The 46,470-nt window shown below is 69.8% G+C and carries 26 protein-coding genes; 20 read left to right on the top strand and 6 right to left on the bottom strand.

Going from position 1 to position 46,470, the window contains the following annotated elements; translation table 11 throughout:
- Positions 1-87: 87 nt before the first annotated feature.
- Entirely contained in the window at positions 88-1,197 is a 1,110-nt protein-coding gene (locus ACFXK0_RS27825) for a winged helix DNA-binding domain-containing protein (protein WP_379413970.1), read from the top strand.
- Between the two features lie 66 nt (positions 1,198-1,263).
- Here the strand turns inward: ACFXK0_RS27825 and ACFXK0_RS27820 are convergent, their stop codons facing one another.
- Complete coding sequence (locus ACFXK0_RS27820; protein ID WP_379413968.1) at positions 1,264-1,779, bottom strand: Lrp/AsnC family transcriptional regulator; 516 nt, start codon at positions 1,777-1,779, stop codon at positions 1,264-1,266.
- Between the two features lie 144 nt (positions 1,780-1,923).
- On the opposite strand from ACFXK0_RS27820, the gene hppD reads away from it, so the two are divergent.
- The 7 genes from hppD (at position 1,924) to tuf (ending at position 8,856) form a co-directional block, all read left to right on the top strand.
- Positions 1,924-3,069 (top strand): 4-hydroxyphenylpyruvate dioxygenase, encoded by a 1,146-nt coding sequence (hppD, locus tag ACFXK0_RS27815; RefSeq protein ID WP_379413967.1) that lies wholly within the window; start codon positions 1,924-1,926, stop codon positions 3,067-3,069.
- 30 nt (positions 3,070-3,099) lie between these two features.
- Complete coding sequence (locus ACFXK0_RS27810) at positions 3,100-3,627, top strand: DUF3558 domain-containing protein (RefSeq protein ID WP_379413966.1); 528 nt, start codon at positions 3,100-3,102, stop codon at positions 3,625-3,627.
- On the top strand, positions 3,624-4,172 hold the full coding sequence (locus tag ACFXK0_RS27805) for a DUF3558 domain-containing protein (RefSeq protein ID WP_379413964.1): 549 nt from the start codon (positions 3,624-3,626) through the stop codon (positions 4,170-4,172). The genes ACFXK0_RS27810 and ACFXK0_RS27805 overlap by 4 nt, the downstream gene beginning before the upstream one ends.
- A 282-nt stretch (positions 4,173-4,454) precedes the next feature.
- Positions 4,455-4,829, top strand: a complete 375-nt coding sequence (gene rpsL, locus ACFXK0_RS27800) for a 30S ribosomal protein S12 (protein ID WP_019049359.1) — start codon at positions 4,455-4,457, stop codon at positions 4,827-4,829.
- Between the two features lies 1 nt (position 4,830).
- Positions 4,831-5,301: a 30S ribosomal protein S7 gene (gene rpsG / locus ACFXK0_RS27795; protein ID WP_019049358.1), complete on the top strand. Its 471-nt coding sequence runs from the start codon at positions 4,831-4,833 to the stop codon at positions 5,299-5,301.
- A gap of 147 nt (positions 5,302-5,448) precedes the next feature.
- Positions 5,449-7,551: an elongation factor G gene (gene fusA / locus ACFXK0_RS27790; RefSeq protein WP_379413963.1), complete on the top strand. Its 2,103-nt coding sequence runs from the start codon at positions 5,449-5,451 to the stop codon at positions 7,549-7,551.
- 114 nt (positions 7,552-7,665) lie between these two features.
- Positions 7,666-8,856, top strand: a complete 1,191-nt coding sequence (gene tuf / locus ACFXK0_RS27785) for an elongation factor Tu (RefSeq protein WP_379413961.1) — start codon at positions 7,666-7,668, stop codon at positions 8,854-8,856.
- Positions 8,857-8,919: 63 nt separating this feature from the next.
- On the opposite strand, the gene ACFXK0_RS27780 is transcribed toward tuf, so the two are convergent.
- Entirely contained in the window at positions 8,920-9,228 is a 309-nt protein-coding gene (locus tag ACFXK0_RS27780) for a nitroreductase/quinone reductase family protein (protein ID WP_379413973.1), read from the bottom strand.
- Positions 9,229-9,564: 336 nt separating this feature from the next.
- Between ACFXK0_RS27780 and fusA (ACFXK0_RS27775) the strand changes: the two genes are divergently transcribed.
- Positions 9,565-11,649, top strand: coding sequence for an elongation factor G (gene fusA / locus ACFXK0_RS27775; RefSeq protein WP_379413960.1), 2,085 nt, complete (start codon positions 9,565-9,567; stop codon positions 11,647-11,649).
- 160 nt (positions 11,650-11,809) lie between these two features.
- On the opposite strand, the gene ACFXK0_RS27770 is transcribed toward fusA (ACFXK0_RS27775), so the two are convergent.
- Positions 11,810-12,427, bottom strand: coding sequence for a TetR/AcrR family transcriptional regulator (locus tag ACFXK0_RS27770; protein ID WP_379413958.1), 618 nt, complete (start codon positions 12,425-12,427; stop codon positions 11,810-11,812).
- Positions 12,427-12,783, bottom strand: coding sequence for an SPW repeat protein (locus ACFXK0_RS27765; protein WP_379413956.1), 357 nt, complete (start codon positions 12,781-12,783; stop codon positions 12,427-12,429). The genes ACFXK0_RS27770 and ACFXK0_RS27765 overlap by 1 nt, the downstream gene beginning before the upstream one ends.
- A gap of 239 nt (positions 12,784-13,022) precedes the next feature.
- On the opposite strand from ACFXK0_RS27765, the gene ACFXK0_RS27760 reads away from it, so the two are divergent.
- From ACFXK0_RS27760 to ACFXK0_RS27750, 3 genes are all read left to right on the top strand, one after another.
- Positions 13,023-14,222 (top strand): NAD(P)/FAD-dependent oxidoreductase, encoded by a 1,200-nt coding sequence (locus ACFXK0_RS27760; RefSeq protein ID WP_379413955.1) that lies wholly within the window; start codon positions 13,023-13,025, stop codon positions 14,220-14,222.
- A gap of 156 nt (positions 14,223-14,378) precedes the next feature.
- Positions 14,379-15,143 carry a glutamate racemase gene (locus ACFXK0_RS27755; RefSeq protein ID WP_379413953.1) on the top strand — a complete coding sequence of 255 codons (765 nt, stop codon included), beginning with the start codon at positions 14,379-14,381 and terminating at the stop codon, positions 15,141-15,143.
- A gap of 124 nt (positions 15,144-15,267) precedes the next feature.
- Complete coding sequence (locus ACFXK0_RS27750) at positions 15,268-16,008, top strand: DNA alkylation repair protein (RefSeq protein WP_379413952.1); 741 nt, start codon at positions 15,268-15,270, stop codon at positions 16,006-16,008.
- 19 nt (positions 16,009-16,027) lie between these two features.
- Here ACFXK0_RS27750 and ACFXK0_RS27745 read toward each other — a convergent pair whose 3' ends face one another.
- Together ACFXK0_RS27745 and mftR2 are read right to left on the bottom strand one after the other, a co-directional pair.
- Entirely contained in the window at positions 16,028-17,083 is a 1,056-nt protein-coding gene (locus ACFXK0_RS27745; protein ID WP_379413950.1) for a 2Fe-2S iron-sulfur cluster-binding protein, read from the bottom strand.
- Between the two features lie 37 nt (positions 17,084-17,120).
- On the bottom strand, positions 17,121-17,759 hold the full coding sequence (gene mftR2, locus ACFXK0_RS27740) for a mycofactocin system transcriptional regulator MftR2 (protein ID WP_379413949.1): 639 nt from the start codon (positions 17,757-17,759) through the stop codon (positions 17,121-17,123).
- Between the two features lie 196 nt (positions 17,760-17,955).
- On the opposite strand from mftR2, the gene mftA reads away from it, so the two are divergent.
- The 8 genes from mftA (at position 17,956) to ACFXK0_RS27700 (ending at position 46,290) form a co-directional block, all read left to right on the top strand.
- Positions 17,956-18,060 (top strand): mycofactocin precursor MftA, encoded by a 105-nt coding sequence (mftA, locus tag ACFXK0_RS27735; protein ID WP_379413948.1) that lies wholly within the window; start codon positions 17,956-17,958, stop codon positions 18,058-18,060.
- 2 nt (positions 18,061-18,062) lie between these two features.
- The gene (gene mftC, locus ACFXK0_RS27730) at positions 18,063-19,556 is read left to right on the top strand and encodes a mycofactocin radical SAM maturase (RefSeq protein WP_379413972.1); all 1,494 of its coding nucleotides are present in this window, start codon (positions 18,063-18,065) and stop codon (positions 19,554-19,556) included.
- A gap of 141 nt (positions 19,557-19,697) precedes the next feature.
- On the top strand, positions 19,698-21,095 hold the full coding sequence (mftF, locus tag ACFXK0_RS27725) for a mycofactocin biosynthesis glycosyltransferase MftF (protein ID WP_379413946.1): 1,398 nt from the start codon (positions 19,698-19,700) through the stop codon (positions 21,093-21,095).
- Positions 21,096-21,105: 10 nt separating this feature from the next.
- Positions 21,106-22,611 carry a GMC family oxidoreductase N-terminal domain-containing protein gene (locus ACFXK0_RS27720; RefSeq protein WP_379413945.1) on the top strand — a complete coding sequence of 502 codons (1,506 nt, stop codon included), beginning with the start codon at positions 21,106-21,108 and terminating at the stop codon, positions 22,609-22,611.
- A gap of 105 nt (positions 22,612-22,716) precedes the next feature.
- A complete protein-coding gene (locus ACFXK0_RS27715; protein ID WP_379413944.1) occupies positions 22,717-24,078 on the top strand; it encodes a GAF domain-containing protein in 1,362 nt (453 codons plus the stop codon).
- Positions 24,079-24,546: 468 nt separating this feature from the next.
- On the top strand, positions 24,547-43,023 hold the full coding sequence (locus ACFXK0_RS27710; RefSeq protein ID WP_379413942.1) for a non-ribosomal peptide synthase/polyketide synthase: 18,477 nt from the start codon (positions 24,547-24,549) through the stop codon (positions 43,021-43,023).
- A complete protein-coding gene (locus ACFXK0_RS27705) occupies positions 43,023-46,061 on the top strand; it encodes an AMP-binding protein (RefSeq protein ID WP_379413941.1) in 3,039 nt (1,012 codons plus the stop codon). The genes ACFXK0_RS27710 and ACFXK0_RS27705 overlap by 1 nt, the downstream gene beginning before the upstream one ends.
- Before the next feature lie 13 nt (positions 46,062-46,074).
- Positions 46,075-46,290: an MbtH family protein gene (locus tag ACFXK0_RS27700; protein WP_379413939.1), complete on the top strand. Its 216-nt coding sequence runs from the start codon at positions 46,075-46,077 to the stop codon at positions 46,288-46,290.
- Positions 46,291-46,470: the final 180 nt, after the last annotated feature.

Genomic DNA, 46,470 nt, shown 5'->3' with positions numbered 1-46,470 from the left:
GTGCAATCGGCGTCTCCGCAGTCGATATATCGACTGCGGAGACGCCGATTGCACGTTCACGCCAGTCCAATGCGGGAGAGGAACCCCATGCCACTGTCGACCAGAACCCTCAACCGCACCCTGCTGGCTCGCCAGCATCTGCTGGAGCGTTCGACGCTGACCACCGCGCAGATGTGCGATCACCTCATCGGCCTGCAAGCCCAGGACGTGCCGCCACCGTTCATCGGATTGTGGAGCCGGATCGCCGATTTCGACCCGGCGACCGTGTCGGCGGGGCTCGAGGATCGCTCGCTGGTGCGAATCACCCTGATGCGCGGCACGATTCACCTCGTCACCCCGGCCGACGCCCTGCGCATCGCCCCGCACATCCAGCCGGAGCTGGAGAAGGTGCCCTCCCGCAAGGGGTTCAACTTCGGCGCCATGGTCGGCCTCGATCTCGACGAGGTGCGCGCGCACGGGGAGGAAATACTCGGCGACGAGCCGATGTCGGCGGCCGATCTGCGCGTCGAAGCGGCCGCGCGCTATCCCGACCGCGACCCCGGCCCGGTGGTGCAGACCTGGCTGTACCAGTTGCCCGTCCTGCAGACCCCGCCGCGCGGGCGCTGGCGCGACAACAGCCGCCCGGTCTGGTCGCGGGTACAGCCCTGGCTGGGGGCGCCGCTGGACACGAGTTATCCGGTCTCGGAGCTGATTCTGCGCTATCTGCGCGCGTTCGGTCCGGCGAGCACGATGGACATGCAGACCTGGTCGCGCCTGCCCGCGATGAAGCAGGCCGTCGCCGACCTGGGCGAGCGGGTGCGCACCTACACCGACGAACGCGGCCGCACCCTCTACGACGCCGCCGACCTCGACCTCGCCGATCCGGACCTGCCCGCCCCGGTGCGCCTGCTCGGCTGGTACGACAACGCCGTGCTGTCCCATCAGGACCGTGCCCGCATCCTCGCCGACCCCGAGGTGCCGGTGCAGCGCGCAGCGACCTCGGTCGCCCCGGTTCTCGTCGACGGTTTCACCGCCGGTGTGTACAAGGTCTTCGTGAAAGCCGGAGTCGCTCGCCTGCGGATCAGCCCCGCCAGGACCTGGACGAAAACCGAAGCCGCGCAAGTCGAATCGGAAGCCGCGGCTCTACTGGCCTTCCTCGAGCCGGAGTCCGAGCCCCGCGTCGAAATCCTGGAACCGGGCGCTGACCTGCGCCCGTGACCCGGCGCTACGCGCGTCTCGGGACCCGGGCCCGCCGCCGAGACGCACCTGCCGGGCAGTGACCGCTCAGTGCCGCTCGCGGTACGCCGGCGCCTTGGCGGTGCCCGCCGGGGTCAGCGTGTGCAGCAGCGGCATGGTGCGCCGGGCGATCACCGTCGAGAGCACGATGACGCTGTGTGAGCGCACCACCGAGCCGGTGCGGTCGATATTGAGCAGCACCGCCTGCAGGCCGGTGTGCGAGTCGGCGCCGATGCGGCACAGCACGTCGCCGGAGCCGGTGGTGGCGTAGGCCTCCAGCACCCCGGGAATGGCGGTGAGCTCCTCGCTCACCGCGTCCAGCGCGCCCTGCGCGATCTCCAGGGTGACGAAGGCCTGCACATCGAAACCGGCGGCGGTGACGTCGATCTGCGGGTCGTAGGAGGCGATCACCCCGGACTCCTCCATCCGGTTGATCCGCGCCTGCACGGTCGCCCGCGCGACCCTGGTGCGGCGGGACAGTTCCAGGATTCCGGCCTTCTGGAATTCGTGCATGGCGTCGAGGATCGCCAGGTCGAGTTCGTCGAGTTTCGCTGGCAAACGCATGGCGTGGACCTCCGTGCTCCGGCGACCGTCGGGTGCTATTCAAATTGTCCATCATCGGCGCGGATCCGGTGGCGTCTCGTGTCAGCATGTCCAGGCGCAGCTGGTGTTGTTGCCCAGCTGCGGCCCGGCGAGTTCTCCTAGGTCATGACCATTGAGCAGCAGCTCGTCGGGCTGATCGAGCACGACGACAGTGTCGATCCGTTTCCGGTGACCGGGTGGGACGCGCTGGTGTGGGTGGTGGGTAACGCGACCCAGAGCGCGCACTTCCTGCAGTCCGCGTTCGGTATGCGGCTGGAGGCCTACTCCGGGCCGGAGACCGGCAACCGCGACCACAAGGCCTTCGTGCTGCGCAGCGGCAGCGCGCGGTTCGTGATCACCGGCGCGGTCGACCCGGACAGTGCGCTGGTGGCCCATCACGACCGGCACGGCGACGGCGTCGTCGACATCGCCCTCGAGGTGCCCGATGTGGACCGCTGTATCGACTGGGCGCGTACGCACGGTGCGACGATCCTGGTCGAACCGCACGACGAGAGCGACGAATTCGGCACGGTCCGCTCGGCCGCGCTGGCCACCTACGGCGAGACCAGGCACACCCTGATCGACCGCTCCCGATACGCCGGCCCCTATCTGCCCGGTTACGTCACCCGCACCGGCACCCGCACACCGCGCGCCGACCGGCTGTTCCAGGCGATCGACCACGTCGTCGGCAATGTCGAGCTCGGCATGATGGACCGCTGGGTCGAGTTCTACCGCCGCGTCATGGGATTCACGAACATGGCCGAGTTCGTCGGCGACGACATCGCCACCGAGTTCTCCGCGCTGATGAGCAAGGTCGTCGCCAACGGCAACCACCGGGTCAAGTTCCCGCTCAACGAACCGGCGGTGGGCCGCAAACGTTCCCAGATCGACGAGTACCTGGAGTTCTATCGCGGTCCCGGCGTGCAGCACATCGCCCTGGCCACCGGTGACATCCTCGCCACCGTCGACGCCCTGCGCGCCGAGGGCGTGGAGTTCCTGGCGACCCCGGACACCTACTACGAGGATCCCGAGCTGCGCGCGCGGATCGGGCACGTCCGGGTGCCGGTCGAACAACTGCAGCGCCGCGGCATCCTGGTCGACCGCGACGAGGACGGCTACCTGCTGCAGATCTTCACCCGCCCCCTCGCCGACCGCCCGACGGTCTTCTTCGAACTCATCGAGCGGCACGGCTCCCTCGGCTTCGGCAAGGGCAATTTCAAGGCGCTGTTCCAGGCGATCGAGCGCGAACAGGAGGCTCGCGGCAATCTGTGAGTGCCGCGCGCTGCCACTAGAGTTCATGTCATGCGGATCCTCTCGGCGATCGTCACCGGCATGGCCTTGGCTGTCGTGCTGACGTCGTGCGGATCGGGGGGCGACTCCGATACGCCGACCGAATCGCGGCGACCACCACCGAAGGTCGCCTCGCTCGGCCCCTTCGTGGGTGAGTGCGGTCATGTCACCGACGACGAGGTGCGTGAGCTGGCCGGCCTCGGCCAGATCACGCAGGTGTTCAAGAACGCCACCGGCTGCAGCTACCTGGGCGCCGGGCTGGGCGGGCCCAGTGTGACCTTCGCCTCCTATCGCGGCAGCCCGATCGATCGGGAGAAGGCCTGGGTGTCCACCGTCGGCCGCCCGCCGGAGGCCATCGATGTCGGCGGGCACCCCGGCTTTCAAGCGCTCTCCGAGGACGGTTCGATCTGCGACCTGGCGATCCAGCTCGACGACGACTTCTTCGAATGGTCGACGAACACTGGCGTCTTCTCACTCGGCGGCAGCCCCTGCGACATGGCCAGGGGATTGGCCGAGCTGACCGTGGGACGGCTGCAGTGAGGGCCCGTGCGCTCGCGGCGGCCGCGCTGCTGCTGTGCCTCGCGCTGGCGGGCTGCGGCGACACGGTCGAGGGCACCGCCCAGCCGAGGCCCGAGGAGAAGGACAGCGGCGAGCAGGTCAACACCGACTTCGACAAGCTGATGCGCGAGTGCGAGGTCGTGGCCGTCGACAAGATCGGCGAGATCGTCGGCGACGCCGTGCTCGTCGTGCCCTCCTTCAGCGGCGCCGTCTGCATGTGGTCGATCGGTGACGCCCCCGGCGGCGAGGCCATGGCCACGCTGAACTGGTACGAGATGGGTACGCTGAACAACGAGAAGACCACCAACGACAAGCTGGGCTATCTCACCGGTGACATCACCGTGCAGGGCCGCAGGGCGCTGCAGGTGCGCAGGCCGAACGACAACGACTCCTGTGGCGTCACCGCGCCGGCCGCCGATGTCGGTGTGATCGGCTGGTGGATCAACTACCGACCGGGTTCCGCCCATCCCGATCCGTGCGCGGGCGCACAGAAATTGGTCGAGCTGACCTTGGATCTGGCCCGGTAGCAGCCCGGATGACGCACCCACTTTGACCCCGATTCGGGCACGCGGGTATCGTGGATCCCTGTGCCCGGATTGCCTCGGGCAAGTTCGTGCGTGAACGTAGGCCAGCGAAAGCGGCCGGAACGTTCCAGCGTGCCCAGAAAATGGGCCCTGAGCTGCGCGCGACACGCCCGACCGCGGGTCAACGGAAACACGGTCGGACGTGCGAGTGAAAGCTCGATGAACTACCAGACACGTGCTCGACACCACATATCAAGCCGAATTACCAATAAGGAAAGCCGGTCTATGCCAACCATCAACCAGCTGGTCCGCAAGGGTCGCCGCGACAAGGTCTCCAAGACCAAGACCGCGGCCCTGAAGGGGAGCCCGCAGCGTCGTGGCGTGTGCACTCGCGTGTACACCACCACCCCCAAGAAGCCGAACTCCGCGCTGCGTAAGGTCGCGCGTGTTCGCCTGACCAGCGCAGTCGAGGTCACGGCGTACATCCCCGGCGAGGGCCACAACCTGCAGGAGCACTCGATGGTGCTCGTTCGTGGCGGTCGTGTGAAGGACCTCCCCGGTGTCCGCTACAAGATCATCCGTGGCTCGCTGGACACCCAGGGTGTGAAGAACCGCAAGCAGGCCCGCAGCCGCTACGGCGCCAAGAAGGAGAAGAGCTGATATGCCACGCAAGGGCCCCGCACCCAAGCGTCCGCTGATCAACGACCCGGTCTACGGGTCGCCGCTGGTCACTCAGCTGGTCAACAAGATCCTGCTGGACGGTAAGAAGTCCACCGCCGAGCGCATCGTCTACGGCGCCCTCGAGCAGGCGCGTGAGAAGACCGGCACCGATCCGGTCGTCACCCTCAAGCGTGCGCTGGACAACGTCAAGCCCGCCCTCGAGGTGAAGCCCCGCCGTGTCGGTGGCGCCACCTACCAGGTGCCGGTCGAGGTCCGTCCGGGCCGCGCCAACACCCTGGCCCTGCGCTGGCTGGTCAGCTACTCCCGCGCCCGTCGCGAGAAGACCATGGTCGAGCGTCTCGCCAACGAGCTCCTCGACGCCAGCAACGGCCTCGGCGCTTCGGTGAAGCGTCGCGAGGACACCCACAAGATGGCCGAGTCGAACCGGGCCTTCGCGCACTACCGCTGGTGATTGCCGCCCGGCCCGTCGCTCGTGTCGGCGCCGGAAGGCTCACAGTCGTGAGTGGCACCCAGGTGCCGCTTCCGGCGTTGACATAGTGACGACCCGAACAGGGTCGTACCAGAGAATCCCAACTAGCTACGAGCGGGGAAGATTTCCGTGGCACAGGACGTGCTCACCGACCTGAACAAGGTCCGCAACATCGGCATCATGGCCCACATCGATGCGGGCAAGACCACCACCACCGAACGCATCCTGTTCTACACGGGTGTCAACTACAAGATCGGTGAGACGCACGACGGCGCGTCGACCACCGACTGGATGGAGCAGGAGCAGGAGCGTGGTATCACCATCACCTCCGCCGCCGTGACCTGCTTCTGGAACCAGAACCAGATCAACATCATCGACACCCCGGGTCACGTGGACTTCACCGTCGAGGTGGAGCGTTCGCTGCGCGTGCTCGACGGCGCCGTCGCCGTCTTCGACGGCAAGGAGGGCGTCGAGCCCCAGTCCGAGCAGGTGTGGCGTCAGGCCGACAAGTACGACGTGCCGCGCATCTGCTTCGTGAACAAGATGGACAAGCTCGGCGCGGACTTCTACTTCACCGTGCAGACCATCAAGGACCGCCTCGGCGCCAAGCCGCTGGTCATCCAGCTGCCGATCGGCGCGGAGGACACCTTCGAGGGCATCGTCGACCTGGTCGAGATGAACGCCAAGGTGTGGACCGGCGAGACCAAGCTGGGCGAGAAGTACGAGGTCCAGGAGATCCCGGCCGACCTCAAGGACAAGGCCGAGCAGTACCGCCAGGAGCTGCTCGAGACCGTCGCCGAGTCCGACGAGGCGCTGCTGGAGAAGTTCTTCGGCGGTGAGGAGCTCTCGATCGAGGAGATCAAGGGCGCCATCCGCAAGATGACCGTCGGCTCCGAGCTCTACCCGGTGCTGTGTGGTTCGGCGTTCAAGAACAAGGGCGTGCAGCCCATGCTCGACGCCGTCGTCGACTACCTGCCGTCCCCGCTGGACGTGGAGAACGTCGAGGGCCACGTGCCCAACAAGGAAGACGAGATCATCACTCGTCAGCCGAGCTCCGAGGCCCCGTTCTCGGCGCTGGCGTTCAAGATCGCCGTGCACCCGTTCTTCGGTGAGCTCACCTACATCCGCGTGTACTCGGGTCAGGTTGCCTCCGGTGCCCAGGTCATCAACTCGACCAAGGGCAAGAAGGAGCGTCTGGGCAAGCTGTTCCAGATGCACTCCAACAAGGAGAACCCGGTTCCCGAGGTCACCGCGGGCCACATCTACGCCGTGATCGGCCTCAAGGACACCACCACCGGTGACACCCTCTGCGATCCGCAGAACCCGGTCGTCCTCGAGTCGATGACGTTCCCGGACCCGGTCATCGAGGTCTCCATCGAGCCCAAGACCAAGTCCGACCAGGAGAAGCTCGGTACCGCGATCCAGAAGCTGGCGCGCGAGGATCCGACGTTCTCGGTCAAGCTCGACGCCGAGACCGGCCAGACCGTCATCGGCGGCATGGGCGAGCTCCACCTCGACATCCTCGTGGACCGCATGAAGCGCGAGTTCAAGGTCGAGGCGAACGTCGGCAAGCCGCAGGTGGCCTACCGCGAGACGATCACCAAGACCGTCGAGAAGCTCGAGTTCACCCACAAGAAGCAGACGGGTGGCTCCGGCCAGTTCGCGAAGGTCATCATCGCGGTCGAGCCGTTCGTCGGCGAAGACGGCGCGACCTACGAGTTCGAGAACAAGGTCTCCGGTGGTCGCGTGCCCCGTGAGTACATCCCGTCGGTCGACGCGGGTGCCCAGGACGCCATGCAGTACGGCGTGCTCGCCGGCTACCCGCTGGTGAACATGAAGGTCATCCTGCTCGACGGCGCGTACCACGACGTCGACTCCTCGGAAATGGCGTTCAAGATCGCGGGCTCGCAGGCCCTCAAGGAAGCGGCCCGCAAGGCCGGTCCGGTGATCCTCGAGCCGCTCATGGCGGTCGAGGTCATCACGCCCGAGGACTACATGGGCGACGTGATCGGCGACCTCAACTCCCGCCGTGGCCAGATCCAGGCCATGGAGGAACGCAGTGGTGCCCGTGTCGTCAAGGCGCTGGTTCCGCTCTCGGAGATGTTCGGCTACATCGGTGACCTGCGGTCGAAGACCCAGGGTCGCGCGAACTACTCCATGGTGTTCGCCCAGTACGCGGAGGTTCCGGCCAACGTGTCCAAGGAGATCATCGCCAAGGCGACCGGCGAGTAATTCGCTTGCTGGGGCCAAGTACGCTTGGCCCCGGCAACCGGGCGTCAGCACGACCCCCCTTAATAACCGCACTGCTGCAAAAAAGCACGCACAAACTAGTCCAGGAGGACCACAGTGGCGAAGGCGAAGTTCGAGCGGACGAAGCCCCACGTCAACATCGGCACCATCGGTCACGTCGACCATGGCAAGACCACGCTGACGGCTGCTATCACCAAGGTGCTGGCCGACAAGTACCCGGATCTGAACGACGCGTTCGCGTTCGACCAGATCGACAAGGCGCCGGAGGAGAAGGCTCGTGGTATCACGATCAACATCTCCCACGTCGAGTACCAGACCGACAAGCGCCACTACGCGCACGTCGACGCCCCCGGTCACGCCGACTACATCAAGAACATGATCACCGGTGCCGCCCAGATGGACGGCGCGATCCTGGTCGTGGCCGCCACCGACGGCCCGATGCCGCAGACCCGCGAGCACGTGCTGCTCGCCCGTCAGGTCGGCGTGCCCTACATCCTGGTCGCGCTGAACAAGTCGGACATGGTCGACGACGAGGAAATCCTCGAGCTCGTCGAGATGGAGGTCCGTGAGCTGCTGGCTTCGCAGGAGTTCGACGAGGATGCCCCCGTCGTGCGCGTCTCCGGCCTGAAGGCCCTCGAGGGTGACGAGAAGTGGGCCGACTCCATCGTCGAGCTCATGAACGCCGTCGACGAGTCGATCCCGGACCCGGTCCGTGAGACCGAGCTCCCGTTCCTGATGCCCGTCGAGGACGTCTTCACGATCACCGGTCGTGGCACCGTCGTCACCGGCCGCATCGAGCGCGGTGTGGTCAACGTGAACGAGGAAGTCGAGATCGTCGGCATCCGTCCGGACAAGACCAAGACCACGGTCACCGGTATCGAGATGTTCCGCAAGCTGCTCGACCAGGGCCAGGCCGGCGACAACGTCGGTCTGCTGGTTCGTGGTATCAAGCGCGAAGATGTCGAGCGTGGCCAGGTTGTCGTCAAGCCCGGCACCACCACCCCGCACACCGAGTTCGAGGGCCAGGCGTACATCCTGTCGAAGGACGAGGGCGGCCGCCACACCCCGTTCTTCAACAACTACCGTCCGCAGTTCTACTTCCGTACGACTGACGTGACGGGCGTTGTGACCCTGCCCGAGGGCACCGAGATGGTCATGCCCGGTGACAACACCGAGATGTCTGTCAAGCTGATCCAGCCGGTCGCCATGGACGAGGGCCTGCGCTTCGCGATCCGTGAGGGTGGCCGCACCGTCGGCGCCGGTCGCGTCACGAAGATCATCAAGTGAGTCGATAGACCCACTGACACCGTAACGGCGTCGCTCCTTCGGGAGCGGCGCCGTTCGGCGTTTTCAGGCCGGGGTGAACCGGACGGTGACCCGGCCGCGGTCGTCGCGCTGGGTGACCGCGTGGCCGGGATGGTCGACGCCGTCGATGCGCAGGGTGGCGGGGCCACCCTCGCCGAGGAAGTTGCGCCACCAGGATTTCTTGTCGGGCAGTGCCACGCCGATGAGATAGTCGGTGCCGGAGCGGCGGTAGTTGACGGGGGTGCTGAAGGTGCGGCCGGAGCGGCGGCCGACGTAGCTGATCTGGGCGAAGGCCTTGCCGAGAAGCTTGCCGATGACCGGCGCCTCGGACAGGGCGACCACGCCGGCGTTCATTCCCTGTACGCCACGGCGCACGAGCGATTGCTGGCTCAACGTCCTTCTCCTGTCTGGTGCAGAACGGGTACCTCGCTCACGGTACTGACCATGTATGGCAGATCACTGAGAGTGCTTGCCGGGGCGACCGTCCGGAAAACCGGTCGACAGCGCGGTACCGGCGCGCGTAGAACTGGTCGCATGGTTACGGTACGTCCGCACTCGCGGGGCTAGATCGCAACGGGTCTTCGGGCGCCGGTGCGGTGCCGCGCGATCCGACGCCCGTGCCGTCCGGTGGAACGCACAACTGGCGAGCGTCGATTTCGACGAAACTAGTTGACCCGCTGGGGGATTCCCATGACCACGAGACGCACCGACTTCGCCCGCACCCGTAATATCGGCATCGCCGCGCATATCGACGCGGGCAAGACCACCACCACCGAACGCATCCTGTTCTACACCGGGGTCACCCGGACCATGGGCGAGGTGCACGACGGCAATGCCACCATGGACCGGATGGTCCAGGAATGCGAACACGGCATCACCATCGCCGCCGCCGCGACCACCTGCTGGTGGCACGACCACCAGATCACCATCCTCGACACCCCCGGCCACGTCGACTTCACCGTCGAGGTGGAGCGCTCGCTGCGGGTCCTCGACGGCGCGGTCGCGGTCTTCGACGCCAAGGAGGGCGTGGAACCGCAGTCCGAGCAGGTGTGGCGCCAAGCCGACAAGTACGGCGTGCCGCGGATCTGCTTCGTCAACAAGATGGACAAGCTCGGTGCCGACTTCGCCTTCACCGTGCGGACCATCCAGGAGCGACTCGGTGTGCGCCCGTTGGTGATTCAGCTGCCGATCGGCGCGGAGAACGAGTTCGAGGGCGTCGTCGACCTGGTCGAGATGACGGCCGCGGTCTGGCGGGGTGATACCGGCAGTGGTGCGCGTTTCGAGATCATCGAGATCCCGGAACAGCTGTGGGCCAAGGCTGTTCAGCAGCGCGAGGCGCTCGTCGCCGCGGTCGCCGAGGCCGACGAGGCGGTGCTGGAGCGCTACCTCACCGGTGCCGAGATCCCCTCGGACCTGCTCAAAGCCGCCATCCGGACGATGACGGTCGACGCGCGGGCCTACCCGGTGCTGTGCGGTTCCGCGCTGGCGAACATCGGCGTGCAGCCGCTGCTGGACGCAGTGGTCGACTACCTGCCGTCGCCGTTGGATGTGGTTGCTGTGCACGGCTTCTCACCGGAGGGCGCGTTCATTCACCGCGCGCCCGATGTCGCCGAGCCGTTCGCGGCGCTGGCCTTCAAGGTCGCGGCGCACCCGTTCTTCGGCAAGCTGGTGTACCTGCGGGTCTACTCCGGCCGCATCGAACCCGGCGCGACCGTACTGAATTCGACAAAGGGACGAAAGGAGCGCCTGGGCAAACTGTTCCAGATGCATTCGAGCACCGAGATCGCCGTCGACGAGGTGCGGGCCGGGCAGATCTGTGCCGTCATCGGTCTGAAGGAGACGGGCACCGGCGACACCCTGTGCGATCGCGAACAGCCGATCGTGCTGGAGTCGATGACCTTTCCCGACCCGGTGCTGGCGGTCTCGATCGAACCGCGCTCCCGCGCCGACCAGGACCGGCTCGGCACCGCCCTGGCCCGCCTGGCCGAGGAGGATCCGACGTTCACCGTGCACGTCGACTCCGAGACCGGCCAGACGGTCGTCAGCGGCATGGGCGAACTGCATCTGGAGATCCTGGTCGACCGGATGAAGCGGGAGTTCCGGGTGGACGCCGCCATCGGCGCACCGCGCGTGGCCTACCGCGAAACCATCACCGCGGCAGTCGAATCGCTCGAGTACACCCACCGCAAGCAGGTGGGTGGGCGCGGGCAGTTCGCCAAGGTGGTGATCGCGCTGGCGCCGCACGTGCCCGCCGACGACGCGGTCTACGAGTTCGCCAGCCGCGTCACCGGCGGACGGGTACCGCGGGAGTACCTGCCCGCGGTCGACCTGGGCGCGCAGGACGCGCTGCGCATCGGCCCGCTCGCCGGGTTCCCCCTGGTGAACGTGCGGGTGACGTTGCTCGACGGCGGAGCCCACGTCCAGGACTCCTCGGAACTGGCGTTCCGGCTGGCCGGGGCCGCAGCGGTGCGAGCCGCCGTAGCCCGGGCGAAGCCGGTGCTCCTCGAACCGGTGATGGCCGTCGAGGTCGTCACCCCCGAGGAGTACGTCGGCGAGGTGATCGGTGACCTGAACGCGCGCCGCGGCCGCGTCACCGACCTCACCGAACGCGCGGGCGCCCACGTGGTGCGCGCCCTGACCCCGCTCCAGGAGATGTTCGGCTACATCGGCGACCTTCGCTCGAAGACCCGAGGCCGAGCCACCTACTCCATGGTGTTCGACTCCTACGCCCCGGTCCCACCGGCGGTCGCGGAGTCGATCATCGCGGGCGGCTGAGGTCAGCCGGTGGCGTCGCGTCCGAGTGACACGACGCCACCGGCTACTCGCGCCGGCAGTCGCTGGATTCGCCGCGTTCGGTGAACAACCAGCTGCACGGTTCCCAGGAGGCCCGGGCGGTCGGGGTGAGTCGTTGCTGGGTGGCGGGCGGTGGGGGAATTCAGCCCAGCTGGGTCATGCCCGCGGCGACGACGCGGGCGACCGAGAGGAGGTCGTCGGTGGTGGGGACGGGGAGGTCGTCGAGGGTGTGCAGGCGGTCGGTGCCCGCGATGGCGAACATGGCCGAGACCCAGGCGGCGGCGCAGGCGCGCAGGGTGGCGGGGCGGATGGGGGTGGGGACGCTGTCCTGCAGGACGCGGGCGGTGACGTCGAGGAGCTGGTCGCGCAGCAGGCGCAGGCGGCGGCGGACGTCGGGGTGGGTGTCGGCCTCGCGCCACATGATCACCCGCAGCACCGAGGAATGGTGGTCGCGCAGGTTGATGGCGGTGTCGAGGTTGACCAGGGTGGCGGCGGGGTCGCCGGGGGCGATGACGGCGGCCAGGTCGTCGAGGGGATGGTCGGGGACACGTTCGCGCATGAGCGCGGACAGGATCGCGTTCTTGGTGGGGAAGTAGTAGAAGACCAGGCCCTTGGGGACGCCGGCGGCGGCGGCCAAGGCGGCGGTCGGGGTGGCGTCGAAGCCCTGGGCGGCGAACAGGTTCTCGGCGGCATCCAGGATGAGTTGCCGGGCGTCGCCATCGCGTTTCGCGTTGCGGCGCCCGACGCGTCGGTCCGGCATCAGTGATGCGGTGCCATGTTGTGCAGGCGCTGGTTCATGGCGGGCAGCGCGGCGACCGCCACCACCGCCGTCGCCACCCCGACCACCCATGCGGTCCAGGATGCGCCGCGGAAGGCGGTGAAGTCCATCGCCCACGGCGAGATGAACAGCAGAACTCCGAACAGGCCCATCGCGTAGTCGGCGCTGGACATGCTCGCGCGTGCCATCTGGATCAACCCGGTCGCGGCGATGAGGACGCCGAGCACGATGAGGGTCCAGCGGGCGTTGTCGTTGGTGTCGACCCACAGGGGCGACAGCGCGGTGAATGCGCCGAGCACGACGGCGAGAAAATCCTGTGCGCGGCTGTCGGTGAACATGGGGATGCCTCCTCGATGAGACGAAAAATACTTCTGACCTCGGTCTACTCCTGATTGACCGCCCGGTCTATACCGTTTGCGGCACGGTTGTGTTGCGACGTGGGTATCACCTGTGGTGGGGCGCACTGGTACAAACATCTGGGGGCCGTAGTGGCTCGCGACACAGCACACCGCAGGAGCGGCCAGTGCCCGGGTGCGGTCACCGCGAGGGTGCGGCGCCCCTGCCGAGAGGACACAGTATGAGCGCGCCCATCGTGATCGTCGGAGCGGGTCTGGCCGGCCTGCGCACGGCGGAGGAACTGCGCCGGGCCGGGTACGAGGGGCAGGTGCTGCTGCTCGGCGACGAGTCGCGCCCGCCCTACGATCGCCCGCCGCTGTCGAAGCAGTTCGTGCGCGGCGAGACCGACGACACCACCCTGCGCCCGCCGGAGTTCTTCGCGGAGAAAGACATCGAGCTGCGCCTCGGCACCGCCGTCACCGGCGTGGACACCGCCGCCCGCACCGTCACCCTGGCCGACGGCTCGACCCTGGCCTACGACCAGCTGATCATCGCGACCGGCCTGCGCCCGCGCCGGCTACCCGGGCTGCCCCCGGTCTCCGGGGTGCACGTGCTGCGCGCGCACGAGGACGCCCAGACCCTGCGCGAGGAACTGGACGGGGCCAACCGCGCGCTGATCATCGGCGCCGGTTTCATCGGCTGCGAACTGGCCGCCAGCTTCCGGGCCGCCGGCGTGGACGTCACCCTGGTCGAACCGCAGCCCACGCCGCTGGCCTCGGTGCTCGGTGAGCAGATCGGTGGGCTGGTGGCCCGCCTGCACAGCGGTGAGGGCGTCGACCTGCGCTGCGGCGTCGGGGTGGACACCCTGCGCGCCGACGAGGCGAACCGGGTGCGCGGTGCCGTGCTCACCGACGGCACCGAGGTCGATGCCGACCTGGTGGTGGTGGGCGTCGGTTCGGTGCCGGTCACCGACTGGCTGGCCGATTCCGGTATCGAGCTGGCCGAACGTGGTGCCGGTGGTGGTGTGCTGGCCGACGAGGTCGGCCGCACCTCCGCCGCGGGCGTCTGGGCGGTCGGCGATGTCGCCGCCTGGCAGCACGACACCGGTGTCCGCAAGCGCGTCGAGCACTGGACCAGCGCGGGCGAGCAGGCGAAGGTGCTGGTCACCGCGCTGCTCGGCGGCGCGGCACCGACCGCGGCCCGGGTGCCGTACTTCTGGAGTGACCAGTACGACCTCAAGATTCAGGCCCTCGGCACTCCGTCGCCGGCCGATGACGTCACTGTCGTCACCGACGACGGCCGCAAGTTCCTCGCCTACTACTCCCGCGACGGCATCCTCACCGCCGTCCTCGGCGCGGGCATGACCGCCCAGGTGATGAAGCTGCGCGCCAAGCTCACCACCGCCACCCCGGTCGCCGACCTCCTCGCCGCGGCGGGCTGAGTCCGGCGTAATCGTGCAATGTGCCCTCCTCCAGTCGGAATACTGACTAGCCGTCGGCCGATTGCACGATTACGCCGGGGGTGCGCGGACGGCAGCGGTGCGCGCCGCACTCACGGCCCCGATCGTCGGCTCGCGCCGCTGTAATACGGTGTAGCGGTGATCGTCGCGCTCATCGATTCCGGCCTGGGGCTGCTGCCTACGGCCGCGTGGTTGCGCAAGCTGCGGCCCGATGTCGACCTGCTGCTCCTGCTCGATCCCGACGGTGCGCCGTGGGGGCCCAAGCCGGAGGGCTGGGTGGTCGAGCGAGTGCTCGGCGCGGCCCGGCAGGCGCTCGAACTCGGGGCCGAGGTGATCGTGCTGCCGTGCAACACCGCGAGTGTGACGGCGCTGGATCATGTGCGGGCCGCGGTGGGGGATTCGGTACCGGTGATCGGGACCGTGCCCGCGATCAAACCGGCGGCGGCGCAATGCCGGTCGGTGGCGGTGTGGGCGACGGCGGCGACGACGGCGAGCAGCTATCAAGCCGATCTGATCGCCCGCTTCGGCGGTGACGCGAAGGTCGTCGGGGTCGCCTGCCACGGCCTGGCCGACGCCATAGACCGCGGCGACCTGCCCGCCATCGGCGACTCCATCGCCGACGCCGCCGCGCGCACCCCCGCCGACGTCGAGGGCGTCGTGCTGGGCTGCACGCACTATCCGCTGGTCATCGATGCCATCGTCGCCGCCCTGCCGGAGGGTGTGCGCCTGTTCGACAGTGCCCAGGCCGTCGCCGCCCAGACCCTCCGCAAGATGGACGAACTCGGCCGTCCCGGCACGGGCACCGGCACCGTCACCGTCCGCACCAGCGGCGCCGTGGGTGAATTACCCGCGAGCGCCGCGACTTTCGAGTCCGGCCGCCTGCTGGGCGCACTCGCCGAGTAGAGCGTCCGCCGCGCCGGCTCAGCGCGTACGCCGCCGCTGCCTCAGCGCGTACGCCAGGTGTGCCGGGGTTGTCGGTGCGCCGGTGTTGAATGCGAGGGGATTCCGCCGACAACGGAGGTGACAAGTGTCCGGACCGCCCACCGCCGATGACGTACGCGCGGCGCTCGCAACGCATGCCGATCCTGCCGATGCCCAGCATCTGCAACGGTTCTTCAAGACGGGCCCCGGTGAGTACGGCGAGGGCGATGTCTTCCTCGGTGTGCGCGTGCCGGCCACCCGCAAGGTCGCCAAGCAGTTCGCCACCTTGCCGCTCGAGCAGATCGACCAGCTCCTCGACAGCCCGGTCCACGAGGAACGGCTCGCGGCCCTGCTCATCCTGAACATGCGCTTCGCCGCCGCGTCCAAGCCGCGCATCCGCGACGACGAGGCCCGCGCGCGGATGGTCGAGTTCTACCTTGCCGCCGTGCGCCGGGGCCGGGTGAACAACTGGGACCTGGTCGACGCCTCCGCCGAGCACGTCATCGGCCCCTGGCTGCTCGACAAGGACCGCGCGTTGCTGTTCGAACTGGCACAGCGGGATTCGCTGTGGGAGCGGCGGGTTGCGCTGCTGTCGACGTTCACCTTCATCAAGGCAGGCGACCCGAGCACCACCCTGGAGCTGGCCGCGGTCCTGCTCGACGACCGCCGCGACCTCATCCAGAAGGCGCTCGGCTGGATGCTGCGCGAGGTAGGCAAACGCGTCGACCGCACCGCCCTCACGAGCTTCCTCGACACCCACGCCCCCGCGATGGGCCGCACCGCGCTGAGCTACGCGACCGAACACCTGCCCGCGGACGACCGCGCCGCCTATCGCGCGCGGCGTTGACCCGTCACCCGGGAACCGCTCAGAACTGGATTTTGAGGTGGTCGGTGACCGGGCGGGCCTGGCAGCCCAGGATGTAGCCGTTCTCGATGTCCTCGGGGTCGAGGATCTCGGCGTTGCCCATTTCCACCTTGCCTTCGAGCACGGTGCAGGCGCACGACCCGCATTCGCCCTCCTGGCAGGAGTAGGGCACGTCGAGGCCCTTGTCGAGCATGATGTCGACCAGGGTCTGCTTGCGTGGCCAGGACAGTTCGTGCACCTCGCCGTCGAGTTCCACCTCGACGGTGGCGGCGTCGGCGGCCTCCTCGTCGGTGACCTCGGCGGGCGCGTGATCGGCGAACGGGTCGCCGGCCAGGGAGTTGAACACTTCGGCGTGGGTGCGTGAGCGCGGCACGTCGAGCTGGGCCAGGGTGTCGTGCACCAGGTCCATGAACGGTTTCGGCCCGCACATGAACGCCTCGTAGGCGGTGTAGGGCGCGACCAGTCCGGCCAGCATGTCGGCGGTCGGCAGGCCCTGTAGCGGTTCGAGCCAGTGGATCACGGTCAGGCGCTGGGGATGCTTGCCGACCAGTTCGCGCAGCTCGCTCGCGAAGATCACCGAATCCACATCGCGGTTGGCGTAGAACAGCACGACCTTGCCGGAGCCCTGCGACAGCGCCGACTTCAGGATCGACATGACCGGCGTGATGCCGCTGCCCGCGCCGAACAGCAGCAGGTTCTCGTCGAGGTTCTTGGGGGTGAACACGCCCGAGGGTGGCAGCACCTCGAGCTGGTCGCCCGCGGAGATGTTGTCGCACAGCCAGTTCGAGCCGTAGCCGCCTTCGGTGCGCTTGACGGTCACCTTGGGCAGATCGTCGGTGAACGGCGAGCTGGCCAGCGAGTAGCAGCGGGCGACCGAGCCGGTCTGCTCGCTGGGGATGCGCAGGGTCAGGAACTGGCCGGGGGTGTAGCTCATCCGCTCGCGCAGGTCGGCGGGCACCTCGAAGACCACGGAGTGGGTATCGGCCGTTTCGGCGATCACCGCGGCCACCCGCAGCACCACCGAGCGCGAACCGTGCGGAACCTCGACTGTGGTCATGTCGTCCTCTCGAACAAAACTAGAACGTGTTTCAGTTTCATGCTAGGTCGGGACGCGCCTGCAGGGCAAGCTGTGCCTCGAGTCCGGCGACCAGTACCTCCATCCCGAAGTCGTAGGAGTACTTGCCGCGCAGGTCGGCCATGTACTTGGTGGCACGGGCCACCGCTTCGGGAAGCAGCACGTCCGCCGGGGCGGAACGGTCACGCGGATTCACCCGGCTGCGGCCGAACAGGTAGGTGTGGATGGTCGCGTAGGCGGCCAGTACGTTGCGGTCGTTGAAGCCCGCGTCGAACAGGATCTCCATCACCGCGTCGATCAGGTCGAGCTGCTTGCCGAGCATCTGCTCGAGCAGGATGTCGCCCAGGCCGGGATGCCTGCGCAGTTTATCGTCTATCTGATCGATCAGGTCGCGCAGGCGTGACTGCCACGGGCCGGACTCACGCGGTGGCTTGCGCACGCCGACCAGGGCCGCGCTGGCGACCAGGTCGAGCAGCTCGCGCTTGTCGGCGACGTAGTAGTACGGGGCCATCGGCGAGACGCCGAGCTCACGCGAGAGCCGTCGCATGGACAACTTCTCGACCCCGTCCTCGCGCACGACCCGCAACGCCGCCTCGACGATCTCCGCTTCGGATAGCGTCGAATTGGCGCCACTCCCCGCCCCACCGTGGTTACGCAAGCCTCTGCCTCACCTCTAATGCCAACGGGGCCCGCGGCCCCTTCCCGTCCTGCTCTGCGAAGTCTAGAGGTGCGTAACCCCCGTGTGGGGCGCTGCGTGAATCGTGGGGCGGGCAGATGGATTTTCCGATTCCCCTTCTTTATGACAGTCGCTGACGTTAAGGTCGGTGGTGACCGGCAACACAATGGAGGTAGTCATGCCCGAGAACGCCACGCGCGCGACCGTCGAAACCGACGAAGACCTGGTCACCGAGACGCTGATCGAAGAGGTCAGCATCGACGGCATGTGCGGCGTCTACTGACCATGGAGGCAGGCGTGCTCGATCTCGATACCCGCTGGGCGCTGCATCCGCGCGTCTCGCTGCGCCCGGAGTCCTTCGGTGCGTTGCTGTACCACTTCGGCACCCGCAAGCTCTCGTTCCTCAAGAGCCGCGATCTGGTCGACGTGGTGCAGTCGCTGCCCGCGCACGCTTCGGTGCGGGACGCGCTGCGAGCCAAGGGCGTCGGCGCGTCCGACACCCACGTCAAGGCGCTGGCCCAGCTGGCCGCCACCGACATGATCGTGCCCGCGCCGGGCCCGGTCACCCCGGTGACACCGGTGCGCATGCCTGCCTCCACGGACACCACCCAGGGCGGCAAGCTCATCGACCGCTTCGAATCCGGTCTGGCCGCGCCGATCTGCCTGACCTGGGAACTCACCTACGCGTGCAACCTGTCGTGTGTGCACTGCCTGTCCTCGTCGGGTCGCCGTGATCCGAACGAGCTGACCACCGAGCAGTGCAAGGCGCTGATCGACGAGTTCGAGCGCATGCAGATCTTCTACGTCAACATCGGCGGCGGCGAGCCGACCGTGCGACCCGACTTCTGGGAACTGGTCGACTACGCGACCGCCCACCACGTGGGAGTCAAGTTCTCCACCAACGGCGTTCGGATCAACGAGGAGGTCGCCGCGCGGCTGGCCGCCAGCGACTACGTCGACGTGCAGATCTCCCTCGACGGCGCCGACGCCGAGGTCAACGACGCCGTGCGTGGCCCCGGCTCCTACGACACCGCCATCCGCGCCCTGGAGAACCTGCACAACGCGGGGTTCAAGGACGCCAAGCTGTCGGTCGTGGCGACCCGCCACAACATCGCCCAGCTCGACGAATTCAAGGCCATCGCCGACCGTTACGGCGCCACCCTGCGGCTGACCCGGCTGCGCCCCTCGGGCCGCGGCGCCGACGTGTGGGACGAACTGCACCCGCTGCCCGAACAGCAGCGCGAGCTCTACGACTGGCTGGTCGCCAACGGTGAGGGCGTGCTCACCGGCGACTCGTTCTTCCACCTGTCCGCCTTCGGTTCCGCGCTGCCCGGCCTGAACATGTGCGGCGCCGGCCGGGTGGTGTGCCTGGTCGATCCGGTCGGTGACGTCTACGCCTGCCCGTTCGCCATCCACGACCGGTTCAAGGCCGGAAACATCGTCGCCGACGGTGGTTTCGACGCGGTGTGGACCACCTCGGAGCTGTTCGCCGAACTGCGCGAGCCGGTCGACGGTGGCGCCTGCACCAAGTGCTCGCACTACGACGCCTGCCGCGGTGGCTGCATGGCCGCCAAGTTCTTCACCGGCCTGCCCGCCAACGGTCCCGACCCGGAATGCGTGCAGGGCTACGGCGAAGCGGCGCTGTCGATGCCGGGACGCACGATTCCGCGCCCCGCGGTGGATCATTCGCGTCCGGTGCGGGTCAAGGGTCGGGTGTCGCTGCCGCTGACGGTCAAGCGCGCGCCGGTCAAGGCGTGCAGTGAGAGTCCGCTAGGCTAGGACACGCCGGGTTGCCGAAAGTGCGCTGCCGATCTTGTTCGCCTGTCCGGCAACCGGTCACAGCCGGAATTCAGGCGGACTTTCCTCCTTTTTTGTGGGGTGATGATGTCTGGGAGCCCAACTGCGCATAGCATGCGAGGAATGCGCCATGATCGTCTGCCCGACGGCTTCGGGGTTCGGATCGATCCACGGGTACGCGCATTTTCCGGGGGCCGGATCCTGATCGGTGGATCGCCCGCGCGGATGCTGCGCCTGGCCCCGGAGGCCGCCGAGTTGATCGGCGACGGGTACCTGGAGGTCACCGACACCAAGTCCGCGATGGTCGCGCGCCGGCTGCTCGATTCCGGCGTGGCGAACCCGCGTCCGCGTTTGCTGCCCTCGCTCGACGACATCACCGTCGTCATCCCGCTCTACAACAACGCCGACGGCGTGCTGCGGCTGCTGGCCGCGCTGCGCGGGCACAATGTGATCGTCGTCGACGACGGTTCCGACGAGCCGGTCCGCATTCCGCCGCGGCAGGGCCGTGGCCAGGTGACGGTGCTGCGTCACGACGCGCCACTGGGCCCGGCTGCCGCGCGCAATGCCGGGTTGCAGGCGGCGACAACCGAGTTCGTCGCCTTCCTCGACTCCGATGTGGTGCCGCGCAGCGGCTGGCTCGAGGTGATGCTCGGGCATTTCAGCGATCCGCAGGTCGCGCTGGTCGCCCCGCGCATCGTCGCGCTGGACAAGGAGTCCAACGCGCTGGCCCGCTACGAGCACACCCGGTCGTCGCTGGATCTGGGCAGGCGGGAGGCGGCGGTGCACGCGCGCGGCATCGTCTCCTATGTGCCCAGCGCCGCACTGCTGGCGCGCCGGGCCGCCCTGCTCGGCGAGGGCGGTTTCGACGAATCCATGCAGGTCGCCGAGGATGTCGATCTGTGCTGGCGGCTCGAACGCGCGGGCTGGCGGCTGCGCTACGAGCCCGCCGCGCACGTCGCCCACGATCACCGGGTGGCCTTCCGTGCCTGGTTCGGGCGAAAGCTGTTCTACGGGACCGGCGCCGCGCCGCTGGGCAAACGCCATTCGGGCCTGGTCTCGCCGCTGTCGGTGCCGACCTGGACGGTGCTGGCGAGTCTGCTGTTCGCGACCCTGTCCAAGTGGGGACTGCTGGGCGGGGTGGTCACGCTGTGCTCGGCGCTGATCAAACTGCGGCGGGTGTTCACCGAGCTGGACAACCCGACCCGGATCGCGGCGGTATATCTGGCGCGCGGCTACTTCGCCGGGATGTGGCGGCTGGCCTCGGCGATGTGCCGGGACTACTGGCCGGTGACGCTGCTCGCGGTGCTCGCCTCGCGCCGGATCAGGAAGATCGCGATCACCATGGCGCTGGCCGACGGGCTGGCCGACTGGTTCACCCACCGCGATTCCGGTGGTCTCGACCCGCTGCGGTACGTGGCCTACAAGCGCCTCGACGATGTCGCCTACGGCACCGGCCTGTGGCTCGGCGTGATCCGGGCCCGCAGCTTCGAGGCGCTCAAGCCGACGACGTCGTCGAGCTGAATCTTCCACGATGACGCGCACGCTCGTCATCGGCGCCGGCTCGGCGGGCTGCGTCCTCGCGGCCCGGCTCAGCGCCGACCCCGGCCACGAGGTCCTGGTGCTGGAAGCCGGACCGGTCTGGCCCGCACCCGCCGCGCTGCCGGCCGAACTGCTCGACCCCGGCCACCTCCCGGTCGGGCCGGAATCCACCGTGGTGTGGCGATACCCGGGAAACCTGGTGCGCGGCAAACTGATCGGCGGGTCCGGCGCGATCAACGGCAGCTACTTCCTCCGGCCACCCGCAGCCGACCTCGCTGCGTGGAGCGCGGTCGCGGGCAGTGACCGGTGGTCGTTCGACGCGGTCGTGCCCTATTTCCGCGCCCTCGAACACGACCTGGACTTCGGTACCGCGCCAGGACACGGCGATCGCGGCCCGATCCCGGTCCAGCGGATCACCGATCCCGCCCCGTTCAGCACGGAGTTCGCCGAGCGATGCGCCACCGCGGGCTTCGCCGAGATCGCCGACCTCAACGCCGTCGCACCACCCGTCGCCGGCCACCGCGACGAGCCCGCGGCCGGGGATTTCGCGTCGCGCGCCGACCGGGCCGACGCCGCCGCGCCGGACAGTGCCGACCGGACCGCGGCCCGGCGGCCGGCTTCGATCGGCTTCGGCCGGGTGCCGCTGGCACTGTCGCACGGCCAACGTCGCGGCCCCGCGCTCACTCATCTCTATCCCGCTCTGGCCCGCCCGAATCTGACGGTCGTCGGCGCGACGATGGTGACCCGGCTGATCCTGCGCGGCACCAGGACGGTCGGGGTGGCGTGGGCGCGCGGACGCGAGCGCGGTACGACCTATGCCGACCGGGTGGTGCTGTGTGCCGGGGCGATCGAGTCGGCGGCGCTGCTGATCCGGTCCGGCATCGGCCCCGAACCGCAGCTGCGCGCGCTCGGGGTGCCGGTGGTCCGGCCCGCACCGGTCGGTTCCTGGTGCACCGACCATCCGGAGATCGGCCTGGAATTCCCCGGGCAACCACCCGCGGCGGCCACCGTCGCCCTCGAATACGTGCTGGAACTCGACGACCTCGAACTCCGCCCGTACACCCCCATGTTCACCCCCGGCCTGCGCCGGCTCGGGGTGGCCCTCATGCGTCCCGAATCCACCGGCACCCTGACCCTGACCTCGGCGGACCCGGCGGTCCCCGCGCGCATCGACCAGGCATACTTGTCGAGCGCGCGTGGCCGGGACCGGCTGCGCGACGGCGTCGCGATCGCCGCGGAGATGTTCGACCTCGGCCGGGAACCGGTCGACGACAGCTGGCTGCAAGAACGGCTGGGAACTTCCCAGCATCTTTCCGGCACCTGCCGGATGGGACCCGCCGGCGACGAGCGCGCGGTGGTCGACGAACGGGCCCGCGTGCACGGCATCGATGACCTTATGGTCGTGGACTTGTCGATCGTGCCGGTGCCGATCGGGCGCGGACCGCAGGTCACCGTAGTGACGCTCGCCGCAGCCATAGCCGATCTGCTCCTACTGTGACGCACCGTCGGCTGATACCACGATGTGACCTGCCGGACAAACCCACACTTCTGACGTTCGATGCCATAAGTCACCGGTACAGTTTGTACCGGGAAAGAAAGGCAAATGGTCAGCAATCTTGCAGGTGGGCGGCCCCCACGGCAGGCGGCGGAGTCGGGCGCACAGCTCGGTGCTCTGGAAGCCTATGCCGCACAGGCCCATGGATTTCTCAGTGCCGGTGGTGAACAGCTGACGCAGCTGGCCGGCCTGTTACGTCCGCTCGTTCTCGAATCCTGGTTGCGCAGTGTGCGCGGTGGTGTCGATCCGACGGATGTACTCGACGGTCGCGGTCTGCGCGGCGCCGATCTGGAGCGGTATCGCGATGCGCACCCGATCGCTGCGCTCATGCCACTGATCGACAAACTGCTGGTCCAGGACGCGGCGCGGGCCGGACTCATCGTGACCGTAGCCGACCAGTTCGGCCGGGTGCTCACGGTGCACGGTCATCCCGAGCAGGTGGCCGCGGTCGCCGAGATCGGGGTGCGCGAGGGCGACGACCTCAGCGAGCGCCGGGTCGGCACCAACGCGGTCGGTCTCGTCGTGCGTACTGGGCGGGCGACCTGGATCCACGGACCCGAGCATTTCCTGCATCGGATGCACCAGATCACCGGTGCCGCGGCGCCGGTGCACGAGCCGGACGGCCGTCTGGTCGGGGTGCTGATGATTGCCGGCGGAATGCGGGTCGCCAAGCCGGAGATCCTCGCCCTGGTGAAGGCCGCGGCGACGGCCGCCGAAATGGATCTCGTGTTGCGAGCCATGCGCGCCGGGCGCTCGGTTCCGGCGCCGCCGCCGGATACCGCCGAGCCGCCGCGGGCCCGGCTCGGGCTCGATGTGCTCGGGCTCGGGCAGCCGCAATTGAGTGTGGCGGGGGAGCGGGTGGCGCTGTCGCAGCGCCATGCCGAGATCCTGCTGTTGCTCACCGAACATCCCGAAGGTCTCGGCGCCGATCATCTGGCGCTGCTGCTCGACGACACCGATCTGGACAACGGCACGATCCGCGCGGCGATGTCGCGGCTGCGGTCGGTCGTCGGCGCGACCGTCGTCGGATCGCGCCCATACCGTCTTCGCGTGCATGTCGCAACCGATGTGGAGGCGCTGCGGGCGGCGCTCGACTCCGGTGATATCGAATCCGCATTGCGCTTGTACGCGGGTCCGGTGCTGCCGAGATCGTCCGCGCCGGGCATCTGCGATATCCGCGACGAGCTGCGCGTGCGTTTGCGCGCCGCGGTGCTCGCCGCCCGGGATGCCGGCGTGCTGCGCCGGTGGACGGCGGGTCCGGAAGGTCGCGACGATGCCGCCGCGTGGGCCGCCTATCGGTCGACCGTCGACCGCGATTCACCGCTATATGCGCAGATCGAGGCCAAGATCCGGGTGCTCGACCGACGCCTCGGCGCCGATGCAACGCAGATGCAACGTTTCGGCTCATAGTCTCCGGTTCTGAAAGTGTGGCAGCTCACACATCGCGCGCTGATGTGTTGGAGAGCACACTCATGCCCAGGTCGTGGGCGCACCCCGGAAGAGACTGGACATCCGTCCGAGTTTTTTAGCGGAAAAAGTTTCTTTTTATTAACCGACCGCCTAGTGTCTGCAATGCATGGACAGGCAGCCATGTGATGTAACTGACAAAGCCGGGGCGAGAACTTGGCGCAACGGCCGTGATGTTGGAGGAACGATCAACAGCTAGGCACCCTGCGACGGACACAGTCGTCCGTCGCCCGACGACCCGATCGGGTCGTCGCTCTCGTCCACATGATCTGTCGGGGATCCTGCGCGAGTGCGGCGTCGCGCCCACTGCGCCCATACCGAATTCTCTCGGTTCACGAAGTGCCTGAGGTGTCTTCGTGCTGCCCGGAAGTTGTTCGGTCTGCTGTTTTTTCGCGATTCGAGGAGGCTCTGGTGCACGGTACGGAGTTGGGTGGGTTCAGCGCGCGACCGCAGGAAGCGGAGGCGCTCGCCGCGTCGCCACGATTCCCGCTGACCCCCGCCCAGCTGGGTGTCTGGTACGCACAGCTGCTCGACCCCGACGTCCCGATCACCATCGCCCAGTACGTCGACATCACCGGCGAGCTGGATGTCGCAGTGCTGCAACAGGTCACGGCCGAGGCGGCGCACGCCTACGGCTCACCGCTGGTACGCATCGGGGAAGCCGACGGCGTGCCCTACCAGGTCGTCGACCACGCCATCCGGATCTCCGACGAGCTACCCCTGATCGATCTGCGCCACCACGACGACCCGGTCGCCGCCGCCCAGGAGTGGATGCGCGCCGAATTCGGCGCCCCGCTCGACCTGCTCACCGACCGCCTCGTCGGCGGCGCGGTGCTGCGCGTCGGTGACCTGCGCTGGTTCTGGTACCTGCGCGGACATCACATCGTGCTCGACGGCTACGGCGCCTTCACCCTCTCCCAGCGCATCGCCGAGCTGTACTCGGCGCGCGTGCTCGGCACCGCGCCGCGCGAGGTCGTCCCGGGCGCGCTGGCCGAGCTGGTCGAGGGCGAGCAGCGCTACCGCGAGAGCACCCGCTTCGCCACCGACCGCGAACACTGGGCCCAGCGCATCGCCGGCCTGGACAGCCCGACCGGTCTCGACAGCCGCACCGCGCCGCGCGCCGCGATCAACCTGGTCACCGGCGGGCGGCTCTCGGAAAAGCTCGTCGCCCGGCTGGAAACCATTGCGGCCAGCGATGATTCGACCGTGTCCGCGGTGCTGCTGGCCGCCTTCGCCGCCTACCTCGGCCGGCTGACCGACCGCCCCGACGTGGTACTGAGCCTGCCCGTCACCGCCCGCACCACCGCGGTCATGCGCCGCTCGGCGGGCATGCTGTCCAATATCGTGCCGCTGCGCCTGCCCACCGGTGCGGCCGGCGCGGCGACCAGCTGGGGCGAGCTGCTGCGCGCGGCGCGGGTCGAGGTCGCCGGCGCGCTGCGGCATCAGCGCTACCGCGCCGAGGACATCCGCCGCGACGCCGAGGACGACGGCCGCCCCGCCCGCCGCGCACTGTTCGGCCCGCTGGCCAACTTCATGCTCTTCCGCCGCGAACTCACCCTCGCCACCACCACCGGCCGCTACCGGGTGCTGTCCACCGGCCCGATCGAGGACCTGAGCCTCAACGTCTACTACGGCGACCGCGACCGCGTGCACGTCGATTTCGAGGCCAACCCGCACCTCTACGACGCCGACACCCTGGCCCGCCATCACAGCCGCTTCCTGCGTTTCCTGGAGCGCCTCGCCGCCGCCGACCTGGACGCCGCGCTCGGCGCGATCGAGGTGGCGACCGAGCTGGAACTGCAGGTCAGCACCCGGATCTGGAACGCGACCCGCTTCGATGTGGACGCCGCGCTGGCCGAGCGCGATGTGGCCGCCGCGACCTTGCCCGCGCTGTTCGAGGCCCAGCTCGCGCGTACCCCGGACGAGCTCGCCGTGCGAATGGCCGGTGACACCACCGCCGATCTCACCTACCGCGAGCTGGCTGCCCGCGCGCACCGCCTGGCCCGGCATCTGAGCGCACAGGGCATCGGCCCGGAATCGCTGGTGGCACTGAGCATTCGGCGTTCGCCGGAACTCGTCGTCGCCATGTACGCGGTGCTCGCCGCCGGCGCCGCCTACGTCCCGATCGACCCCGATCACCCGGCCGAGCGCATCGCCCACATCCTCGGCACGGCCGCCCCCGCCGCCGTGCTCACCACCACCCGCGACGGCGTGCCCGGCGCGGGCACCGTGCCGGTACTGGCCGTCGACGCGCTGGACCTGAGCGGCTACGCCGACACCCCGCTGACCGACGCCGAGCGCACCGCGCCGCTGCGCCCCGCGCATCCGGCCTACGTCATCTTCACCTCCGGCTCCACCGGCCTGCCCAAGGGCGTGGCCGTCGAGCACGCCGCGATCGTCAACCGGCTGGTGTGGATGCAGCACACCTACCGCCTGCACGGGGTCGACGTCGTCCTGCAGAAGACCCCGATGACCTTCGACGTCTCGGTGTGGGAGTTCTTCTGGCCCTTGCAGATCGGCGCTACGCTGCTGCTCGCCGAGCCCGACGGGCACCGCGACCCGGCCTATCTGCGCCGGGTGATCGCGGAGTACGGCGTCACCGTGGCACACTTTGTCCCGTCGATGCTGGAAGCCTTCCTGGCCCAGCAGGAGATCGCCGTGCGTACCTCGCTGCGGCTGGTGTTCGCCTCCGGTGAGGCGCTGCCCGCCGCACTGGCGCAGCGGCTGCGGCTGCTCACCGGGGTGCGGCTGCACAATCTCTACGGCCCGACCGAGGCGGCCGTCGATGTCACCTTCCACGAGGTGAACGACGCCGACCGGGTCACCGTGCCGATCGGCGCGCCGGTGTTCAACACCCGGCTCCGTGTTCTCGACTCGCGGCTGCGGCCGGTACCGGTCGGGGCTCCGGGTGAGCTGTATCTGTCGGGGGTACAGCTCGCCCGGGGTTATGTCGGACGTCCCGAGCTCAGCTCCGGTCGTTTCGTCGCCGACCTCACCGAGCCCGGCGCGCGGATGTACCGCACCGGCGACCTGGTCCGCTGGACCACCAACGGTGAACTGGAATACCTGGGCCGCACCGACTTCCAGGTCAAGCTGCGCGGTCTGCGGATCGAGCTCGGCGAGATCGAGGCGGTGCTGGAGAGCGTCGATTCGGCCGCGCGCGCGGTCGTGGTGGTGCGCGACGACGCGGGTGTCGGCGAGCAGCTGGTCGCCTATGTGGTGGAGGCCGAGCCGGGCGCTGTCGCGGTCGGCGACCTGCGCGAAGCCGCGCTGCGCGCGCTGCCCGGCTATATGGTGCCCGCGGCTTTTGTGCTGCTCGACGCCCTGCCGGTGAACGCGTCGGGCAAGCTCGACCGCAAGGCGCTGCCCGCGCCTGCCCGCACCGTCATCGCCTACGCCGAACCCGTCGGGCCGGTGGAGCAGACCGTGGCCCGGGTGTTCGGCGAGGTCCTCGGACTGGACCGGGTCGGCCGCGACGACGACTTCTTCGCCCTCGGCGGCAACAGCCTGGTCGCCACCCAGGTGGCCGCCCGGCTCGGCGCCGACCTCGGCTGCCGGCTCGGCGTGCGTGACCTGTTCGGCGCGACCACGGTGGCCCGGCTGGCCGCCACCGTCGCCGAACGGGTGGAGGCGGGCGTCTCGGCGCAGCTGCCGGTCCTCGCCGCCGGTACACGTCCCGAGCTGATCCCGCTTTCCCCTGCACAGCAACGGATCTGGTTCCTCAATCGCTTCGACCCGGCCGCACCCGGCTACAACATGCCGTTCGTGGTCCGGCTGCGCGGTACCGCCGATCTGCCCGCGCTGGTAACGGCGCTGAGTTCGGTCGCCGACCGGCACGAGGCGCTGCGCACTGTGTTCCCCGCCGTCGCGACTCCGGGCGGTGAGGTGGCCGAGCAGGTCGTGCGCCCCGCCGGATCGTTCCGGATGCCCGAACCGGTCGAGGTCGACGCGGCGAGTCTGGACGCCGAGCTCACCCGATTCGCCACGGCCGGTTTCGATCTCGAACACGAGGCGCCGTTCCGTGCCCGCGTGTTCGTGGTAGCCGGTGAATCCAACCCGGTGGTCCCGCCGGACATGCCCGCAGACCCGGCCGCTGCCCGCGCTGAGGACCAGCACTCGCTGATTCACGCCGGTTCGGTCATGCCGGACGCGCCGGAGCTCGCGCTCGCTGTGGTGCTGCATCATATTGCCGCTGATGGTGTTTCGCTGCAGGTGCTGGTGCGCGATGTGCTCACCGCCTACCGCGCCGCCGCCGACGGTGTCGCCCCCGGCTGGGCGCCACTGACCGTGCAGTACGCCGACTACGCGCTCTGGCAGCGTGAACTGCTCGGCGCCGAGACGGACCCGCAGTCGCTCGCCTCGCGCGAAATCGCCTTCTGGGAGCGGACTCTCGCCGGGCTGCCCGATCAGCTCGACCTCCCCTCTGCCCGGCAGCGGCAGGCGGAGTCGAGCATGCGTGGTGCGCGCACCGGCTTCACCATCGACGCCGAACTGCACCGGCAGCTGGCCGCGCTGGCCCAGCAGGCGGGCGCCTCGCTGTTCATGGTCCTGCACACCGCGCTCGCGGTGCTGCTGGCGCGCCTGTCCGGCACCACCGACATCGCCATCGGCACCGGTGTCGCCGGGCGTGGCGACCGCGCCATCGACGACCTGATCGGCATGTTCGTCAACACCCTCGTGCTGCGCACCGAGCTCGACCCCGCCGCGAGCTTCACCACCGCGCTCGAGCGCACCCGCGAAACCGATCTGGCCGCCTTCGCGCACGCCACCGTCCCCTTCGACCGCCTGGTCGACGTGGTCAACCCGGCCCGCTCCCAGTCGCGGCACCCGCTGTTCCAGGTCGCGCTGAACTTCCAGGCCGTCCTCGACACCACCTTCGAGCTGGCCGGTTCCCCGGTGACGGTGCACGAGATCGAACTCGACACCACCAAGTTCGACCTGCAGATCACCCTCGCCGAACGCCGCGGCGCCGCCGGCGAACCCGCCGGTATCGAGGCCGAAACCCTCTACGCCACCGACCTTTTCGACGACACCGACATTCTCGATCTGGGCGCCCGCTTCGTGCGGCTGCTGGCCGCCGCCGTCGCGGCCCCCGCGACCCCGGTGGGTGAGCTGCCGCTGCTCTCGGCCGCCGAGCACGCCCACGTCACCGGCATGCGTGGCGCACCGGTCACCGCCACCGGTCTGCTCCCTGAGCTGCTGGCCACCGCCGTCGCCGCCGGGCAGGATCGCGACGCCGTCACCGACGGCGACCGGCACCTCACCTACCGCGAACTCGACCGGGCCTCCTCGCGGCTGGCCCGCGTGCTCGTCGACGGCGGGATCGGTCCCGACGATGTGGTCGCGGTCGGTATCCCGCGCTCGATCGAAGCCGTGCTCGCGGTGTGGGCCGTCGCCAAGGCGGGCGCGGCCTGGCTGCCGGTCGATCCCAGTTACCCGCTCGATCGCATCTCCCATATGGTCACCGATTCCGGTGCCCGACTTGGTCTTACGGTGTCGGAGGCACAGGACACGCTGCCGGGCCCGATCGACTGGCTGGTCCTCGACGAGCTGAAGCTGATGGCCGAGTGCGCGGCTCGCGCGAGCGACCCGGTCACCGACGCCGACCGGGTGCGGCCGTTGCGCGCCGGGCACCTCGCCTACGTCATCTACACCTCTGGATCCACCGGTCTGCCCAAGGGCGTGCTGGTGACCCAGGCCGGGATCGCCGGGTTCGCCGCCGAGGAGACCGACCGCATGTTCGGTTCCGCCGACGCGCGGGTGCTGCAGGTCGGTTCGCCGTCCTTCGACATCTCGGTGATGGAGTTCCTGCTCGCGGTGAACTCCGCGGCCACCCTGGTGATCGCGCAGCCCGGCCGCCACGTGGGCGCCGAGCTGGCCGAACTGCTGGCCGAGCAGCGGGTCACCCACGCGCTGATGACCCCGTCCGGGCTCGCCGTGCTCGACCCCGAACAGCTCGACGACCTGCGCATGGTGATGGTCGGCGGCGAGGCCTGCCCGCCCGATCTGGTCGCCCGCTGGACCGGCGGCTCGGTGCCGCGCGCCTTCGTCAACGCCTACGGCCCGTCGGAGACGACGGTCGCCACCAATATCAGCGCCCCGCTCTCGGCGGCGTCCCCGCTGACCCTGGGCAGGCCGCTGCGCGGCATCGCCGAGTGGGTCCTCGACGACCGGCTCCAGCCGGTACCGGTCGGGGTGGCCGGTGAGCTGTATGTCGCGGGCGCCCAGGTGGCACGTGGGTACCGGCGCCGCTCCGCCCTCACCGCCGGTCGCTTCGTGGCCTGCCCGTGGGAGCCGGGTGCGCGCATGTACCGCACCGGCGACCTGGTGCGCTGGACCGCCGAGGGCACCCTCGAGTACCTGGGCCGCAACGACGACCAGGTGAAACTGCGTGGGTTCCGGATCGAGCTCGGTGAGATCGAAGCGGCATTGCTGGCGCAACCGTCGGTGCGGCAGGCGGTAGTCCTGGTACACGCCGACGCCCATCGCGGTGATCAGCTCGTCGCCTACCTCGTCCCCGAGACCGATGCCGACGCCGTAGGTGCGCCGGGTGGTGTGGCTGTCGAGCTCGTCTCCGAGTCCGCGGCCGAGGTCGAACTGCGCGGCCACAGTGGCAATGCCGCCGATGCTGAACTGCGCGTCGGCGGTGGCAGTGGCGGCGGGGCCGACGCCCCCGGTAGTGGCTTGCCTTTCGAGGTTGAGGCGATCGCGGCGGTCCTGCGGAGCACGCTGGCCGCGCATATGGTGCCCTCGGCGTTCATGGTTGTTCCGGCGCTGCCGCTGACCCCGAACGGCAAGCTGGATCGCCGTGCGCTGCCCGCGCCGGTGTTCGCCGCCAATGCCTTCCGCACACCGGCCGCCGGGACCGAGTCCGTGGTCGCGCGGGTGTTCGGTGAGGTGCTCGGGATCGAGCGGGTCGGCGCCGACGACGACTTCTTCGCCCTGGGTGGCAACTCGCTCGTCGCCACCCAGGTGGTCGCCCGACTCGGCGCCGCGCTGGGGACGACGGTGTCGCTGAAGGTGCTGTTCGAGGCGCCGACCGTCACCGCGCTGGCCGCCCGCCTTGGCTCCGCCGAGCGCACTGGGCAGCGCCCACCGCTGGTGGCAAGCGAACGGCCACAACAGATTCCGCTGTCCTACGCCCAGCAGCGCATGTGGTTCCTCAACCAGTTCGACACCGATTCGGTCGCCGACAATATCGCCACCGCCATCCGCCTGACCGGCACCATCGACCACACCGCCCTGCACGCCGCCGTCACCGCGGTCTTCACCCGCCACGAGGCCCTGCGCACCCGCTACCCCGCCATCGACGGCATCCCGTTCCAGCAGGTAGTCCCCACCGACCACCTGGCCATCACCCTCACCCCCGCCCCCATCGCCCCCGCCGACCTGGACGACCACATCCGCACCCTCGCCGCGATCCCGTTCGCGGTCGACCAGGAACCCCCGGTCCGGCTGCACCTGCTGCGCACGATGCCCGAGAACGGCGCCGCGACGGCCGACGAGCACGTCCTGGTGGTCGTGCTGCATCACATCGCCGCCGACGGATGGTCGGTCGCGCCGCTGGTGCGTGATCTCATGGTCGCCTACGCCGCCTACCTGGCCGGCGACGAACCGTCGTGGACCCCGCTGCCGGTGCAGTACGCCGACTTCGCGCTCTGGCAGCGCGAGGTGCTCGGTGCCGAGGACGATCCGGACTCGGCAATGGCGCGCCAGATCGGCTTCTGGACAGCCGAACTGGCTGATCAGCCGGATCTGCTGAGCCTGCCCGGCGACCGCCCGCGCCCGGCCGTGGCTACGGGTCGCGGTGCGCGCCACGCCTTCACGATCCCCGCCGCGCTCACCGACCGGTTGCGCGCGGTGGCCACCGGTTCCCAGGCCTCGCTGTTCATGGTCCTGCACGCGGCCTTCGCCGCCACGCTCGCCAAACTGTCCGGCCAGCAGGATATTTCGGTCGGTACACCGGTCGCGGGGCGTGGCGATCAGGCGCTCGACGAGCTGGTCGGCATGTTCGTCAACACCCTGGTGCTGCGTACCCAGGTCGACCCGGCTGCCACTTTCGCGGAGCTGGTCGAGACGGTGCGCGACGGCGACCTGCGGGCCATGGCCCATGCCGATGTCACCTTCGACCGCCTGGTCGAGGCGCTCAACCCGGAGCGCTCCACCGCGCGGCACCCGCTGTTCCAGGTGATGCTCGACTTCCAGAACACCGCCGCCACCGAACTCGCGCCCGCCGGCCTCACCGCCACCGAACTCGAGATCGACACCCACACCGCCAAATTCGATCTCCAGCTGACCCTGCGCGAATCCGCCGACGGCCTGCTCGGCCGCATCGAGTACGCGACCGACCTGTTCGACGCGCAGACCATCACAACTTTCAGCACCCGCCTGCTGCGGATGCTGGAGACGGTGACCGCCGATCCCAACGTCGTGATCGGCGACATCGATCTGCTCGGCGCGGCCGAGCGCACGCGCCTGCTCGACACCTGGAACGCCACCGCGTACCCCCGCGACGAACGCATGACCCTGGTCTCGCTGTTCGCCGCACAGGCCGTGCGCACCCCGGACGCGATCGCGCTCACCTTCGAGGGCGAATCGCTCACCTACGCCGAGTTCGCGGCTCGGGTTAATCGCCTTGCCCGCCTGCTCATCTCGATCGGCGTCCGCCCCGATCGCACGGTCGCGCTCGGGATGCGCCGCTGCCTCGACCTGGTCGTTGCCATGTACGCGGTGCAGGCCGCGGGCGGCGCCTACGTGCCACTGGATCCCGAACACCCCGCCGACCGCATCGCTCGTGTTCTCGATGCGGCGCGCCCGATCTGTGTACTCACTCGCGCGATCGACGAACTCGACTTCCCCGCAACGGTATTCGACGGCATGGGTGGCTCCAGTACGCACGTCGACACCGGCTGCGCCGATCGTCCTGCCGTCCTCGACCTCGAGGACCTCGACACCAGCGACTATTCGGCCGCGCCCATCACCGACGCCGACCGCCTCGGCACCCTGACCCGCGACCACGCCGCCTACCTGATCTTCACCTCCGGCTCCACCGGCCAGCCCAAGGGCGTCGTCGTCTCGCACGCCGCGATCGTCAACCGCCTGGTCTGGATGCAGGACGCCTACCGCCTGACCCCCACCGACACCGTCCTGCAGAAAACCCCCGCCACCTTCGACGTCTCGGTCTGGGAGTTCTTCTGGCCCCTGCAGATCGGCGCCCGCCTCATCCTGGCCACCCCCGACGGCCACCGCGACCCGGCCTACCTGGCCGACCTGATCGACCACGAACAGATCACCGTCGCCCACTTCGTCCCGTCCATGCTGTCGGTCTTCGTCGCCGCCCTCCCCGACACCGCGGCCCCCACCGCCGCTCGTCCTGCCGTTGGCGAGCGCGCCGCTGCTGCCGCTGGCACCGCCCGCACCACTCGCTGCGGATCGCTTCGCCTGGTGTTCGCCTCGGGCGAGGCACTACCCCCCGCCCCCGCCCAGCAGTTGCGCGCACTCACCGGCACGGCTGTGCACAACCTGTACGGCCCCACCGAAGCCGCCGTCGACGTCACCTTCCACGAGGTGATCGACGCCGACATCGTCACCGTGCCGATCGGCGTGCCGGTGCACAACACCCAGGTCTACGTCCTCGACAGCCGCTTGCGCCCGGTGCCGGCCGGGGTCCCCGGCGAGCTGTACCTGGCCGGCGCCCAGCTCGCCCGCGGCTATGCGGGCCGCGTCGACCTCACCGCCGACCGCTTCGTCGCCAACCCGTTCACCCCGGGCGCGCGCATGTACCGCACCGGCGACCTGGTCACCTGGACGGTGGTCGACGGCGATACCGAAGGCTCGCACGGGGAGCTGGAATATCTGGGCCGCACCGACTTCCAGGTGAAGCTGCGCGGCCTGCGTATCGAACTCGGGGAGATCGAAGCCGCCCTCGCGGCCCGGCCGGAGATCGCCCAGGTCGCGGTCCTCGTCCGCGACGACACCCTGGTCGCCTACCTGGTCGGCGCCGACCTCGACCTCGACGCGATCAAGTCAGCGCTGGCCGGCACCCTGCCCGCCTACATGGTCCCCGCCGCCTTCGTCGTCCTCGACGAGTTCCCGCTCAATGCCTCCGGCAAGCTCGCCCGCGCCGCCCTGCCCGATCCGATGTTCGAGGCCGCGGTGTTCCGCGCCCCGGCCGGCGAGGTGGAGCAGATCGTGGCGAACACCTTCGCGACGGTCCTCGGCTTCCCCGCCGATCGGGAGGTCGGTCTGGACGACGACTTCTTCGCCCTCGGCGGCAACTCCCTCAACGCCACCCAGGTCGCGGCCCGCCTCGGCGCCGCACTCGACACCCAGATCCCGGTCCGGCTGCTGTTCGACGCCCCCACCGTCGTCGACCTGGCCGCGCGCTGCGCCGCCCTGCGCGGCACCGGCGGCCGACTGGCACTGACCACTCGCGAACGCCCGCAATCGATTCCGCTCTCGCCCGCTCAGCGCCGGATGTGGTTCCTCAACCGCTACCTCGCCGACGCCGACGGCCCCGGCGACGCCGTCGACAACATCCCCGTCGCCCTGCGCCTGATCGGTGACCTCGATATCGCCGCCCTCGACGCCGCGCTCGCCGATGTCGTCGGCAGGCATGAAACCCTGCGCACCAGCTACCCGGACGGTCCCGACGGCGCCGAGCAGCACATCGCCGACAGTGCGGGCAGCACGCTGCGCGCCGAGGCGATCAGCGCGGCCGAACTGCCCGCCCGCCTGCTCGCCTGCGCCGCCATCCGCTTCGACCTCACCGCCGAGATCCCGCTGCGCGCGGAACTTTTCGCGGTCGCCGGCGAACACGTGCTGGTCCTGGTCGTGCACCACATCGCCGCCGACGGCTTCTCCCTCGGCCCGCTGGCCGCCGACCTGATGACCGCCTACGCCGCCCGCCGCGACGGCGCCGCCCCGGCCTGGACACCGCTGCCGATCCAGTACGCCGACTACGCCCTCTGGCAGGACGAGAACCTCGGCGACCCCGCCGACACCACCTCGCTCGCCCACACCCAGCTCGCCTTCTGGCGGCGCGGCCTGGCCGGCCTGCCCGAACAGCTCGACCTGCCCACCGATCGCCCGCGACCCGCCGAGTCCAGCTTCCACGGCGGCGTGCACCGCTTCCAGATCGACTCCGATCTGCACAGTGAGCTGCGCGAACTGGCCCGCAAGCACGAGGCCACCCTGTTCAGCACCGTGCACGCGGCACTGGCCGTGCTGCTGGCGCGCCTGTCCGGCGGCAGCGACATCGCCATCGGCACCCCGGTCGCCGGGCGCGGCGAGGCCGCACTCGACGGGCTGATCGGCATGTTCGTCAACACGCTGGTGCTGCGCACCCAGATCGACCCGCGCGCCGAATTCGAGACCACTCTCGACGCCGTGCGCGCCGGTGACCTCGACGCGCTCTCGCACGCCGACCTCCCGTTCGAGCAGATCGTCGACGCCATCGCCCCCGCGCGGGCCCGCAACCGGCACCCGCTGTTCCAGGTGGCCCTGGTCCTGCAGAACTTCACCCTGCCCGCCCTGGACGCGGCGGGCTTGCGCGTCGCGCCGCTGGACTTCGACGCCGCCGTCGCCAAGTTCGACCTGCAGTTCACGGTCCGCGAGTCCGACGATGTCGACGGCCGCGCCGACGGTATGGCCATCGAGATCGGCTATGCCACCGACCTCTACGACGCGGGCAGTATCGCGGTGCTGGCCCGCCGCTTCACCCAGATCCTGGCCGCCGTCGTCGCCGATCCGACCGTCGTGGTCGGTGACATCCAGCTGCTCAGCGCCGAGGAACAGCAGCGCACCCTGCACGACTGGGCCACCACCGGCGACTCGGTCGCCGCGGCGGGTGAGTCCATGGTCGACCGTTTCGCCCGCGCCGCCGCACTCGACCCGAACGCCGTCGCGGTGAAGGCAGGCGCGACCACTCTCACCTACGGCGAGCTCGACACCTGGTCCAACCGTCTCGCCCGGCGCCTGGTCGCCGCGGGCGTCGGCCCGGAAACCCTGGTGGCCGTGGCACTCCCGCGCACCGTGGAACTGGCCGTCGCGCTGCTGGCCGTGCTCAAGGCCGGCGGCGGCTACCTGCCGATCGACCCCAACTACCCGGTCGACCGCATCGAGTACATTCTCGACGACGCCCGCCCGCTGTGCGCGATCGCCGGCGAGGCCACCGGACTGCCGCGTGACTGGTTCGGCGGCCCGGTGATCGACCCCGACGCGGCCAATCTCTCCGGCTTCGACGCGACGCCGCTCACCGACGCCGACCGCCGCGCGCCCCTGACCCCGGCGAACGCCGCCTACGTCATCTACACCTCCGGCTCCACCGGCCGCCCCAAGGGTGTGGTCGTCCCGCACGCGAATGTCGTTGCGCTGCTGGACAACACCGCGCGTCACTTCGGGTTCGGCGCCTCGGATGTGTGGACGATGTTCCACTCCTACGCCTTCGACTTCTCGGTGTGGGAGCTGTGGGGCGCGCTGCTGCACGGCGGCTCGGTGGTCCTGGTCGACTACTTCACCTCGCGTTCGCCTGAACAGTTCCGCGAACTGCTGCTGGCCGAGCGGGTCACCGTGCTCAACCAGACCCCGTCGGCGTTCTACCAGCTCATTGCCGCGGATCTCGCCGCCGAGCCGGCCGAATACGACTTGCGCACAGTCATCTTCGGCGGCGAGGCGCTCGAGCCGCAGCGGCTCGACGGCTGGTTCGCCCGCTACCCGGGTTCGCCGCGGCTGGTGAACATGTACGGCATCACCGAGACCACGGTGCACGTCTCCTACCGCGAGATCACCCCGGAGGTGGGCTCGGCCAGTGTGATCGGCGGTGCCATCGCCGGACTGGCTGTGCGCGTGCTGGATTCGCGTCTGCGCCCGGTCCCGGTCGGCGTGCCCGGCGAAATCTACGTCTCCGGTGCGCAATTGGCGCGCGGCTACCTGGCCCGCCCCGATCTGACCGCGGGCCGATTCGTCGCCGACCCGTACGGCGCGCCCGGCACCGTGGCCTACCGCTCCGGTGACCTGGCCCGCTGGACCGCCGACGGCGACCTGGAATACCTGGGCCGCGCCGACCAGCAGGTCAACCTGCGTGGCTTCCGGATCGAGCTCGGGGAGATCGAGGCGGCCCTGCTGCGCAGTTCGGCCGCTCCGCGCGAGGTCGCGGTGCTGGTGCGCACCGACCTGGTCGACGAGCCGCGCCTGGTCGCCTACCTGGTGGCCGGCGCCGACAGCCCGGTCGTCGACGCCGCCGCGCTGCGCCGCGAACTCGGCCACACGCTGCCCGAGCACATGCTGCCGGCGGCGGTCGTGGTCGTCGACCACATTCCGCTGACCGTCAACGGCAAGCTCGACCGCGCCGCCCTGCCCGCCCCCGTCTTCGAGACCACCACCTACCGCAAGCCGGCCACGGTCACCGAGGAGATCGTCGCCGCGGTCTACGCCGAAGTACTCGGCGGCGACCGGCCGATCGGCGCCGACGACGACTTCTTCGCCCTGGGTGGCAGCTCGCTGCTGGCCGCCAAGGCGGTCGCCCGGATCGGTGCCGCACTGGACCGCCGCGTCGGGGTGCGGATGCTGTTCGAGGCACCCCGGGTGACCGAACTGGCCGCTGCCGTCGACGCGCAGGGCCGGGTCGACCGGCCCGCGCTGGTCGGCCGGGCCCGTCCCGAACTGCTGCCGCTCTCGCCCGCCCAGCAGCGCATGTGGTTCCTCAACCGGTTCGACCGCGCGTCGGTGGCCTACAACATCCCGTTCGCCCTGCGCCTGTCCGGTGAACTCGATGTCGCCGCGCTCCAGTCGGCGATGGCCGATGTGGTGGCCCGGCACGAGTCACTGCGCACCGTGTACCCGGTCGTTCCGGCCGGCGCTGCGGGGTCCGCTACCGCATCCGGTCGCGCCACGACGACCGACGGTACGCCCGTCCAGTCGATCGTGCCTGTCGCCGAGGCGATTCCAGCGCTCGAGCCGATCACCGTGACCGAGGCGGGACTGCCCGCCGCGATTCGCGAGCTGGCCGCGACCACCTTCGACGTCACCACCGAGATCCCGGTGCGACTGCGCCTGTTCCAGGTGAACGACACCGAACACGTACTCGCCGCAGTGCTGCACCACATCGCCGCCGACGGCTCGTCCATCGCGCCGTTCGTCGCCGACCTGATGCGCGCCTACACCGCCCGCCTGGCCGACACCGCGCCCTGCTGGACCCCGCCCGCCGTCCAGTTCGCCGACTACGCGCTGTGGCAGCGCGACCTGCTCGGCGACGAAGCCGACCCGGAATCGATTGCCGCCCAACAGGTCTCCTACTGGCAGCAGCAGCTGTCCGGCCTGCCGGACCAGCTCGCCCTGCCGACCGACCGCCCGCGCCCGGCCCGGCAGAGCCTGCGCGGCGACAAGGTCTGCTTCGCCGTCGACGCCGATCTGCACGCGGCCCTGGTCGCGCTCGGCCGGGGCAGTGGCGCCACGCTGTTCATGGTGGTCCACGCCGCCTTCGCCGCGTTGCTGGCCCGCCTGTCCGGGACCGCCGACATCGCCGTCGGCACCCCGAACGCGGGCCGTGGCGAGGCCGAACTCGACGAGGTCATCGGCATGTTCGTCAACACCCTGGTGCTGCGCACCGAGGTCGCCGCCGACGCGCCGTTCACCGAACTGCTCACCGCCGCCCGCGCCGCCGACATCGCCGCCTTCTCGCACGCCGACGTCCCCTTCGAGCGTCTCGTCGAAGTACTGAACCCGGCCCGCTCCACCGCCCGGCACCCGCTGTTCCAGGTCGGCTACTCGTTCCAGAACCACGATCGCAAGCAGCTCGAACTCCCCGGCCTGACCGTCTCGGACATCGAATTCGATTCCGGGGTGGCGCAATTCGACCTGCACCTGTTCGCCCTGGACAACTACACCGCCGACGGCGCGCCCGCGGGCATCGAGCTGGCCCTGGGTTACGCCACCGACCTGTTCGACGCCGCCACCGCCCAGCGTTTCGCCGCCCAGCTGCACCGCGTCCTCGAATCCGTCACCGCCGCACCGGAAACCGTCGTCGGCGACCTGGACCTGCTCGGCACCGACCGCACCCTGCTGCTCGACACCTGGAACGCCACCACCCACCCGGTCGCCCCTGCCACGCTTGCCGACCTGGGTGTGCGCCAGGCCGCCCTGACCCCGCACGCACCCGCCCTGGTGGACGGCGAGACCGGCGAGGCTCTCGACTACCTCGCCTTCGAGGCCAGGGTCAACCGCATCGCCCGGCTGCTGATCGCCGAGGGTGTCGGCCCGGAACGCACCGTCGTGCTGGCCATGCGCCGCGGCCTCGACCTGGTCATCGCCATGCACGCGGTGGTGCGGGCCGGCGGCGCGTATGTGCCGATCGACCCCGATCACCCGGCCGACCGGATCGCCTACATCGTGGCCACCGCGGCCCCGCTGTGCGTGCTCACCACCGCGGCGGACGGCGTCCCGATCAGCGTCGACGTGCCGGTCTTCGAACTCGATCACCGCATCCTGGCCGAACTGTCGGACCAGCCGGTGACCGATGCCGAACGGCTCGCGCCCCTGCGCCCCGAACACCCGGCCTACGTCATCTTCACCTCCGGCTCGACCGGTCTGCCCAAGGGCGTCACCGTGCCGCACGCGGCGATCGTCAACCAGCTGGCCTGGCTGCACGAACGTTTCACCATGACTCCGGCCGACCGGGTACTGCTGAAGACCCCCGCCACCTTCGACCTCTCGGTGTGGGAATTCTGGTCCCCGCTCACCTCCGGCGGCGCCCTGATCGTCACCCGCCCCGGCGACGAGCGTGACCCGGATCGGCTGCGCGCCACCATGACCCGCCACGGAGTCACGGTGCTGCACGCGGTGCCGTCCCTGGTCGGCATGCTGCTGGCCACGGAATCCACACCTGCCCTACCGGATTCGCTGCGCGCCGTCCTCGCCATCGGTGAGGCGCTGCCAGCTGCCCTCGCCACCCAGTTCCGGGCGAGTGGAACCGGAGCCCGCCTGCACAACCTGTACGGGCCGACCGAAGCCGCGGTGTCGATCACCGAATACGAAGTAGCGCAAGATCCATCGCATGTGGTGCCGATCGGTACCCCGGCCTGGAACAGCGCCCTCTACGTGCTCGACGCGCGCCTTCGTCCGGTCCCGATCGGTGTCGCCGGTGAGCTGTATCTGGCCGGTACCCAGCTGGCTCGCGGCTACCACGGCAGGCAGGCGCTGACCGCCGACCGCTTCGTCGCCGACCCCTTCGCGGGCACGGCATCCGATGGCCGGATGTACCGCACCGGTGACATCGTCCGGTGGCGCGCCGACGGCACCCTCGAATACCTCGAGCGCGCCGACTTCCAGGTCAAGATCGGCGGCTTCCGGATCGAGCTCGGCGAGGTCGAGACGGCCCTGCTGCACTGCGCCGATGTCCGCGCCACCGTCGCGATCGCCAAGACCGACGAACGCGCGGGCGCCCGGCTGATCGCGTACGCGGCGGTCACCGGGCTCGTCCCCGGTGACGAGCAGAACGTCGCGGCCCGGCTGCGCGGTGAGCTGTCCGCCGAACTGCCCGCGTACATGGTGCCCGCCGCGCTGGTCGTCCTCGACGCCCTGCCGCTCAACGCCAACGGCAAGGTGGACCGGGCGAAGCTGCCCGAGCCGGAATTCACCGAGGCGGCCTTCCGCGCCCCGGTCACCGCCACCGAACAGCTTGTCGCCCAGACCTTCACCGAGGTGATCGGCTGCGCGAGCGCCGGCCTGGACGACGACTTCTTCGCCCTCGGCGGCAACTCGCTGATGGCGACCCGGCTGGCGGCACGCCTCGGCGCCGCACTCGACGCACAGGTACCGGTGGCCGCGGTCTTCGAAGCCCCGACCGTGGCCGCGCTGGCGGCCCGCCTCGCCGTCGCCGACCGCACGCCCGCCCGCCCGCCGCTGACCCGCCGCACCGGCACCGGCCCCGCGGTCCTCTCGCCCGCCCAGCAGCGCATGTGGGTACTGCACCAGCTCGCGCCGCAGTCCGCGGCCTACCACATCCCCGCCGCCCTGCGCCTCACCGGCGACCTCGACCTGCCCGCCCTGCAACAGGCCGTCGGCGACGTCCTGGCCCGCCACGACACCCTGCGCACCCGCTACCCGGACACCGATTCCGGCCCGGTCCAGCAGGTACTCCCGGCCTGGTCCACCGCCGCCGACCTGACACCGATTGCGATCTCCTCGTCCGAGGTCGAGTCCCGGATCGCGGCCCTGGTCGCCCAGCCCTTCGACATCACCGCCGCCCCGCCCGTCCGAGTGGCGCTCTACCGCGTCACCCCGGCCCCGGAGATCTCCACGCCGCCGCACCCCGCATCCGCCGGTGGTGCTGTGCTTCGCGCGGTCCCTGCCATGGGCCCTGGGGCGACTGTTGCCGGGAGTGATCCTGTGCTTCGGCCGGTGCCTGCCGGTGTCGATCCGGGGGAGTCGACGGGTGCCGAGATCGGTGCTGCGATCCGGCCGGTGCCTGCCGGTGTCGATCCGGGGTCGGCTACCGGTGCCCGGGTGACCGAGCGCGCGCTTCGCTTGGTGCCCACCGGTCCCGATGTGGTGGCGTCTTCCGGTGGCGTGCCCGAGTACGTGCTGGTCGTCGTGGTGCACCACATCAGCGCCGACGGCTACTCGATCGCGCCGCTCACCCGGGACCTGGTGCGCGCCTACGTCGATCGCAGTGCAGGAAACGAACCTGGTTGGGCCCCACTGGAAATCCAGTACGGCGATTTCAGCGTCTGGCAGCGTGACCTGCTCGGCACCGAATCCGATCCCGACAGTGTGCTCACCGAGCAGCTCACTTACTGGACCCGGGAACTGTCCGGCGCGCCGGAGCTGCTCACCCTGCCCACCGATCGCCCGCGTGCCACCCGGCGAGAAATGCGCGGCGCCGCCGTCGAATTCGCCATTGATGCCACACTGACCCGCCGCCTCGACGAGGTCGCTCGCACCCACGGCACCACCCTGTTCACCGTGGTGCACAGCGCGCTGGCCGTGCTGCTCGCCAAGCAGTCCGGCAGCGCCGACATCACCATCGGCGCCCCGGTGGCCGGGCGCGGTGCCCGCGAACTCGACGACCTGGTCGGCATGTTCGTCAACACCGTCGCCCTGCGCACCGAGGTCGACTCGCGCGCACCGTTCACCGACCTGCTCGCCCAGGCGAAACGCCGTGACCTCGCGGCCATTTCGCACGCGGATGTCCCGTTCGAGCAGGTCGTCGACGCCATGGGCCGCCCCCGTTCCGGTGCCTACACCCCGCTGTTCCAGGTGATGCTCACCTTCCAGAACATGCCACCGGGTGGCGTCGAGCTACCTGGGCTACAGGTCCAGATCCTGGACCCCGGCCTCACCGAAGCCAAGTACGACCTGCACCTGACCGCCCTGCAACGCTACGACGCCGCAGGCGAACTCGACGGGCTCGACGTGCACTTCGGTTACGCCACAGACCTTTTCGACTCTTCGACCATCCGCATCCTGGCCGAACGGTTCCGCAAGGTGCTCGACGCCGTCGCGGCCGACCCGGCCGTCCCGGTGCGGGCCATCGACGTACGCACCGACGCGGAGAAGACCCCGCGTCCACGTACCTACACCATCGCCGATCTCCCGAGCCTGGTCGGCTCGGCGGCTCGGCTCGCGCCGGCGACCGTGGCATTCGCCCACGGCGAGCACGCCATCTCGTTCGGTGCACTCGATGCCAAGCTCACCGCGGTGAGCCGGGCAATGGGTGCGGCGATGAAACCCGAAGCGCTCGTGAACGTCGCGCTGGCCGGGCTGGTGCCCGGCGTGCTCGCCGCGCTCGGCGCCTCCGGCCTGACCTCCACCCTGCACACACTGGTGACCGATGCCGCCGCGGTGATCGCCGGGTCGGGGTCGGCCGACGACTCGGAAGGACAACTCTGATGTCGCACACGGATTCGGTCACGGCCGCTGTCTCGCTCGACGCGCTGCTGCGCGATCCGGCGCGGGAACGGCGACGTGACCCGGCGACCCTGCTCGCCGCCTTCACCACCCAGACCGCCCAGCACCCTGATGTCGTCGCGGTGCGCGACGGCGCGGTCGAACTCACCTATCGCGAGCTCGCCGAACGTGTCGACGCGCTCGCCGCCGTCCTGACCGATCACGGCGTCGGCCCCGAGACCGTCGTCGCGGTATCGCTACCGCGCTCGGTCGAACTGGTCGTCGCCGTGCACGCGGTGATCACCGCGGGCGGCGCGTTCGTCCTGCTCGATCCCGACGCGCCGACCGACCTGTTGCAGCGCACCGTCGCCCTCGCCGCGCCGGTCCTGCTGCTCACCACCCCCGGTACCCCGCATCCGGCCGGTGTCCCGGTGCTGAGCACCGACACCGCCGACGTGCCACCGGCCGACCTGCCAGGACCGGGCGCCGACAACCCCGCCTACCTGGTGGTCGATGTCGCCGCCGCCAACGCGGTGGTCGTCGGACACCGTGCCGCCCAAGCGAATTCAGTGTGGCGCCAGCGTCTGTGCGGGATCGGCATCGACGATTCGGTGCTCTGGCACGCCCCGCTCACCGGCCAGGCCGCGGTGGGGGAGATGCTGCTGGCATTGCAGACCGGCGCCACCCTGGTCGTCCCGACGAGCACGATGCTGGCCAAGGCGATCGCCGAAACCCGCGTCACCATCGCCTGTTTCGACCCGGCCGAGCTCGCCGTCCTCGCCGCGCTGCCCGACGCCGAGGAACGCCTCGACTCGCTGCGCGTCGTCCTGGGCTGCGGTGCCCTACCCGCCAAGACCGCGGCCGCGCTGCGGTTCGTGAGCGGAGCGACCCTGTGGCACGTCTACGGCAGGCCCGAGACCGCCGGTGAGGTGGCCGCGCACGAGGTGACCGGCGCCGACCTGGAAATCGTCCCGATCGGCGCGGCCGCCGACGACGTGGAACTGCTGATCCTCGACGAGCAGCTGTGTCCCGTCGCCGATGGCGAAGTGGGCGAACTCTACGTCTCAGGCGTGCAATTGGCGCGCGGCTACCTGGGCAGGCAGGCCACCGCGGCCACTTTCCTGGCCAACCCGATCGGGCCCGTCGACGACCGCATGTTCGCCACCGGCGATCTGGTGCGGCGCAGGCCACCCGCCGACGGCTGGACCGCCGAGCTGGAGTTCGTCGGCCGCGTCGACGACCGCACCGACCCCTACGCGACCGAACCGAGGACGGGCGGTCTGCCCGGTGAGCTGCTGCTCGACGAATTCGAAGCGCAGGCCGCCGCCACCCCTTTCGACCCAGCGGTCGTGTACGCACCGGGCGAACACGCGACCTCGATCATCACCTACGGTGATCTGGATCGGCGGACCAACCAGCTCGCCCGGCACCTCACCGCACTCGGTATCGGCCCGGAATCCGCTGTCCTCGTAGATGTTCCGCGCTCGATCGAGCTGGTGGTCGCCACCTACGCCGTGCTCAAGGCGGGCGGCGCGGTCGTGCCCGTCGACGCGGGCACCGTGCCGCCGCCGGTGGCGAACCCGGCGCTGGTGCTGACCGTCGCCGCCCGCAATCACGCTGTGGTGTACGACATTCCAGTAGTTGCCATCGACGAGGTGCGTTTATCGGAGTACTCCGACGAACCGATCACCCGCGCCGACCGCCGCGAACCGGTGCTGCCCCAGCACCCGGCCTTCGTGCTGTTCCCGCCCGGCGTCACCCGCGGCATCACGGTCAGCCATGCCGCGGCCGTGCACCGGGTCACCGCCATGCAGGGCAGGCACAGCTTCACCGGCGGTGACGTGTACCTGCATCAGGGCGAGGCCACCGAATGGCACGGCTACCTGTTGCCGCTGCGCGTCGGGGCGACCGTCGTGCTGACCGAACCGCCCGATCCGAGCCGGTTAACCGACTTGATCGCCGACTACGGCATCACCGCCGCCGACTTCACGCCGCAGCGTCTCGCCGCGCTCACCGACCATGTCCACCGCGGCGACCTGCGTACCCGGATCACGTCGCTGCGCAGCGTCGTCGTCCTCGGCGCACCGCTGTCCGCAGCCGACGTCCGGGCCTTCGGCGCGGTCAGTGACGCGCGTCTGCACCACGACTACGGCCGCGCCGAAGCGACCGTCACCCTCACCTATCCGCTGGCCCCCCAGGCGAATTCGGCCGAGTCCCCGCCGGTTCGGGTGCGCGAGTGGAACCGTCGCGTCTACGTTCTCGACGCAGCCCTGCGACCCACCAGTCCCGGCGTCCCCGGCGAGCTGTATCTGGCGGGCACCCAGCTGGCCCGCGGCTATCTCGACGACCCGGTCCCGACCTCGGATCGCTTCGTGGCCAACCCGTTCGGCATCCCCGGCGACCGCATGTTCCGCACCGGTGAGCTGGCGCGCTGGGAGATCGTCGGCACCAGCGCGGCCCTGGTCCGCCTCGGTGACCTCATGAAACCCGTCGCGCCGTCGGCGATCACCGCGCGCGGGGCGAGCATGCGCGCCCGGATCGGTGCCGGCATCGGCGATCGGGTCGCGGATCTGGCGCGCCGCCACGCCGTTCCGCCGTTCGCGGTGGTCCGGGCGGCGATGATGGTCGTGCTCGCCTGGCAGGCGGGCACCGCCGTCGCCGGCGCCACCACGCTCTCCGAAATCCTCTGTGCCGAACCGGATCCGGTGATCGCCTCGGCCACCGCCGCGACCAGCGAATCCTGTGCCAGTTCCGGCCCGCACGGTCCCGTCACCCTCAGCTACCTCGATTCCGGCACCTTCCCGATCCCCGCCCTGGAACTCACCCCGCTGCGTTTCGACGGCCCCACCGTCGCCGACGGCGTGCACATCATCGTCTCCGCCCACCCCGATCCCGACGGCCACCTCGGCCTCGAAATCGAATACAGCACCGACCGCGTCGACGACCGCACCGCCGCCACCCTGCTACGCCGCTTCTCCCGCGCCCTCGGCCTGCTCACCGCCGACCCCGACGCCCCCAGCGACACCTTCGACCTGCGCTAACGAAAGGCCCCCCATGACCAACCCGTTCGACGACGAGAACGCCCAGTTCTACGTCCTGGTCAACGCCGAAGGCGAACACTCCCTCTGGCCCACCTTCGCCGCCGTCCCCGGCGGCTGGACCGTAGCCTTCGGCGCCGCCCCCCGCACCGCCTGCCTCCACTACGTCGAATCCCACTGGCTCGACATGCGCCCCAACTCCCTCATCGCCGCCATGGCCAACGACGCCTGACCCCACCCCCTGTCTGATCAGTCACTGCCCCGCGGGCGCCGATCGATTCTCCTCGGGTCGCCACGCACGTCCCTTCTCGAGCCCAATCGGAGCACCCAAGGGTGCCGGTGTCGTAACCGTCCCTGCCCGGTTCCCCGCACCAAACCCCGATTCGCGTCCTCGGCCAACACTGGTAGCCCC

This window comes from Nocardia sp. NPDC059177 (genome assembly GCF_042755165.1).
Taxonomy (GTDB): Bacteria; Actinomycetota; Actinomycetes; order Mycobacteriales; family Mycobacteriaceae; genus Nocardia.
This window is presented reverse-complemented; position numbering and strand designations above follow the sequence as displayed.

Coding starts and splice junctions, on each gene's coding strand:
- ACFXK0_RS27820 (WP_379413968.1), bottom strand. CDS start 1,779: ATGCGTTTGCCAGCGAAACTCGACGAACTCGACCTGGCGATCCTCGAC.
- ACFXK0_RS27765 (WP_379413956.1), bottom strand. CDS start 12,783: ATGTTCACCGACAGCCGCGCACAGGATTTTCTCGCCGTCGTGCTCGGC.
- ACFXK0_RS27700 (WP_379413939.1), top strand. CDS start 46,075: ATGACCAACCCGTTCGACGACGAGAACGCCCAGTTCTACGTCCTGGTC.
- fusA (WP_379413960.1), top strand. CDS start 9,565: ATGACCACGAGACGCACCGACTTCGCCCGCACCCGTAATATCGGCATC.
- ACFXK0_RS27720 (WP_379413945.1), top strand. CDS start 21,106: ATGACGCGCACGCTCGTCATCGGCGCCGGCTCGGCGGGCTGCGTCCTC.
- mftF (WP_379413946.1), top strand. CDS start 19,698: ATGCGCCATGATCGTCTGCCCGACGGCTTCGGGGTTCGGATCGATCCA.
- rpsL (WP_019049359.1), top strand. CDS start 4,455: ATGCCAACCATCAACCAGCTGGTCCGCAAGGGTCGCCGCGACAAGGTC.
- rpsG (WP_019049358.1), top strand. CDS start 4,831: ATGCCACGCAAGGGCCCCGCACCCAAGCGTCCGCTGATCAACGACCCG.
- ACFXK0_RS27745 (WP_379413950.1), bottom strand. CDS start 17,083: ATGACCACAGTCGAGGTTCCGCACGGTTCGCGCTCGGTGGTGCTGCGG.
- ACFXK0_RS27825 (WP_379413970.1), top strand. CDS start 88: ATGCCACTGTCGACCAGAACCCTCAACCGCACCCTGCTGGCTCGCCAG.
- ACFXK0_RS27705 (WP_379413941.1), top strand. CDS start 43,023: ATGTCGCACACGGATTCGGTCACGGCCGCTGTCTCGCTCGACGCGCTG.
- ACFXK0_RS27810 (WP_379413966.1), top strand. CDS start 3,100: ATGCGGATCCTCTCGGCGATCGTCACCGGCATGGCCTTGGCTGTCGTG.
- mftA (WP_379413948.1), top strand. CDS start 17,956: ATGCCCGAGAACGCCACGCGCGCGACCGTCGAAACCGACGAAGACCTG.
- ACFXK0_RS27780 (WP_379413973.1), bottom strand. CDS start 9,228: ATGAACGCCGGCGTGGTCGCCCTGTCCGAGGCGCCGGTCATCGGCAAG.
- ACFXK0_RS27760 (WP_379413955.1), top strand. CDS start 13,023: ATGAGCGCGCCCATCGTGATCGTCGGAGCGGGTCTGGCCGGCCTGCGC.
- mftC (WP_379413972.1), top strand. CDS start 18,063: ATGGAGGCAGGCGTGCTCGATCTCGATACCCGCTGGGCGCTGCATCCG.
- ACFXK0_RS27770 (WP_379413958.1), bottom strand. CDS start 12,427: ATGCCGGACCGACGCGTCGGGCGCCGCAACGCGAAACGCGATGGCGAC.
- ACFXK0_RS27715 (WP_379413944.1), top strand. CDS start 22,717: ATGGTCAGCAATCTTGCAGGTGGGCGGCCCCCACGGCAGGCGGCGGAG.
- hppD (WP_379413967.1), top strand. CDS start 1,924: ATGACCATTGAGCAGCAGCTCGTCGGGCTGATCGAGCACGACGACAGT.